This is a genomic window from Pseudomonas donghuensis, assembly GCF_000696345.2.
In the GTDB taxonomy this organism is placed as follows: Bacteria; Pseudomonadota; Gammaproteobacteria; order Pseudomonadales; family Pseudomonadaceae; genus Aquipseudomonas; species Aquipseudomonas donghuensis.
This window is the reverse complement of sequence record NZ_CP071706.1, coordinates 844754-902424: the sequence shown is the minus strand read 5'-3', so window position 1 is coordinate 902424 and position 57671 is coordinate 844754. Positions and strand designations below refer to the sequence as shown.

Here is a 57671-nt window from a genome sequence, read left to right as displayed (position 1 = left end):
AACGGCGCCAGCATGGCCGGTGGCGCATGGCGAAAGGCCTGGGTCAGGAACAGGTGCGCAGTCATCCCACAAGTGCCCAGGGCTACGGCCATCAGGCCGTGGATCAGGCTCGGGGTCTGCCAGAACATCGGCACCACGGCGCTCATTACCAGGGTGTTGAGCAGGCCAGTGAAGAAGTTGCTGGTGGTCGGGCTATCGGTGCCGCTGAGTTTGCGCGTCAGCAACTGGTAGAAGCAGAAGCACAGCGCCGAGCCGAACGGCAGCAATACCGCCGGGGTGAACAACGCCCCACCCGGATGAATGATCACCGTCACCCCGACGAAACTCACCAGCACCGCCACCCACTGCCCACGCGTGACCTTCTCGCCCAGCAGTGGCAGCGACAGCGCCGTGACCAGCAACGGCGCGAGGAAGTTGACCGCCGTCGCCTCGGCCAGCGGTATGTACTGCAAGGCCGTGGTAAACAACAGGCTGGTGCCCAGCAGGCACAAGGCCCGCAAGGTCTGCAGCCCCGGCCGCCGGGTACGCAGCACGCGCAGGCCCGACTGCGGCAGGAAGATCACCATCATCAGCAGGGTGTGCACCAGGTAGCGCGCCCACACCACCCAGAGAATCGGGTAGAACCCCGCCAGGTACTTCGACAAGGCGTCGTGGCTGGCGAACAGAAAAGTCGCCAGCACAACCAGGGCAATGCCCTTGAGCGGTTGGCTGACAGCGTCGAGCGCAGTGGGACGGGGCATCGATAAAAGCTCGCAGGTTCAGAGTTGACGGAGCAACTGATGGGTCTTGTCCAGGGCCATCTGCGCCCGCTGCAAGGCACTCAGGCCCTGGTCGCGGACAGGGATTTCCAGGCTCAGTGCAATGTTCTGCGGCAGGCTACGCAACAGGCCGGGCAAATCGCAATTGCCGTTACCGGGAAAACGCCGCTCGTTGCGCGCCTGGCGCAGGATTTCAGCCATGTCGTCCGGGCGCGGGCCGGCCACGTCGCACAACTGCGCATAGCGTAGCCGCGAGGCCGGGACCTGGCGCAGTTCTTCCAGCGAGGACGCCGAGCGGTCGAAGTGAAAGGCGTCGACCAACACCCCGCCATTGTCGCGCCCGGCCTGTTCGACGATACGCCAGGCCTGGGTGAGGTTCTTGGCGTCGGTCCAGGGCATGAACTCCAGGTGTGGGTGCAGGCCGTATTGCCCGGCCAGGTCGCAGAGGGCGGCGAAGTTGTCGGTCTGGCGCTGTTCGTCGGGGTCGTTGCCGGCGACCAGCAGCTCGCTGGCGCCAAACTCGGCGCCCACCGCCAGCAAGGTCTCGAAGTCGGCCACGCGGGTGTCGGGTTTGAGCCGCAGTATCTCCACATCCAGCACCTTGATGCCGGTGTCGCGCAGGCGCGCGGCAGTCTGGCGACGCAGGCCAGCGTCGGCCACCAGCGGGAAGTGGTGCTCCTCGGCCGTGGCCGGCTCCAGACGCAGGCCGACATGGCTGTAGCCGGCACGGGCGGCGACCTCGACCATGTCCACAGGCGACAGCTCGAGTACCGTCAGGGCGGCGAGGGACATCACGCGTTGCGTCATTGTTGTTGTCTCGGCGGGTTGAACTTGGAAATATTTAGAACCCAGTTCCAATTTCAATGCAAGCAAAAAAACGACACCCATCGCTGGCAAGCCAGCTCCCACAGGTTCGGTGTATGCAGTACCTGTGGGAGCTGGCTTGCCGGCGATGCTTTTAAACGAACAACTCGGACGCAGGGCTCGCCGCCGACAACTCCGCCACCGCCGCCAATAACACCGGCGCCAGTTCGTGCATGCGCGCCTCGCTCATCCGCGCGCTAGGCCCGGCAACGCTGAGCACTCCTAGCGCGTGACCGTCGAGCGGGTGACGCACTACTGCCGCCAATGCCGAAGTACCCACTGCCGAACTTTCCACCACCCAGGCATAACCATGCTCGCGGGCGATGCGCAGGCGCTCCAGCAACTCGGCATTGGATTTCGGCGCATTGGGGCCGAAATCCGCCGGGTCGGCAATCCCCTGGCGTTCCACCAGCAACAAGGCCTGGGCATCACTCAGGCTGGACAGCCAGGCATGCCCGGAGGCGGTGTAGAACAACGGCGCATCACGGCCCATGTCGGGGTCGTAACGCAAGCCGGAACGGGCGCCCTGGGCCTTGGCGATCCATGTCTGGCGCTCACCGTCGATCACCCCCAGGCGCACCAGTTCACCGGTCTGCTGCGCCAGCTGATCGAGGATCGGCTGGACGATATCGGCACCGCTGCTGGCCAGGTAGCGAAAGCCCATCGCCACCAGGCGAGTGCTCAGGTGGTAACGGCTGCTCTCGACGTTCTGGCGCACATAACCCAGGCGCATCAGCTCGGCGAGCATGCGATGGGTGGCGCTCTTGGGGATGTCCAGCTCTTCGGCCAGGGTCTGCAGGGGCAGCCCGCGCGGGGCGCTGGTAAGGCGTTCGAGAAGGTTGAACGCGCGTTCGATCTGACTGCCGGCCATGGTCATGGTCCCTGAAATTTGTGCCGATTCTAAAGAGCCCCGGCGAAAGCGCAAATCACTGTCCGATCTTCGCCCACTTTGTCGTGGCACGCCTTGGCTGCGCAATCTCTCGAACCGTATAATATGGAATCAAGTTCCAAAATATAACAAAACTTGTTGGAGGATACTGCCCATGCCCGTCGACACCCCGCTGGTCGAATGCGATGTACTGGTCATCGGCTCCGGCGCCGCCGGACTGGCCGCTGCGGTGACCGCCGCCTGGCATGGTGAAAAAGTCATCGTGGTCGAAAAAGACCCGGTGTTCGGCGGCGCCACGGCCTGGTCCGGCGGCTGGATGTGGGTGCCGTGCAATCCGCTGGCGCAGCGCACCGGGATCATCGAGGAGCGCTCGCAGCCACGTACTTACCTGGAACATGAACTGGGCGAACGTTTCGACGGGCAGATGATCGATGCGTTTCTCGAGGCGGCACCCAACATGGTGTCGTTCTTCGAGCGCCATACCGCCCTGCAATTTGCCGACGGCAATGGCATTGCCGACATTCACGGCAATACCCCTGGCGCCGGCACCGGCGGGCGTTCGGTAATTGCTGCACCCTACGATGGCCGCCAGTTGGGCAAAAAGTTGCTCACGCGCCTGCGCAAAACCATGCGCGAAACCTCGTTCATGGGCATGCCGATCATGGCCGGCAAGGACCTCGGTGCCTTCCTTACCCTGACCCGTTCCTGGCGCTCGTTGCTGCATGTGAGCAAGCGCTTCAGTCGCCACCTGCTCGATCTGGCAACCCACGGCCGGGCCCTGCAACTGGTCAACGGCGTAGCCCTGGTCGCGCGGCTGGCCAAGTCGGCTGAAGACCTCGGCGTGTTGCTCTGGGAATCGGCAGCGGCTCGCCAGTTGATCCGCGAGCATGGCCGGGTCAGCGGTGCGCTGATTGAAACCGCACGCGGGCCGATCCGAATCAATGCGCGCAAGGCCGTGGTGCTGGCCGCCGGCGGCTTTGCCAATGACGTCGAACGGCGCAAGGTGCTGTTCCCACGTACACCTACCGGCCACGAGCACCTGGCCCTGCCGCCGCTGGGCGTCAACGGTGACGGCCTGCGCCTGGGCGAAAGCGTTGGCGGCCAGGTTGCCGATGACCTGCACAGCCCGGTGGCCTGGGCGCCGGTGTCGCGGGTGCCGCACACGGACGGCAGCATTGGGCATTTCCCGCACATCATCGATCGGGCCAAGCCCGGCATCATCGGCGTGCTCGCCAACGGCAAGCGCTTCGTCAACGAAGCCGACGGTTACTACGACTACGTCAGCGCCATGGTCGCCCAGGCGCCGGGGGACAAGGTCGAGTCGTGGCTGATCTGCAGCCATGCCTTCCAGCGTCGTTATGGCCTGGGCATCTCGCGGCCGTTTCCTTTACCGGTGCAGCCGTTGATCAAATCCGGCTACCTGAAAACTGGCGACAGCATCGAAGCCCTGGCGCGGGCCTGCGGGATTGACGCTCAGGGCCTGGTCGCGACCGTCGCCGAGTACAACCGGCATGCCCGCAACGGCGAAGACCCGCAATTCGGCCGCGGCTCGACGCCCTACAACCGCAAACAGGGCGATGCCCTGCACGGGCCTAATCCGTGCGTGGCGCCGATCGAGCAGGGGCCGTTTTATGCGGTGAAAGTCGAGCCGGGCTGCTTCGGCACCTTTGCCGGGCTCAGGACCAACGCCAATGCGCAGGTGCTGGACGAGCACCAGCAAGCAATTACCGGGCTGTATGCGGTGGGTAGCGACATGGTCAGCATCATGGGCGGGCATTATCCGGCGGGCGGAATCAATCTGGGGCCGGCGGCGACCTTTGGTTACATCGCCGGGCGGCATATTGCCGGGGTGACAACGTACGAATGAGGGAGCTCTTGGGGCTGCTGCGCAGCCCATCGCCGGCAAGCCGGCTCCCACAGGTCGGGCGCACGCAGGTCTATTGTGGGAGCTGGCGTTGCCAGCGATGGGCTGCAAGGCAGCCCCAAGAAAGCATCAGAAATCGAAGAACACCGTCTCGCCTTCACCCTGAATGCGGATATCAAAGCGGTAAGCCAGCTTGCCGTCCACTTCACAGCGGCTCGCCACCAGGGTCTCGCGCCGTTGTGGCTGCTCGATCAGGTTGAGCACCGGGCACTGGGCATTGGCTTGGGCCTCGTCATCGAAGTACAGGCGGGTCTGCAGGTGGATATTGATGCCGCGGGCAAACAGGCTGACGTTGATGTGCGGCGCCATTGGCACGCCTGCGGCGTTTTTCGCCACGCCCGGTTTGATGGTGTGCAAGGTCCACTCACCGGCATCGAATGTCGTGGCGGTACGGCCAAAACTGTTGAACGGTTTTTCCAGGTCGAAGTCGCCCTGGTAGTCGCCATTGTGGTCGGCGTGCCAGAACTCCAGGAACGAGTCGCGCACCAGGTGACCGTTGCCGTCATAGACATTGCCGAACACCAGGATGTGCTCGCCCGGGGCATCAGCACGCGCCATGCGGTTCCAGATCTCCTGGTCACGAGTCGGGTTGCCGGCAGCCTCCAGGGCCAGGCCGATATGTACGTAGGGGCCGGCGGTCTGCGAAGGGGTTTCCGGCAGCAGTTCGATAGGCATTGGTAGCGCCTCCTCAGCAGTTTTCGAAGTGGGTCTTGCGCTGCCCGCGCAACACGATGTCGAAGCGATAGGCCAGGCAATCCATGGGGTTGGCATTGCTCATGTCCAGGCGTGCGATCAGGCTCTGCACCGCGTCAGGGTTGGCAATCGACTTGACGATCGGGCACATCGGAATCAACGGGTCGCCTTCGAAATACAGCTGGGTAATCAAGCGCGTGGCAATCGACGGGCCGCTGATCGACACATGGATATGCGCCGGGCGCCAGTCGTTGGGGCCATTGCGCCAGGGGTACGGGCCCGGCTTGATGGTGCGGAAGCTGTAGTAGCCTTCGCGGTCGGTCAGGGCACGGCCGACGCCACCGAAGTTGGGGTCCAGCGGCGCCAGGTAGCGGTCGTTCTTGTGCCGGTAGCGGCCACCGGCGTTGGCTTGCCAGATCTCCACCAGGGTATGCGCAATCGGCTTGCCGTACTGGTCGCAGACGCGGCCGGCGAGGACGATGCGCTCACCGATCGGCAGGCCGCCGTTGTTGAAGTTGAGCAGCAGGTCATGGTCGTGCGGGCCGAACTTCAGGTGCGAGAAATCCGGGCCGGTGCTTTCGCTGATCGACTGCGGGATGCTCACCAGGGCCTGGCGCGGCGAACGGGCGACGGACGTCTTGTAGTCCGGGGTGAAGGCTTTCGGGTGCCAGTTACGGTCACGGATAGCGAAGCGACTGTTGTCTTGCGCAGACATGCCGTTCTCCTGTGTTTGGAATTATTGGAGGGCCTGGGCGTGGCAGGCGAGCTTGCAGTTTCCGGTATGCGGGGCCCGGCGAATACTGAAAAGAACAGCGCCATACATAACCAAATGGTTATGTGTAAATCAGGAATCTGACAGAGCCCCGTGCGGTGATCTAATCTTTGTGCTCATGTTTCCAAGCTCCGGAGAGCACTCATGCAATGGCGAAAAGGCAGGCGTAGCGACAATGTGGTCGATGCCCGTGGCGAGGGCGGTGGCGGCATGCGCTTCGGCGGTGGCAAAGGCCTGAGCCTGGGGGCGATCCTGTTGATTGTCGGGATTGGCTGGATCACCGGCCAGGACCCACTGCAGATCCTCGGCCAACTGGCCGGGCAGATGGACCAGCAGCAGACCGCGCCGGCCACCAACGGCACGGGCAAGGCGCCACCGGCCAATGACGAGCAGGCCGAATTCGTACGCTCCGTGCTCGGCGACACCGAAGACACCTGGAAGGCCATCTTCGCCCAGGCCGGCCGCCAGTACCAAGACCCCAACCTGATCCTGTTCAGCGGCCAGATCAACTCGGCCTGCGGCTTCGCCTCTTCGGCGGTCGGACCGTTCTATTGCCCGGCGGACCAGAAGGTCTACCTGGACATGAGCTTCTTCCGCGAAATGGACCAGCGCTTCTCGGCCGCCGGCGATTTTGCCCAGGCCTACGTGATTGCCCACGAAGTCGGCCATCACGTACAAACCCTGCTCGGCGTCTCGGCCAAGGTCCAGGCCGCACGCCAGCGCGGCGAACGCATGGAGGGCGACAACGGCTTGCTGGTGCGTCAGGAACTGCAGGCCGACTGCCTGGCCGGGGTCTGGGCCTACCAAGCGCAAAAACGCCTGAACTGGCTGGAACCGGGCGATGTCGAAGAAGCCTTGAACGCCGCCAACGCCATCGGCGATGACCGTCTGCAGCAGCAGGGCCAAGGCCGGGTGGTACCGGACTCGTTCACCCACGGTACCTCGCAACAGCGCCAGCGCTGGTTCAAGACCGGCTTCGCCAAGGGCGATATCAACCAGTGCGACACCTTCAGCGCACGCACGCTCTGACCCGTCTCACCACGGTTTCGCGGCCACCTGAAACCTCAGGGTGGCCGCGGAAACGCCCTGTTACCTACCGCTGATCATTTTTGCTGAAAAAGCGTTTCAGCTCCGGCGCAAGCCGCCGATAAACCCTGCTCAGAACATCGGCTGGCCATCAATAACAACAACCTTCCACCGATTCGGATCAAGAAGCACAACGTTCCTGGAGGGATTGCATGAATAGCTGGTTTGCCAACATCAGCGTCAACCTGAAACTCGGCCTGGGCTTTGGCCTGGTGCTGTTGCTTACCGGCCTGCTGGCCCTCACCGGCTGGAACAGCCTGGGCAGTCTGATCGATCGCAGTAACTGGATGAGTGATATCACCCAGCTCAACAGCGACCTGACCAACCTGCGCATCACCCGCCTGCAGTACATGCTGACCAACGGCGACGATGCGGCGGCCGGCAACGTCCAGGTCAAGCTCAATGCCTTCAGCGAACAGCAGCAAAAACTGCTGAAGAACTTCAAGAGCCCCGAGAACATCAAGCTGCTCCAGGACCTGGGCCAGACCATCAGCGCATACCAGGTGTCGATCAACAAGATGCGCGCCGGTTACAAGACCAGCCTGGCCGCACGCGATTCGATGAACCAGGCCGCGGCCCGCGCCATCGAGCTGATCGAAACGATCAACCGCGACGTGCTGGCGCTGCCCGAGGGTGACGCCAGCCGCCTGGAGCAGTTTCGCACCATCACCCAGGCCAAGGAGCAACTGCTGCTGGTACGCCTGGCCGTGCGCAGCTACATCGCTGACATCAGCAGCGAAACCGAGCAACTGGCCTTGCGTCAGCTCGACACCGCCCTGGCCGAAATTGCCAGCCTGAACCGCCAGCTGCCAGGCGAAGCCGCGCGCATCAAGCAGTTCGAAACCGCCGTCATGGCCTACCGTGACGCCGTGCGCCAGTTCCGCGACGCCACTGCCGATATCGCCGTAGCGCGTCAGGAAATGACCGTTCAAGGTGCCGACATCGTCAAGACCAGCGACGCCCTGTACCAGATCCAGCTTGACCGTCGCGACAGCGAAAGCACCCAGGCCCGCTCCCTGCAACTGACTGCCACCTTGCTGGCGCTGCTGGTTGGCGTACTGGCGGCGGTGATCATCACCCGCCAGATCACCCGCCCGCTGCGCGAAACCCTGGCCGTGGTCGAGAAGATCGCCGCCGGCGACCTGACCCACAACCTGCGCGTCACCCGCCGCGACGAACTGGGTGTGTTGCAACAAGGCATCCAGCGCATGGGCTCGACCCTGCGTGACCTGATCACCGGCATCCGCGACGGCGTCACGCAGATCGCCAGCGCCGCCGAAGAGCTGTCGGCCGTTACCGAAGAAACCAGCGCCGGGGTCAACAGCCAGAAAGTTGAAACCGACCAGGTAGCGACCGCCATGCATGAAATGGCCGCCACCGTACAGGAAGTGGCACGCAACGCCGAGCACGCCTCAGAAGCCGCCACTGAAGCCGATAGCCAGGCCCGTGCCGGTGATCAGGTTGTCGCCGAAGCGATCGGCCAGATCGAACGCCTGGCCGAAGAAGTGCACCGTTCTACCGAAGCCATGGGCCTGCTGCAGCAGGAAAGCCAGAAGATCGGCAGCGTCATGGACGTGATCAAGTCGGTGGCCGAGCAAACCAACCTGTTGGCACTCAACGCCGCCATCGAAGCGGCCCGTGCCGGTGAAGCCGGGCGTGGTTTTGCCGTGGTCGCCGACGAAGTCCGTGGCCTGGCCCAGCGCACGCAGAAGTCCACCGAAGAAATCGAAGAACTGGTGGCCGGCCTGCAGAGCGGTACCCAACAGGTCGCCAATGTGATGCTCGGCAGCCGCAACCTGACCGACAGCAGCGTCGAGCTGACCCGCAAGGCCGGTGCCTCGCTGGAAAGCATCACCCGCACGGTGTCGAACATTCAGTCGATGAACCAGCAGATTGCGGCGGCGGCGGAGCAGCAGAGCGCGGTGGCCGAGGAGATCAGCCGCAGCATTCTGAACGTACGTGACGTATCCGAGCAGACGGCGGCTGCCAGCGATGAGACCGCAGCGTCGAGTGTTGAACTGGCGCGCCTGGGCAACCAGTTGCAGACCATGGTCAGCCACTTCCGCGTCTGACCCGCTGAAACCGGGGCTGCTTTGCAGCCCATCGCCGGCAAGGCCGGCTCCCGCAATGGATCTGTTTACACCGACCCCTGTGGGAGCTGGCTTGCCAGCGATAGCTTCACCCCTTATTTAACGATCTGCCCCACTCCCCGCCCACGCGGATCGGAAGCAGTTTCCAGCGCCGTGCCATTAACGCGGATGGCCTGGATATCGCCCATCTCCCAACCCTGATCTTCCAGGGTGTAGCCCATCTTCTTCAGCGCTTGCGCGACCTCGCCGTTAAGCGGCGCGAAGGCATCGAAATAGATCGTGTCCTTGGGCAGCAACTGGTGATGCACGCGCTGCGCGGCCACGGCTTTTTCCAGCGGCAGGTTGTAGTCATAGAGGTTGTTCAGCACCTGGAAGATCGAGGTAAAGATCCGCGAACCACCCGGGGTACCCAGCACCAGGGTGACATTGCCATCGCGGGTCACCAGGCTCGGGCTCATCGACGAGAGCATGCGCTTGCCCGGCTCGATCGCGTTGGCATCGCCACCGACCACACCAAAGGCGTTGGCCACGCCCGGCTTGGAGCTGAAGTCGTCCATTTCGTCGTTGAGCAAAAAGCCTGCGCCCTTGACTACCACACCGCTGCCGTAGTCCCAGTTCAGGGTGTAGGTGTTGCTGACCGCATTACCGTCCTTGTCGACGATGGAGAAGTGCGTGGTCTGGTGTGGTTCAAGGCCCGGGCGGACTTTCTCGGTGTCCGAGATGGCCGTCGGGTTGACCTCCTGGGCGCGCTTGGCGAGGTAGTCCTTGGCAATCAGCTGCTCCACCGGCACCTTGGAAAACGCCGGATCGCCAAGGTAGTCGGCGCGGTCGGCGAACACGCGTTTTTCGATTTCGGCCAGCAGGTGGATGTAGCGCGCCGAGTTCAGCTCGACGCCCTTGAAGTCCGCGGCGCGCGCTTCCTTGATACCCAGCAACTGGGCCAACGCGATGCCGCCGGAGCTTGGCAGCGGCGCGGTATAGACGGTGTTGCCGCGCCAGTCGATCTTCATCGGCTCGCGCCATACGGCTTTGTAGGCCTTGAGGTCGTCCTTGCTGATCAGGCCCTTGTCGGCCTGCATCTGCGCGACCAGCAGGTCAGCGGTCTTGCCTTGGTAGAACTCGCTGACGCCCTTGTCGGCGATGCGCTCCAGGGTTTGCGCCAGCTCCGGCTGCTTGAAGGTCTCGCCGACTTTCATGCTGCCGAAATAGTCGTTGAAGTTGGTGCTGTCCTTGAACAGGCCCAGGGCATCTTCGCGGTATTGGTACTGTTTGGACGCAACCTTGAAGCCGCTCTTGGCGTACCCCACCGCCGGGGTCAGTAGCTCGGCCCACGGCAGCTTGCCGAATTTCTGATGCGCCTCCCAGAGCCCCATCACCGTGCCCGGCACGCCGGCCGCGCGGGCACCGACAAGGCTGAGGTTCTCGATGATCTCGCCCTTGTCGTCCAGGTACATGTTACGGCTGGCGGCCTTCGGCGCGGTTTCTCGGTAGTCGAGGAAGTAGGCCTTGCCGTCGACATAGAGGGTCATGAAACCGCCGCCGCCGATGTTGCCTGCCTCAGGGTAGGTGACCGCCAGGGTAAAGGCGGTGGCCACGGCCGCGTCCACCGCGTTACCGCCTTTTTTCAGGATATCGGCGGCGACCTGTGCACCATATTGATCAGGTGCAGCCACCGCACCACCCTCCAGGGTCACCGCGTAAGCCGCGTTACTGGCGAAGATCGCGGCGCCCAGGGCCAGGGATCGGAACATCACAACGCGCATGAGAGCTTCCTTAGTGTTGTTTTCGTTGAACAGCCATTAAGGCTGATGTCCGACGAGTTATCAAACACCGTGGGGGATTTCGCCGCGCATAGACAGAAGCTGTCGCGTATGGAGTGATCAGCAGGCGTAGACCGCCAGCTTGTTCTGAATGAAGTCGAGGAAGCACTGAATGCGCAACACCAGTTGGGTATTGCGGTAGTACACCGCATTGATCGGCTGGCGATAGCCGCTGTTGTGCTCGGCCAGGATCACCTGCAGGCGCCCGCTGCGGATGTCTTCATGGGTCATGAAGTGCGACAGGCAGACGATGCCTTCACCGGCCAGGGCCAGCTCACGCAGGGTTTCACCGCTGGAGGCCGACAGGCCCGGACGGATCAGCAGGCGGTCGCCCTCGGCATGGCGCAACGGCCAGTGGTTGAGGGTTTCGGTCTGGGTGAAACCGAGCAGTACATGCCCTTGCAGGTCTTCGACCCGTTCAGGGGTGCCATGGCGGGCCAGGTACTCGGGGCTGGCCAGCACGTTCAACGGGCTGCAACCGAGCGCGCGGGCATGCAGGCTGGAGTCGGCCAGTTCGCCGATACGGATGGCAACGTCGGTGCTCTGCTCGATCAGGTCGATGATCAGGTCGCTGGTGTTGAGTTCCAGCTGGATCTGCGGGTACAGCGCGCGGAACTCGCCGACCCAGGGGACGATGGCGTGCAACATGAACGGCAAGGCCGCATTGATGCGCAGGCGCCCGGACGGCGTCTGGTGGTGCACCGACAGATGCTCTTCGAGCTCGTCCATCTGCTGCAGGATCGACTTGGCCCGCTCGAAGAAAAACCGCCCTTCTTCGGTCAGGTCCATGCGCCGGGTGGTGCGGTTGATCAGGGTGGTGCCAAGCTTGGCTTCCAGGCGCGACAGGGTCCGGCTGATCGCCGATGGCGTTTGCCCGCCCTGCTCGGCAGCCGCGGTAATCGAGCCGCACTCGATTACCGAGACGAACACCTGCAATTCATCGGACTTGGCTTTCACGGCTGTACCCCGGGGTTGGCAACAGCCGTGATAGATAGCCGCTTGGCGCGGCCAGCGCAAGGCTTCATCAGGCTTGAGCCTGGAAAACCTCGGCCAGGTGCTGCTCGTAGGCGGCCACGGCGGCTTCGACGTTGGGGCGCTTCATCACGTCCACGGCAAGATACGTCGGCAGGCCGCTCATGCCGAGGAACTGGTTGGCCTTGTGGAACGGGAAGTACACCGCGTCCACGCCCTTGCCTTCGAAGAAGTCGCTGGGGTCATCAAAGGCTTGCTGCGGCGCGTTCCAGGTCAGCGACAGCATGTACTGCTTGCCCTGGATCAGGCCACCGCTGCCGTACTTTTGCGAGGCATCGGAACGGGTGCGACCATCGTTAGCGTAGAGGCTGCCGTGGCCGGCGGTGAAGACCTCGTCCAGGTACTGCTTGACGGTCCACGGCGCGCCCATCCACCAGCCAGGCATCTGATAGATGATGACGTCGGCCCAGAGGAACTTCTGCACCTCTTCGGCGTTGTCGTAGCCGCCGTCGATGTAGGTGGTCTTCACATCGAACCCGGCGCGATCAAGGAATACCAGCGCGGCTTCGTGCAGGGTTTCGTTCAAGCGGCCATCGGAGTGGGCGAACTTTTTACCACCGTTGAGCAACAGGACTTTTTTCATAGGTGCCTCATCTGTGTTCGATCAGGGGCAAGCAAGCCTGTGACCGAGTGAATTTGATGGCGGCAGAATAGAGATCGGCCTCGCGGGGAAACAGCCGCGCCGGGGAAAAATACATTTGATCAAAAAGCACGAATCCAACGCTTATTGTTGCCTTAGAATCGTTTAACCCCTTCCTTTCAGAGGCTTCTTCATGAGCGAGCAGTACGGTTTCATTCTCAAAGCCAAGACCCGTCCGGAAATGTCCGAAGCGTTCGAAGCGCTGTTTCGCGCCTACGTCGAGCCAAGTCGCCAAGAGCCAGGCTGCATCGAGTACCACATGCTGCGCGACAAGCAAGACCCCAGCCTGTTCGTGTTCTACGAGATCTGGGCCAGCAAGGCGGCGCTGGATGTGCATTCGGCCCTGCCGCACATGCAGGCGTTTTTCGACAAGCGCATGGATTATCTGGAGCGCGACTTCGACATCCAGTTGATCGACATGCTCAGCCCCTCTTCGGCTAGCCGTTAAGCAACAGGTGCGCGCCGAGCAGGGCAAGGCCGATAAAGAAGCAGCGCTTGAACAGCTCGGCGCTGATGCGCTGACGCAGCCACTGGCCACCGAGCATGCCCAGTAGCGCCGGCGCCAGCACCAGCAATGACGCGCCCAGGGCCTGCGCGCCAAGCGCATCCTGGCCCGCCAGGCCGATCGCCAGGGCCAGGGTCGAGACGCTGAACGACAGGCCCAGGGCCTGGACCATTTCGTCGCGGCTCAGGCCCAGGCTCTGCAGGTAAGGCACCGCAGGAATCACAAACACCCCGGTGGCAGCGGTGATCACCCCGGTGCTCAGCCCGCAGAGCGGCCCAAGCCAGGGTTCATGTGCAGCCGCCAGGCGCACTGCTCGGCCGAACAGGCCGTACAACGCATACGCCAGTAACGCCCCACCCAAGGCACGCGCCGCCCATTCACCACTGTTGATGCCCAGCCAGGCGCTGCCCAGCAAGGTGCCGACAAAAATCATCGCCAGCATCGGCCACAGCCTTTTCAGCAGGGCCCGCAAGTGTCCACCAAAGGCCAGTTGCCAGAGGTTGGTCAGGGTCGAGGGCACGATCAGCAAGGCCGCTGCCTGCGCCGGGGACATAGCCATACCGAGCAGGCCCATGGCTATGGTCGGCAGGCCCAGGCCAATCACGCCCTTGACCGCGCCGGCCAGCACGAAGGTCGCCAGGACCAGCAGCGTCAGCGCTGGACCGATATTCTGATAGAAGCCGAACAAGGTAGTCATGGCGCTATCCTGCACCTGGCCTGCGAAGCTGAAAATCTGCCATATACTCAGCCAGACTATTGCTCAGGTAGAGGCTGATGCATTTCGATCTGATTGACCTGCGACTGTTCCAGCACACCCTGGAGTGCGGCAACATCACCGCCGGCGCCCAGCGCAGCCACCTGTCGCTGCCGGCCGCCAGCGCGCGCATCCGCGCCATGGAAAGCTCACTGGGCACGCCGCTGCTCGAGCGCAACCGCCGAGGCGTGCAGGCCACGCCTGCCGGGCAGGCGCTGCTGCAGCATGCTCGGCTGATCGGCCAGCAGGTCGAGCGCCTGCAGTTCGACCTCGGGCAGTACGCCCAGGGCCTGCAGGGCCAGGTCCGGCTGTTGTGCAACACCGCGGCGCTGACCGAATACCTGCCGGAATTGCTCGCAGGCTTTCTCCAACAGCACCCGGCCATCGATCTCGATATCCACGAACTGCCCAGCCTGCGCATCGTCCAGGCGATCACCCAAGGCATGGCGGAAATCGGCATCATCTCCAGCGCGGTGGCCAGCGAGCACCTGCAGACCCTGGCGTTTCGCGACGACCCGCTGATGTTGATCATGCCGCCCGGGCATCCGCTGGCCAGCCACGCCAGCCTGCGCTTTGCCGACACCCTCGGCCACGGCTATGTCGGCCTGCAAGCCGACAGTGCCCTCGCCCTGCACCTTGAAGAGCAAGCCCTGCACCTGGGCCGGCGCCTGCAGGTACGGGTGCGCGCCGACGGCTTTGACGGGGTGATCCGCATGGTCGCCCATGGCGCCGGCCTGGGCATCGTGCCGATGGCCGCCGTGCAGCGTTGGCAGGGGCTGCTGCCCTTGCGCAGCCTGGCGCTGAACGAGCCGTGGGCCAACCGCCAGTTGCGCCTGTGCAGCCGGGATTTTGCCAGCCTGCCCGGGCATGCACGGGCCCTGCTCGACTGCCTGAGTGCCGGCGCTATTGCTCCGGCAGGGGCAATCCACCGACAATCGCCCCCGCGGACCTAGTTGCTGCTGCACTGATCGCCAACCGAGTCGTAAAGGGAGTTTCACCGTGCCGTCGATCTACCAGCTCAAACCCCGCTTTCAGGCGCTGTTGCGCCCGACGGTCGAGCGCCTGTACCAACGCGGTGTCACCGCTAACCAGGTGACCCTGAGCGCCGCCGTGGTTTCCGTCTTGCTTGGCCTGTTGCTGGCCTGGCTCCCGCAGGTCACCTGGCTGTTCGCCCTGGTGCCGGTGTGGATGCTGCTGCGCATGGCCCTCAATGCCATCGACGGCATGCTCGCCCGTGAATTCGGCCAGCAATCCAAGCTCGGCGCCTACTACAACGAACTCTGCGACCTGATCGCCGACAGCGCCCTGTACCTGCCCTTCGCGCTGCTGCCGGGCGTCTCGGCGGCGCTGCTGGTGATCGTCGTGCTGGCGGCGCTGATCAGTGAATACGCCGGGGTCATGGGCCCGCTGGTCGGTGCCGAGCGCCGCTACGACGGGCCCATGGGCAAGAGCGACCGTGCCTTTGCCTTCGGCGTGCTGGGCGCCGGCGTTGCCAGCGGGCTGTTGCCGGCCAGCTGGATCAACGGCGTGCTGCTGGTGATCTTGCTGCTCTCGCTCTATACCCTCTACAACCGGGTCAGCCGCGGTCTGGCGCAAACCCGCTGAAGCTCTTTGTGCCAGATAAGGATATTTGCCATGCGCAACGCGCAATCGCTGCATTTCACTACCCACGACGGCGTCGAACTGCATTACCGCCACTGGCCCGCCGACGTCGCTGACGACCAGCCGCGCCGCGCCGTGGTGATGTTCCACCGCGGCCACGAACACGGCGGGCGCATGGCGCATCTGGCCGATGAACTGCAACTGCCCGACCACGACATCTTCGCCTGGGACGCCCGTGGCCACGGCCAGTCGCCCGGGGCCCGGGGCGACAGCCCGAGCTTCGCTTGCAGCGTGCGCGACGTGCAGACCTTCATCGAACATATCGCCCGCGAGCACGGCATCGCCGAAGAGGACATGGCAGTGCTGGCGCAAAGCGTCGGAGCCGTACTGATCGCCACCTGGGCCCACGACTACGCGCCCAAGGTGCGTTGCCTGGTACTGGCCTCGCCGGCCTTCAAGGTCAAGCTGTACGTGCCGTTTGCCCGCCCGGGGCTGAAGCTGATGCGCGCCTGGCGCGGCAACTTCTTCGTCAACAGCTACGTCAAGCCGCGCCTGCTCAGCCACGACCCCGAGCGCATCGCTTCGTATGAAAGCGACCCACTGATCAGCCGGCCGATCTCAGTGACCATGCTGCTTGGCCTGTATGAAGCCGCCGACCGCGTGGTGGCCGATGCCCAGGCGATCCAGGTGCCGACCCAGGTGCTCATTTCCGGCGCAGACTTCGTGGTCAAGCGCAAACCCCAGGAGCAGTTCTTCGAGCGCCTGGGTAGCGTGCATAAAGAGAAACACATCCTCCCCGGGTTCTTCCACGACACCCTTGGCGAGCGGGACCGCAGCCATGCCCTGGCGCGGATCCGGCGCTTTATCGAGCACTGCTTCAGCCAGGCGCCGCAGCGCCCTTCGCTGCTCGATGCCGACCGACTGGGCGCCAGCTGCGCCGAGGCCGAAAGCCTGGCCGCGCCGCTGCCACGCAACTCGCCAGCGGACCTCTACTGGCGCGCCACCCGCGCCGGCTTGCGCCTTGGCAAAGGCTTGTCGGACGGGGTCAAGCTTGGCTTCGACACCGGCTTCGACTCCGGCAGCACCCTGGACTACATCTACCGCAACCAGCCCACCGGCAAGGGCGCGATCGGACGCATGATCGACCAGAACTACCTCAACGCCATCGGTTGGCGCGGCATCCGCCAGCGCAAGCTGCATGTCGAGGAACTGCTGCGCCTGGCCATCGAGCGCCTGCGCGAACAGGGCAAGCCGGTGGATATCGTCGATATCGCCGCCGGCCATGGCCGCTACATCCTTGAAGCGTTGCAGGGCCTTGAGCGCAAACCGGAGTCGATCCTGCTGCGCGACTACAGCGAGCTCAATGTCCAGCAGGGCAGCGCGCTGATCGCCGAAAAAGGCCTGGCCGAGATTGCCCGCTTCGTCCAGGGCGATGCCTTCGATGCCCAGAGCCTGGCCAGCCTCGACCCGCGCCCGACCCTGGCGGTGGTTTCCGGCCTGTATGAACTGTTCGCCAGTAACCAGATGGTTGGCGACTCCCTTGGCGGCCTGGCCCAGGCGGTGGAGCCCGGCGGTTACCTGGTGTACACCGGCCAACCCTGGCACCCGCAGCTGGAGATGATCGCCCGCGCCCTGACCAGCCACCGCGCAGGCCAGGCCTGGGTGATGCGCCGGCGCAGCCAGGTGGAGATGGATCAACTGGTGGAGGCGGCAGGCTTTCGCAAGGTCTGCCAGCGGATCGATGAGTGGGGCATCTTCAGCGTCAGCCTGGCCCAGCGGGTCGCTTGATGAGCACTGTGCGCGAGCCCGGATTGATCAAGCGCGGGGTGCTCTGGCTATTGTTGCTCGGCCCGCTGTTCTTTCTCAGCTATGGCCTGACCAACACCTACACCGCCGGGCGCAACGACGTCGGCAGCCTGGTGTTCGCCTGGGAAGGCGACATCCCGCTGTGGCCCTGGACCATCATCCCGTACTGGTCGATCGACCTGCTCTACGGCCTGTCGTTCCTGTTGCCGCTGAGCCGCCGGGAGATGGACCGCCACGCCCTGCGCCTGCTCAGCGCGCAGCTCATCTGCATCCTCGGTTTTCTGCTCTGGCCACTGCGTTTTACCGTCGAACGGCCAGCGCTGGATGGCCTGTTCGGCTGGTTGTTCGATGTGCTGATGGGCTTCGACAAACCGTTCAACCAGGCGCCGTCGCTGCACATCGCCTTGCTGGTGATCATCTGGGCGATGTTTGCCCGGCATATCCACGCAAGGCTGCCGCGCTTGCTGGTGCATGGCTGGATGGCACTGATCGGCGTATCGGTGCTGACCACCTGGCAACATCACTTTATCGACCTGCCCAGCGGCGCGCTGGTGGGCGTGCTGTGCGTCTGGCTGTGGCCGGTCGAGGGCAGGCCGGTGCTGCGCCATCTGCAACTTGCCCGCGACCCGCAGCGCTGGCGCCTGGCGCTGCGCTATGGGGCCGGAGCGGCATTGCTGGTGGGGCTGGCGCTGTACCTCGGCGGTGCTGCCCTGTGGTTGATGTGGCCGGCGGTTGCGTTGCTGCTGGTGGCGCTCAACTATGCGCAACTGGGCGCCGAGGGCTTTCAGAAAGGTGCCGATGGCCGGCTCTCGTATGCCGCGCGCGGGTTGCTGGCGCCCTACCTGATTGGCGCCTGGCTCAACTCACGCGGGTGGACGCGGCGTCATCCCCAAGCGGATGAAGTGTGCGATGGCGTGTACCTCGGGCGAATTCCGGGCAAGGGGCAGGCCGCACACTTCGCCGCCATTGTCGATCTGTGCGCCGAACTGCCGGCCTCGCTCGCCCCCGGCCAGGCCTACTGCGCCCTGCCCAGCCTCGACTTGATCGTGCCCACGGCCGAGCGCTGCCGGGAAGCGGCAACGGCCATCGAACAGCTGCGCCCCCAGGGCCCGGTACTGGTTTGCTGCGCCCTCGGTTACTCACGCAGCGCCAGCGCCGTGGCTGCCTGGCTGGTGCTCAGCGGGCGCTGCGCCGATGCCGGGCAAGCGCAGCAACGCATTAGCCAGGCACGCCCCGGGGTGGTCCTGCATCCGCAGCACCTGCAGGTGATTGAACGCCTGCAAACGGAGCCTTGCCTGTGAGCGGCGAAACCCAACTGGCCCTGGTCGCCAGCCTACTCAAGCGCGGTCGGCAGGTTGAGCGCCTGGCCGACGGGATCAGCCTGCTGGCGGTACTTTTTGGCCTGGCGGCGCTGCTGATCGACGCGCCCGCCCCTTGGTTCAGCGCTGTGCTGTGCAGCCTGTTGCTGTTGGCCGGCTTGCTGCAGAAGTTCTTCGCCCTGCGCGTAGCGCTGGATGCCGATCTGTTTGCGCACCTGGCCGTCCGCAGCGATCAGCTCACGCAGCACACCCAGGTACTGGACCAGTCGCTGTTCAGCCTGGGGCTCAAGGCCAACCCGCTCGATCAGCGCGACTGGCAGGCACGCAGCCTGGCGGCCATGGGCCTGCTGCGCAAACAACTGCTGTGCTTTGCCGTACAAGCCGTGCTGGCGTTGGCCAGCATCCTGCTTTTGCCCTTGCTTCACGTTGCCGGATAAGGACCTTGCCCATGCTTGCTGCCCTCACCGCCTTTGCCATCACCTCGGTCGCCCGCCTGATCACTGGCGCCCGCGCCTTGTGGCTGGGTTGCACGCCGCAACCGGTGCAACGGCTGTACTACGCCAACCACAGCAGCCACGGCGACTTCGTGCTGATCTGGGCCTCGCTGCCCCAGCCGCTGCGCCAGCACACGCGGCCGGTAGCCGGTGCCGATTACTGGCAAAAGCCGGGCATCCGCCAGTTCCTGATCAAGCGGGTGTTCAATGGCGTGCTGATCGACCGCCAGCACAGCGATGCCATAAGCAACCCCTTGCAGCCGATCCAGGAGGCGCTGGCCCAGGGCGACTCGCTGATTTTCTTCCCCGAAGGTACGCGCAACCTCAGCGACGAGCCGTTGCTGGCGTTCAAGAGCGGACTGTTCCACCTGGCCAGCGCCCACCCGCAGGTCGAGGTGATCCCGGTGTGGATCGCCAACCTCAACCGGGTCATGCCCAAGGGTCGCGCCCTGCCGCTGCCCTTGCTGTGCACCCTGAGCTTTGGCGAGCCGCTGCACCTGCAAGCGGACGAAAGCAAGCACGCGTTTCTCGACCGGGCCCGCCAGGCCCTGTTAGCCCTGGCCACGAAGGAATCCTGAGATGGACAACAACACCCTTTCGCTGTTCGCCGGCATCGGCGGCCTGCTGTTGCTCGCCAGCCTGATCGGCCGCCTTCTCAAATGGCGCGCGGGCCCGGCGCCCCACGCTGTCATCGACAACCTCAATGCACGGATCAACGCCTGGTGGGTGATGGTCCTGGTCATCGGCCTGGCCTTCCTGTTCGGCAAGCTGGGGGTGATCCTGCTGTTCTACTGCGTGTCGTTCTACGCCCTGCGTGAGTTCCTGACGCTGACGCCGACCCGGCGCAGCGACTACCCGGCACTGGTCGCGGCCTTCTACGTCGCCCTGCCGGTGCAGTACCTGTTGATTGCCATGGACTGGTACGGGCTGTTCAGCATTTTCATCCCGGTCTATCTGTTCCTGCTGCTGCCGATCCTGGCCAGCTTCGGCGGCGATACCACGCGCTTTTTGGAGCGCGCCTCGAAGGTGCAGTGGGGCTTGATGATCGCGGTCTACTGCCTGTCCTCGGTACCGGCCTTGATGACCCTGGAGATCCCCGGATACGAAGGCCGCAACCTGCTGCTGATCGCCTGGCTGATCCTCGTGGTGCAGATCTCCGATGTGCTGCAGTACGTCTGCGGCAAGCTGTTCGGCAAGCACAAGGTGGCGCCCAAGCTGTCACCGTCAAAGACCGTCGAAGGCCTGGTCGGTGGTGTGGCGCTGGCCACCCTGATCGGTGCCACCTTGTGCTGGATCACCCCGTTCAGCTTCTGGCAGGCGGCACTGATGGCCCTGACCGTCAACCTCATGGGCTTTGCCGGCGGCCTGGTGATGTCGGCCATCAAGCGCGACCGCGGCGTGAAGGACTGGGGCCATATGATCGAAGGCCACGGCGGCATGCTCGACCGCATGGACTCGGTGTGCTTCGCCGCACCGGTGTTCTTCCACTTCGTGCGCTACTGGTGGGTGTGACCGTTACAGCAACAGGTCGTAGGACAGCTTGCCGATCAGGATCAGCAGCAACACCAGAAACAGCGCGCGAACAAACGGCACGCCCTTGCGCACCGCCAGCCAGGTACCGGTCAGCGCGCCGAGGATGTTGAAGGCGGCCATCGGAATGGCGATCAGGTAGAGCACGTTGCCGGTGGGGATGAAGAACATCAGCGCGGCGACGTTGGTGGCGATGTTCACCAGCTTTGCCGACGCCGACGCATGGAGGAAGTCGAACGCGAAGCAGCGAATGAACAGGAAGATCAGAAAGCTGCCGGTGCCCGGCCCGAACAGGCCATCATAGAAACCGATGGCACCGCCGATGACGATCGCCAGCAGTTTCTCGCGGGTGCCGATGCGCATCGGCTTGTGCAGGGCGCCGAAGTCCTTTTTCCAGAAGGTGTAGATCGCCATCAGTACGATCAGCACCAGCACCGCCGGGCGCATCAGCGATTGCGGCACCAGCGACACCGTCGCCGCGCCGACGAAGGCCATGGCAAAGGCCGCACAGGCCGCCGGGATCACCAGGCTCCAGTCGATCACCACCTTGCGCACGAACGAGCGTGCGGCAAACGCCGTACCGCATGCCGAAGCAACCTTGTTGGTGCCCAGCAGGGCCGCCGGTGGCGAGGCTGGCAGGACGTTGAACAGCGCCGGGATCTGGATCAGCCCGCCACCGCCCACCGCGGCATCGATCAGGCCGGCGGCAAAGGCAAACACGCAAAGAATGACGAGATCGACCATGGATTCAGGCTCTGACGATGATGGATGGACGCGCCAAGGTTAACCAACGTGCGGCTTTTGTGTTGCAATGCCATATTGCGAAAACTGCAACGAGGTAGTGCATGGCCCTGAATATGCTGGCAGAGCTGGAAGCCTTGGCGATGGTTGCCCGCAAGCGCAGTTTCGTCGCTGCGGCGCGTGCCCTGGGGCGCTCGCCCAGTGCGGTGACCCGTGCCGTGCAAGCCCTGGAGCAAAGCGCCGGGGCCAAGCTGTTGAATCGCTCGGCCAACGCCGTGAGCCTGACCGAGGCTGGGGAGCGCCTGTTGCCCTACGCCGAGAAAATGCTCGATCTGCAACGCGAGGCCGACGAAGAGCTGGCCGGGCTCAGCGGCCTGGCGTCCGGATGGGTGCGGTTTTCCGCCCCGGAATCGCTGGCCCAGGTATTGCCCGGATTGATTGCGCAGTATGGTGAGCGCTATCCACAGGTGAACGTCGATGTGATCTTCAGCGACGAGCCGATCGACCCGGGTAAAAGCAAACTGGACTTCTCGATTCGCGGCGCCTTCGCCCGGGACAGCGAACTGATCGGTTATCCGCTGTGGCGTTATTCTCGCTCACTGTATGCCAGCCCCGCTTACCTGCAACGGCATGGCGCACCCGAATCGATCGAGGCGCTGGAAACACACGCATTGATCCTGCATACCGCGCCACGGATTCTCAAGGAGTGGCAGTTTCGCAGCGCCGATCAGGCCGTCAGCCTGCGGGTGCATCCAAGGTTTCGCTTCAGCTCAGGAGTGGCCGTATTCCAGGCCGCCCTGGCCGGTGTCGGCATCGCCCGCCTGGCTGACTGGCTGGCCGAACCCGAGGTACAGGCCGGGCGCCTGCAGCGGGTGTGCCCCGAGTACCGGCTGACCGCCAGCAACGGCGACAGCCCGCAAATGCACGCGGTGTACCCGGCCGGCACGCTAGCGCAGCGGGTCAAGGCGCTACTGGAGGTGATCCGCAGCTTTGGCGACAACCTCGACCGATAAGCACAGGTTTGCGCTCCCAGACACCCAAAGGTCGAGACCAGACATCTGCCGAGAGCCAATCGCCCCTATGGTGACAGACCTTTGAGCAACCCTCTGGAGCCTGGAATGTCCGATTTCATCACCGTGCTGCGCGAGACCTGCCCTACCCCCGTGCTGGATGCGACCAAGTGGCAACGCATCGGCGGCGACCCGCACACCGTCAACCTCAACGCCTATGTGTCGTCCGATGGCAGCAAGATCATGGGCACCTGGATCTGCACGCCGGGCACCTTCCAGGTCAATTACGAGAAGTGGGAGTACTGTCACTTTCTGGATGGCTATTGCGTGATCACCCCGGAAGGTGAACAACCGGTGCATCTGCGGGCCGGTGACGTGTTCGTCATCGAACCTGGGATGAAAGGCACCTGGGAGGTGGTGGAGACGGTGCGCAAGTATTTCGTTTTTGCCTGACAGCAGGGGCTGCCTTGGCAGCCCATCGCTGGCAAGGCCAGCTCCCACAGAATTAGGTGTGCGCAGTACCTGTGGGGGCCAGCCTTGCTGGCGATACTCTTTTTACTCGGGCTTGCGATAACCTTCGACAATCGCCGAGAAATCCTTGCCACCCTCGCCACGCAGACTCATGGCCTGGTACAACTGTTGGGCCACCGCGCCAAGAATCACCGGCTGGTGCGCCTGGCGGGCCGCCTCGGTGGCCAGCCCCAGGTCCTTGAGCATCAGCTCGGCACCGAAGCCACCGGTATAGCCACGCGATGCCGGGGCCGTTTCGATGATGCCTGGCCACGGGTTGTAGGTGTCCGAGCTCCAGCAACGGCCGGTTGAGCTGTTGATGATCCCGGCCAGTACCTTGGTGTCGATCCCCAGCGCGTTACCCAGGGCCATGGCCTCGGACACGCCGATCATGGAGATGCCCAGCAGCAGGTTGTTGCAGATCTTGGCGATTTGCCCGGTGCCGACATCGCCGCAGTGGACGATGTTGCGGCCCATCTGCGCCAGCACCGGCTGCAGGGTGGCGAACAGTGCGTCGCTGGCGCCAACCATGAAGGTCAGGGTGCCGGCTGCGGCGCCGCCAGTCCCGCCGGACACCGGTGCGTCGGCCAGGTCGACGCCCTGCTTGGCCGCAGCAGCCGCTACATCGCGGGCCGTCTGCGGGTCGATGGTGCTGCAGTCGACCACCGGGGTACCGGCCTTGACACCGGCCAGCACACCGTCTTCGTTGAGGTACACACCGCGCACGTGGGCAGCAGCTGGCAGCATGGTGATCACCAGCTCGCTCTGCTGCGCGGCGTCACGCGGCGAGCTGCTGATCTGTCCGCCGAGCTCGGCAAGTTCAGCCAGCACGGTCTTGTTCAGGTCGAACAGGTTCAGCTGATGCCCGGCCTTGATCAGGTTACGGGCCATGGGCGCGCCCATGTTGCCCAGGCCGATGAATGCGATACGCATGATGAACTCCTTAGCGCAGGCTGATGGTAGTGTTCACGCCATCGTTGACGCTGTCATCATCGAACCAGCGGCTGGTGACGGTCTTGGTCTGAGTGTAGAACTGCACCACCTGTTTGCCGTACGGGCCCAGATCGCCGAGCTTGGAGCCGCGCGAGCCGGTGAAGCTGAAGAACGGTACCGGCACCGGAATCGGGATGTTGATGCCGACCTGGCCGACGTCGATCTCGGTCTGGAACTTGCGCGCCGCCGCGCCGCTCTGGGTGAACAGGCCGGTGCCGTTGCCGAAGGGGTTGCGGTTGACCAGGGCGATGGCTTCGTCGAGGGTGTCGACTTCCAGCACCACCAGTACCGGGCCGAAGATTTCCTGGGTGTAGATCTGCATGTCGGTGGTCACCCCGGAGAACAGGGTCGGGCCGACGAAGTTGCCTTGCTCGTAGCCCGGCACGCTGACCTCGCGGCCATCGAGCTCAAGCGTGGCGCCTTCCTTGATGCCGTTTTCGATCAGGCCCAGCACCCGCTCCTTGGCGCGCTTGGAAATCAGCGGGCCGACATCGGTGCCCGGCTCGCTACCGGCGTTGACCTTGAGCTTGGAGGCCAGCTCCTTGAGCTCCGGCAGCCACTCGCGGGCCTTGCCCACCAGCACCGCCACCGAGGTGGCCATGCAGCGCTGACCGGCCGCCCCGAAACCGGCACCGACCAGGGCGTTGAGGGTTTGCGTGCGGTTGGCGTCCGGCAGCACCACTGCGTGGTTCTTGGCCCCCATCATCGACTGCACACGCTTGCCGTGCTGGCTCGCCAGGTTGTAGACGTGGGTGCCGACTTCGGTGGAACCCACGAACGAGATGGCCTTGATATCGCTGTGGGTGCACAGGGCATCGACCACCTGCTTGCCACCATGGACGACGTTGAGCACGCCGGCCGGCACACCGGCTTCGATTGCCAGCTCCACCAGCATCATGGTCGACAGCGGGTCCTGCTCGGACGGTTTGAGCACGAAGGTGTTGCCGCAGACGATGGCCATCGGGAACATCCACAGCGGGATCATCGCCGGGAAGTTGAACGGGGTGATACCGGCGCAAACGCCGATCGGCTGGCGCAGGGTATAGGTATCGACGCCACCGGCGACGTTTTCGGCGAATTCGCCCATCTGCAGGCTGCCGATGCTGCTGGCATGCTCGACCACTTCCAGGCCGCGGAAAATATCGCCTTCAGCGTCGGCGATGGTCTTGCCCTGTTCGGCGCTGAGGACCACGGCAATGCGCTTGGAGTGTTCACGGATCAGCGCCTGCAGCTTGAGCATGATGCGCATGCGCGCGCCGATCGGGGTGTCGCGCCAGGTCTTGAACGCACGCTGGCCGGCGGCAATCGCGGCGTCGACTTCTTCGGCGGTGGCAAAGGGTACACGGGCCAGCACTTGTTGGGTGGCCGGGTTGACCACATCACGCCATTCGCTGGTTTTCGATTCGACCCATTGGCCATCGATCAGCAGCTTGACCTGCTCGACCTTGGTCTGGCCGGAAGTAAGGGATGCGTTCATGTGCGTTCTCCTGAAATTGTTGTTAGGGAGAGATCGACGCCGCCGGGTCAGCCACAGCGGGCGCTTGGGTCCAGGGCTTTTTTGGAGTATAGATGTGCAAACATCTAATAAGAACGCACATAAAAGCCGGACCAACATGCAAAAAAACATCACTTCCCTGGGGTCGTTGAACTGGGATGACCTGAAGTTCTTTCTCGAAGTGGCGCGCACCCGCAAGGCCAGCAGCGCGGCCAAACGACTGGGTGTCGACTACACCACCGTGTCGCGGCGGATCAGTTCGCTGGAGGTGGCACTGGGCACCCTGCTATTCGAAAAATCACGGACCAACGGCTTTGTCCTTACCGCCGAGGGCCAGCGCCTGCTCAGCTATGCCGAGTCGATCGAGAGCACCCTGCACATGGCCTGCGAACAGGTGTCGGGCTCCGGCGTGGCGCTGTCGGGGCATGTGCGCATGGGCTGCACCGAGGGCTTCGGCAGCTTCTTTGTCACCCCGCAACTGAGCCATTTCGTCGACGCCTACCCGGCGATCTCGGTGGACATCCTGCCGCTGCCGCACTTCATCAGCCTGTCCAAGCGCGAGGCCGACATCGTCATCGCCCTGGAGCGCCCGGAACATGGGCCGTACGTATGCTGCAAGCTGTGCGACTACCGCCTGCGCCTGTACGCCACCCAGGAATACCTGGACAGCCACGAGCCGATCACCCGCAGCAGCGACCTGGCCCGGCATCAGTTCATCAGCTATGTCGACGACCTGGCCTTCAGCTCCGAGCTTCTGTACCTGGCCAACCTGATCCCGGCCGCCAGCGCCAACCTGCGCAGCACCAGCGTGATCGCCCAGTACGTCGCGGCCCAGCAGGGGCGCGGCCTGGCGATCCTGCCGTGTTTTCTGGCCGCGCAGGATCCGCGCCTGGTGGCGATTCTGCCGGAGGAGGTGGCGATTACCCGGCAGTTCTGGATGTACTGCCGCGAAGACTTGAGGAAACTGAAGCGGATTACCCTGCTATGGGATTACATCCGCAATGTCACCGAGCGCAACACCCCGCTGCTGATGGGCGAGTCGCGCACGATGAGCTTTGCCGACTGATTCAGTCGGAGGCGACCACGATCGACACCCGGCGGTTTTCCAGGCGTCCGGCGCGGGTGTCGTTGCTGGCCACCGGCTCGCTGCTGCCCAGGCCACGGGTTTCGACGTTCTCGGCACGCATGCCAATCGCAATCAGCACCTTGGCCACGCTCTGTGCCCGGCGCGTGGACAACTGCTCGTTGTAAGCGGCGCGGCCCGAAGCATCGGTGTGGCCATCGACCCGCACGCTCTGGATGTTCACCGACAGCAGCGACTTGCCGATGCGCTCGACAATGCTCCGGCTCTGGGCGTTGAGGGTGTCGACATCGCTGCCGAACAGCACTTTGCTCGACAGGCCGAACTCCCAGCCTTCATCGGTGAGCTGGAAGCCCTCTTGCTTGAGCAAGGCAATCTGTTCGGCAGTGAGGCCCTTGGGCGGCACGCTCTGGCAACCGCCCAGGGCGAACAGCGCCAGGACCAGGCAGATAACGTGAAAACGTAGACGTTGGCTCAGGTGAATCACGGTTCAGCTCCTGTTTTTTACGTGATGGGCAGAGCGCTCCGTCTCTGCCATTTGCCCCTGCCCGCGCAGGTTGCGCTTGGCCTGATACATCGCCGCATCGGCGGCATTGAGCAGATCTGACGGGCTGCGGCCGTCATCGGGGAAATAGGCGATGCCGATACTCAGCGAGGTAATGATGCTCCGCCCTTCGCTCAGGCGGATCGGCAACTTCATGCTGGCGGCAATCTTCTCGGCAATGCGCAAGGCATCTTCGCGCGTGTGCAGCGGCGCCAGCAGCACCGCGAACTCGTCCCCACCCAGACGGGCAACCAGGTCATTTTCGCGCAGTTGCGCGCGCACCCGCATGGCTACGCTGATCAGCACTTCATCGCCCGCAGCATGGCCAAAACTGTCGTTGACCTCCTTGAAGTTATCACTGTCGAGAAACAACAGTGCCAGATGCTCCTGGTGCTTGTCGGCATTGCGCAGGGTGCGGCTCAGGCGGCCCTCGAAAAACGCCCGGTTCGGCAGACCGGTAAGGCTGTCATGGCTGGCCTGGTGGGCAAGGCTTTCATTTTCGCTTTGCAGGTGGCTTTGCCAGGACTCCAGTTCGTCAAGCAGGGCGTTGAAGTCATTGCCCAGTTCATTGAGCTCGGCAATCTGCGCCGCTGGCACGCGGCGGTCGAAGCTACGTTCACGGCGCGCGGCATGAGCGACATTGGCCAGACTGCGCAGAGGCCCGACAATATCGCCAAACATCCGCCGCGACAGATAGAGGGCGCTAAAAGCACTGAGTGCCGTGCACAGGAGGATGCCGGCCAGGCCACTGAGCAGGAAGCGCACCAGGCTACCGCCCTGGCCCACCAGTTCAATGTGCCCGACCTGCTGGCCCTGGTGCAGCACCGGCAAGATGATCGGTTCTTCCAGCAGGCTGCGGGCAATCACTTGCTCGGTCTGCGCCAGAAAGCCGCTCTCACTGCGCTGCCAGCGGGCCAACAGTACACCGCCATCATCGAAAACCTTGGCATCGGCCACCTCTTCAGTGGTGGCGATCAGTGCCAGCGCCTCGTTGGCCGCACCGGCATCGTTGAACACCACCGCCGCTTCCACGGTGTAGTTGATCGAACGGGCAATCAGGTGCAGGTTGTGATTGGCGTACACGCGCAAGGCCAATACGCCGAGCACGGTCAGGGAAACGCCGGCCAGGCCGACCGCCAGCAGCGCGACGCTCAGGTGGCGGCGTCCGAGGACGGCACGCAGGGTCGGGCGCTCGCGCCCCTTGCCAAAGCCAATCATGGTTGCGCCGCCCGTCGCCGCGATAGCTGCAGCACACTGGGGTGAATGCGCACGCCGCTGCGCGCCACCGAGTCGAGGTTGACGTCAAAGGCCACCTGGCGGTCGCTGACCCGCAGGCAGAACAGGCTGCCGACCGTGCACGGGTCGTCGGCTTCGCTCATGCTCAGGACCGGATGGCCGCTCACTGCAGTGAACAGCCGGGCGCGTTCGTCCTGGCTGAGCTTGCCGATATAAATCGCATCGCATTCATTGGCGATACGCGGGTCGTCGGCCAGCAAGCGGCGCACCTGTACCGGGCGGCCGGTGGCCTGGGTAGTGCCCTTGACCAGGTCGTCGGCGTATTCGGTCGGGCCGATCAGGCACAAGCGCAGTTGCACCGGTTCAACCGGCCAGCGTGCATAGCTGAGGATACCCAGCACCACCTGGGTGACGGCCTTGGCCCGCTGCTCGGCCAAGTTCGAAGTGGATCCAGCCTCGGCACCGGCCTGCGACGCGAACAGCAACAACAATGCGGTCAGCAGCGAACGCGTCAGGCTCCTCACGCGTCCCGATGTCGGGGCGGCCAGATTCATGAAGGAAATCTCTTAAGACCATGCAGGATGATGCCGCAACGATAGCACAGAGGCCGATTTTCCAGCGAGGCAGCAGCCCGCCGATGATCCGGTAAAAGGCCGAATCGCCGTGGTTATACCTGCTCCAGCATCAGCCCGGAGATCCGTTTGACCTTGCGCCGCACCGCGTCCTCGAACACGCCCTGGCGCGGCTCGATCAAACTGAAGCAGGTCTTGGCCCGGGTGATACCGGTGTAGATCAACTCCTTGGTCAACACCGGGTTCAGGGCGTCCGGCAGCACCAGCGCAGTATGGGTGAACTCCGAGCCCTGGGACTTGTGCACGGTCATGGCGAATACCGTTTCGACTTCGTTGAGACGGCTGGGCAGTACGAAACGCACACCGCCGTGCCCGTCGTTGCGGGCGAAAGCCACGCGCAGCACGTGCTGCCCGTCATGCTGCTCGTCCGGCAGGCGCAGGGCGATGCCGATATCGCCATTCATCAGGCCCAGACCGTAGTCGTTGCGGGTCATCAGCACCGGACGGCCTTCATACCAGGGCTGTTCACTGTCGATCAGCCCGGCGGCGCCGAGTACCCGGCCAACCCGCTGGTTCAGGCCCTCGACTCCCCAGGGCCCCTTGCGCACGGCGCAGAGCAACTGGAAGGTCTCGAAGCCTTGCAGCACCTGCATGGCCCAGGTCTCCCAACGCGGATCCTCCACCGGCGTGCCGAGTGGCGGGCGCTGCTGGCGGAGGGTCTGCAGGTAGCTGCGATAGCCCTGGGGCCCGGCGTTGCCGCGGCCCAGGCCTTCGAGCAGCAGGCGATCGAAGTTGCGATCCTGCTCGCCGCGCAGGCTCAGGGCAAACACATCGTCCTGCTTCTGGTTGAGCAGGGCCCGTGCCTGTTCGGCATCCTGGCGGTTGACCAGGCGCGCCAGCTGGCCGATGCCACTGCCTTCGCCGAAGCGCCGCGAGTAGCGCAACATCACCACTTGCTGCGCCAGGGGATACTGCCCGGCGCTGCCAGGCAGCAGCTCGCTGGCGGCCAGGGCTTCGCCACTGACCTGCTCCAGCCAGGCCTGCGTCTCGGGGCTATAGCGCCCGGCTTCGGCATCGCGGCACAGGTCACCCAATACCGCACCGGCCTCCACCGAGGCCAGCTGGTCCTTGTCGCCCAACAGCACCAGGCGTGCGTGAGGTGGCAAGGCGCCAAGCAGGTTGGCCATCATCTCCAGGTCAATCATCGAGGCTTCGTCGACCACCAGCACATCCAGCGGCAGTGGGTTACCGGCATGGTGACGGAAATGCCGCGAGCCCGGGCGACTGCCGAGCAGGCGGTGGACGGTGGAGACGTCGGTGGGAATGTTCTCACGAACCTCGGCGGCCACCGCCAGGCGCTCGACCTGCTGGCCGATGGATTCGGTCAGGCGCGCGGCGGCCTTGCCGGTCGGCGCTGCCAGGCGGATGCGCAGCGGGCGGCCGGCCTCGACGGCGGGCGCTTGCAGCAAAGCCAGCAAACGCACCACCGTGGTGGTTTTGCCGGTGCCCGGCCCGCCGGTGATAATGCTGAAAGCGCTGCGCGTAGCCAGGGCGCAAGCGAGCTTTTGCCAGTCCACCTGGCCAGTGGGCGCACCGCCGTCGAACAGTTGCGCCAACCGCGCGCAAAGGTCCACCGGGGTTGGCTCGACCTGCTGCAGGCGCTCGCGCAAGGCGTTGTCGATCCGCCGCTCGTAGGCCCAATAACGGCGCAGGTACAGGCGCTGGCCGTTGAGCACCAGCGGGCGCGCGCTGTCTTCATCGCTGCCGCCATGGGCCACCAGGCGACTGCGGCTCAGTTGCTGCAGCCAGGTGTCGAGCGCCAGGCGCTCAAGCAGTTGCGATGGCAACAGCAACGGCCCGGCCAGGGCATCGCCTTCGGGCGGCAGCGACAGGGCGAAATCCGGTTCGGCCAGGGTTTCGCCCAGGTCCAGGCACACATGGCCATGGCCCAGTTGATGGCTGGCCAGGGCCGCCGCCAGCAACACCAGGGGTTCGCCGCCCGGGTCGCGCTCGCCGAGAAAACTCACAAAGGCACGATCCAGCGCACGCAGCCAGCCCCGTTCGACCCAGCGATCAAGCAAGGCAAGCAGGTCGGCGCTCTTGCCCAACGGCTCCAACGCCGCCAGGTGGCGGGCATCCAGCGGCGTCGGCAACAGGTCGTCGAGGCTACGGCTCATGGTGCGTCTCCGAGAAACAGGTCGTGTTGTTGCGGGGTGCTGACACCGCGGAACAGGGCGTCGAGCTGCTCGATCAGCTCACGCGGTGGCTTGGCGAAATACAAGCCGCGGGATGCCGAATCGACACCGCGCAGGAAGATGAACAGCGCGCCGCCGACATGCCGGTCGTAGTCATAACCGGGTAGCCGTGCGCGCAACTGGCGGTGCAGGGCCAACAGGTAGAGCACGTACTGCAGGTCGTAGCGGTGGCTGAGGATTGCCCCTTCCATGGCCAGTTCGCTGTAGGCCTGGTCATCAGGGCCGAGCCAGTTGGATTTGTAGTCCGCCACGTAGTAGCGGCCGTCATGTTCGAAGGCCAGGTCGATAAAGCCCTTGAACATGCCATTGAGCAGCGCCGGTTGCGCGGCCAGGCGTGCGACGCCCTGATGGGTGTATTCGCACACCAGTTGATCGAGCCTGCCGACATCGACCTTGTGGCTGGCAAACCAGAACTCCATTTCAATCTGGTACTGGTCCAACTGGCTCAAGGACAACGGCGAACTGTCGGGCGCCAGGGCCATGGGTTGCTCGAGCAATTGCTGCAACCATTTGCTGAGGGTCGGGATCCAGCCGGTCCAGTCGCGGCGGTTGCAGCGCTGGCCAACGGTGCGGGTCAATTGCTCGGGGGCAGCGCTGACCTGGGCGAAACCTTCATGCCCGGCCCATTCGAGCAGGCCGTGGAGGAAGGTGCCGGGGTTCGGCCCACGGGGGAAGCGATGAATATCACCGCTGCCGGGCATGACTTCACGCAACTGCTGCAGATCGGGCCGCTCGTCATCAAGCAGTTGTTGCGCCTGGGAGCTGTCGGCCGCCAGGGTCATGGCCTCTTCGCCGATACGCAAGGCGCTGTAGGAAGCGATCCACCAGTTTTCCGCTGCCCGGCGTTTGGGCTGGCGTGCGGGCAGCAGTTCGGTCTGGTTGCGTGGGGCGCTGTAGGCCTGTTCATCGGGCACTGGCAAAGCGATGCTGGCGATGGATGGGCAACCGGATTGCAAAGCCTGCAGCCAATCGCCCAACTGGGTCGAGGCTGGCAAGGCGCTGCCGCCGCCCAACAGGTAACCCAGGGCCGAACGGTGCAAGGTCGAGGTCTTGCCGGTACCACGCTTAAGGTCGGCGACACCAAGCCAGCAGGCATGCTGGGCGCGGGTCAGGGCCACGTACAGCAGGCGCAAGTCCTCGGCCAGGCGCTCATCGTCGGCCAGGGCGATCTGGTCGGCATCCGGGGTCAGGGTCAGGTGTGCCTGGCCTTCGCTGTCGTGCCAGGCCAGTGGCAAGCGCGAGCCATCCACCGGCTTGCTGGTGCAGATGAAGGGCAGGAACACCAAGGGATACTCCAGGCCCTTGGACTTGTGGATGGTCACCACCTTGACCAGTTGCTCATCGCTTTCCAGGCGCAGGATCTGCTCCTCGCCGGCCTGCCCGGAACTGGCCAGGTGTTCGCCCAGATGACGAATCAACGCCTGCTCACCATCGAGCTCGGTAGCCGCCTGTTGCAGCAGCTCGGCCAGGTGCAGCAGGTTGGTCAGCACCCGCTCGCCATCGCTGCGGGCGATCAACACCTGCGGCAGGTCGAAGTCGTGCAGCAGGCGCCGCAGCATCGGCAACACCCCCTGGCTGCGCCAGATCAGCCGGTACTGGCGGAACTGCATGACCCAGCGCTCCCAGACCCGCTCATCCTGGTTCAATTGTGCCAGGGCGCTAAGCGGCAAGTTGAGGGTGATGCTTGCCAGCGCGGCCTTGAGCAGGCGCTCGGCGTCCGGCTCGGCGCAGGCCTTGAGCCAGGCCAGCAGGTCATGGGCCTCCTGGGCGGCGAACACCGAGTCTTTGTCCGACAGGTACACGCTGCGTACATCGCGAGCCGCGAGCTCGGCTCGGATCAACTGCGCCTCGCGGCCATCGCGTACCAGAATGGCGATGTCCGACGGCAGGCAGCCGCGCAGTGGCTGATCAGCCTGAACGAAACCACTGCGCCCCTGCTGCCCGCCATTGAGCAGGGCGACGATCTGACTGGCGCAGCTGGCGGCCAGTTGCTGGCGATAAACGGCGCCGGACACCGGCTCTTCACTGCTCAGTTGCCAGAGATTCAGTGCGGGTACCGGCGAGCCATCGACCTGCAACTGCTCGCTACGGCCCTTGGCCTTGACCTCGAGAAACGGCACCGGGTTGTCGCTGCCGTCGCGAAACAGGAAGGCGCCACGCCCCTGCTCGCGCACTTCGGCCTGCATGAACACATGGTTGACCGCCGTGACCATGGCCTGGCTTGAGCGGTAGTTGGTATCGAGGCTGTGCAGGCGCCCGGCCGTGGCCCGTCGTGCCCCCAGGTAGGTGAAGATGTCGGCGCCGCGGAAGGCATAGATCGCCTGCTTGGGGTCGCCGATCAGGAACAGGCCGGTGTCGCGAACGTTCTCTTCAATCCGGTAGATGCGCTGGAAGATCCGGTACTGCACCGGGTCGGTGTCCTGGAATTCATCGATCAGTGCCACCGGGAACTGCTCGCGGATCAGCCCGGCCAGGCGCTCGCCAGCATCGCCATGCAGCGCATGGTCGAGGCGCAGGAGCATGTCGTCGAAACCCATCTCGGCGCGGCGGCGTTTCTCCTGTTCGAAGCGTGCGCCAACCCAGGCGGCGGCATGTTCGAGCAGACAGGCATCGGGAGTGGGCAGCCCCTGGAGCTGATCACGCAAACCTTCCATTGCCTGCAATGCCGGGTGACTTGGCGCTTCGCCCTTCCAGGCTTCAGCCATGCCGGCGCGGGTAAAGCGACTGAAGCCGGTACCCAGGTCCAGCTCCAACGCCTGATCGTCCTCGGCCCAGGCCTTGAGCTTTTCACACCAGGGCTCGAAGTAGCGCGCCTGCATCTTGCGCCCGTCGACCTGCTTGGCGGCCAGGCCCTCACGACAGATCTGCAGCAACTCGCCGGACCATTGCGCCCAGGGCGCCTTGAGTGTGCGCAGCAATTCAGCGCGTTGCTCCAGCACCGCGTCGATCAGCGCCTGCGGCTCTTCTTCATTGCTGTCGATGTGCTGGCGCCCGAACAGCGCGCGCACCCGGGGCAGCAAGGTTTCAGGGCTGACCCAATGGCTGCGTACCCAGGCCAGCGCATCGCCCTGCATGCTGTAGCAGAAGCGTCGCCAGTAATCACGCATGACCTGGCCCAGCAGGTCGCTATGGTCGGTTTCCAGGGTCTGGGTAAACAGGCTGCCGCTGTCGAAAGCATGCTCGCGCAGCATGCGCTGGCACCAACTGTGGATGGTCGACACCGCAGCTTCGTCCATCCACTGCGCGGCCACGTCCAGGCGGTTGGCACAGGCGGCCCGCAGCGACGGCTGATAGTCATCGCGCAGTTGCTGGAGCAAGGGATCGGCTTCGCTCAATTCACCACGGAAGTAGCGCGCGGCTTCTGCCAGGCGGGTGCGGATACGCTCCCGCAGTTCCTTGGTAGCGGCGTCGGTGAAGGTCACCACCAGGATCTGGGGTGGCAACAGTTCGCGGCCAAAGCCCTGCTCGCCGCCATGACCAAGCACCAGGCGCAGGTACAGCGCCGAGATGGTGAAGGTCTTGCCGGTCCCGGCGCTGGCTTCGATCAGCTGACTGCCGTGCAGGGGAAAGGTCAGGGCCAGGGGGGCTGGGGCAACAGCAAGGCTCATCGAGCGCTCTCCTCTTTGCCCAGCGTCTGCCAGGGCGCTTCGAACATCGGGCGGTACAGGGCTTCGCACCAGCCTTCGAACTCTTCACTGGCACTGAGTGCCGCGAAATCGCTGAACTGCCGGGCCAGCGCGGTGCTTTCGCTGCGCTCGCCAAAGGTATTCTGGCCATCGCCGTCGTAAGCCTTGGTCGCCGCGGCCAGGGCCTTGTCTGGATCGCTCTGGGCCAGCCAGGCAAAGGCGGTCTTGACGGCTACCGGCAGGGGCGCATTCATACCGGCCTGGCGGGCCAGCAACAGATCACCCAGCAGCTCGGCGGCGCGGGCCTGCTCCAGGGGCGCGAGCAATAGGGTGATGTCGGTGGCGACCACCGCGCTATGCAGCTTCAGGCCAACCGCACAGGCCGCCAGGTGCATGACCCAGGTCGGCGTCAGACGGTGCCATTTGAGGGTGCGGCCATTGCTGATGCCGTTGGGCAAGGTCGTGATGCTCAGCAGCGAATCATCTTCACGCTGATAGACCCGGCCCAACCAACCTTCGAGCTTGAGCTGGCGGTACTCGAAACGGATTGGCAGGGCGTTGTCCACAGGCATCGGCCATTGCTGCAGCAACTGTTGATAACGCTGCAGCACGCCGGGCAACGGCTCGATCAGTTCGGCCTGCAGGCAATCTCCGAAGCCTGCCAGCGGCAACAACCCGTAGCCCTGCAAACGCCGGGCCTGGGTGGTCAGTGCCCGCTCGCTGTCTTGCGGGTCGGCCAGGGCTGCGGCCAGCAGGCTTTCGCTCAGGCTGTAGCGCTGCAGGGCATCGAGCACAAACGGCTCTTCATCGGTCAACGGCGCTTCCACCGACTCGAAGAACACTTTCAAGCGTTGGCTGAAAAAGTGCCGAAGCGGATGGCGGAGAAAATCCTGCAGCAAGGTCAGGGTCAGCGGTTCATCGCTGCTGTACGGCGGCAGCTCATCCTCTGGCTTGAGCTGTTGTTCGTCAGGCAGATGCAGCGTGCGCCACTCGCGGGCATAACTGAACAGGCCGCTGCCTTTGTGGAAGTAGCGCGCACTGAAGGGCTGCAATGGATGCTCCACGGTCAGGGCATGCAGCAACTGCTCACCGGCATTGAGCTTGCCGCCAGCGGCAGCGCCGGCCAGACGCCAACCGCCAGCCAGGTGGTCGCGCAACTGGCCGATCAGCACCGAGGCCGGGCGTTCGCTGTTGTCGCGGATGCTGCGCCCGACCCAGCTGACGTACAGCTGGTCACGGGCCGAAAGCAGCGCTTCGAGCAACAGGTAACGGTCGTCCTCACGCCGCGAACGATCACCCGGACGGTAGTCACTGCCCATCAGGTCGAAGTCCAGCGGCGGTTGCGCACGAGGATAGTCGCCATCGTTCATGCCCAACAGGCAGACCACCTTGAACGGGATCGCGCGCATCGGCATCAGGGTGCAGAAGTTCACTGAACCGGCAAGAAAGCGCTGGGACAAGCGGCCCTGGTCGAGCCCGGCCAACCAGGCTTCACGCACCACGGTGAGCGGCAGCAAGTCTTGCAGGCCGACTGATTCACAGGTCTGCAACCAGGTTTCACGCAAGGTCTGCAGTTGCACCAGCAGATAGTCGTCATGCTCGGTTTCTGCGAAGAAGAACACTTGCAGCAAGGCATGCAGGCGCTCACCCCACTCGGCCGCCGTTGCCGCTTGAGACAGTTGTTCGTGGGCGATTTCCAGAGCGTCGAGCAAGGCCACCAGCGGGCCGATCAAGGCAGCATCCAGGCCGCCGATTTCATCGAATGGCTCGATACCATCACACCCTTCACCGACACCGACGGCGTACCCCAGCAGCATGCGTCGCAAGCCGAATCGCCAACTGTTCTGTTCGAGGTTTGCCGGCAAGCCGAGGCCGGCGCGTTGCTCGGCGTTCAGCCCCCAGCGGATACCGGCGCCTTCGATCCAGCGGTGCAGGGTTGGCAGGTCGCTTTCCTTGATGGCAAAGCGCGCACGCAAGGCGGGCACATCCAGCAGGTCGAGGATCTCGCTGACCGCGAAACGGCTGTCGGGCAACTTCAGCAGGTGTTCCAGGGCAATCAGCAGCGGGTCGCGACCACGCTGGCCCTGGTCGGTCAGGGTGAAGGGGATGAAGCGCGGGTCGTTGCGGTCCAGCTGGCCGAACACGGCGCGGATGTGCGGCGCATAGGTATTGATGTCCGGGAGCATGACGATGATGTCACGGGGGCGCAGCGTCGGGTCGGCACTGAAACGGGCGAGCAACTGGTCGTGGAGGATTTCCACTTCACGCTGCGGGCTGTGGCCGACATGGAAACGTACCGAGCGATCTTTGCCTGGGTCGACGTCTGGCCAACGCTCGCGGGTTTCAGCCAGCGGACGCAATTCAAGAATGTCGTCCTGCAACTGGTTGAGCAGGCTCTTGGGCTCGTTGTCGCTGAACAGGTCGATGCGCCCGTCGCTGAAGGCTGCGCGATAACTGCCAGGGTCGTCATAGCTGTCGAGCAGGTTGATGTAGTCGCGGCCCTGCTTGCCCCAGGCGGCCAACAAGGGATGAGCGTGCTGGTGCAGGGTTTCGGCGTCGATCAGGCTGGGCATGCCCTGCTTGCGCTGCTGGCGCTTGTATTGATGACGTAGCAGGTCCTTGTCGGCAACGATGTCGGCCCAGTGATGACGGCAGGGGTTGTGCACGCAGAGCAGCACCTGGCTGAAACGAGCCAGGCCGGCCAGCGCTTCCAGCGCCTGGGCGGGCAGCGAGGAAATGCCGAAAACGATAACCCGTGACGGTAAGCCAGGCGGTGCCTGCTCCAGGCTGTTGATGCGCTCGATGAAGCGTTGATGGACACCGGCGCGGCTCTGGGCCATGCCCTCTTCTCCGACATCCAGCAGCAAGGCGCGCCACAATTCGGCCTGCCAGCAGTTGGCGGGCGGCAGTGGTTTTGATTCGCCACGGGCGGTATTGAGCACATGGCGACCGGCTGCCCAGTCCTTGAGCCAGTCGGCACGATACACCTGATATTGGTCGAACAGGTCGGCCAGGCGTTCGGCCAACTGGTAGCGCTTGCGCAGGTCGTTGTCGTCGGTGAGAAAGCGCTGCAAGGGCTCGAAGTGCGGTTTGTCGATGACCTCCGGCAGCAGGCGCATCAAACGCCAGGTCAGCGGCGCCTTGTCGAGCAGCGATACCTCGGGGATTTCTTCGCGGCCCAGCACCTTGCGGTACAGCTGCCACATGAAACTGCCGGGCAGCTGCACCTCGACTGCGGCGGCGATACCGCAGCCGCCTTGATCGTCGTCTTGAGGGTCTTCGGCCAAGGCCAGCTTCAGCCACTGGGCGATGCCGTTGCTTTGCACCAGGGCGATTTCGTTTTCCAACGGTGCCAGCGGGTAACGCCGCATCCAGCTCACCACCAGGCTGCGCAGTTCATCCAGGCGGTTGCCGTGAACCACCATGAAACCTGGTATGAGTGGGTTTGCGTGCGGCATTGGGCATCCTTGAGGCTGTGCGGGCAGGGGGAAACCTTATCATGCTCGGGGAGCCTGACTGTGTTGTGCAACAGCCAGAAAGACAAAACCCCTACCTGCGTATGCAGATAGGGGTTTCGGAATTTAATCTTGACGATGACCTACTCTCACATGGGGAAACCCCACACTACCATCGGCGATGCATCGTTTCACTGCTGAGTTCGGGATGGGATCAGGTGGTTCCAATGCTCTATGGTCGTCAAGAAATTCTGTTGCCAGAAGGTCTTGTTTAAGACACTCCAGCGAATCGGGTATGTGATGTTTTGTGAGTTACAAATTCTCGGCTTTGCAGTCTTCACAACACCGCAATCTGGTCATTCGACGCAAATTGCTTGGGTGTTATATGGTCAAGCCTCACGGGCAATTAGTATTGGTTAGCTCAACGCCTCACAGCGCTTACACACCCAACCTATCAACGTCGTAGTCTTCGACGGCCCTTCAGGGAGCTCAAGGCTCCAGTGAGATCTCATCTTGAGGCAAGTTTCCCGCTTAGATGCTTTCAGCGGTTATCTCTTCCGAACATAGCTACCCGGCAATGCCACTGGCGTGACAACCGGAACACCAGAGGTTCGTCCACTCCGGTCCTCTCGTACTAGGAGCAGCCCCTCTCAAATCTCAAACGTCCACGGCAGATAGGGACCGAACTGTCTCACGACGTTCTAAACCCAGCTCGCGTACCACTTTAAATGGCGAACAGCCATACCCTTGGGACCGGCTTCAGCCCCAGGATGTGATGAGCCGACATCGAGGTGCCAAACACCGCCGTCGATATGAACTCTTGGGCGGTATCAGCCTGTTATCCCCGGAGTACCTTTTATCCGTTGAGCGATGGCCCTTCCATACAGAACCACCGGATCACTAAGACCTACTTTCGTACCTGCTCGACGTGTCTGTCTCGCAGTCAAGCGCGCTTTTGCCTTTATACTCTACGACCGATTTCCGACCGGTCTGAGCGCACCTTCGTACTCCTCCGTTACTCTTTAGGAGGAGACCGCCCCAGTCAAACTACCCACCATACACTGTCCTCGATCCGGATAACGGACCTGAGTTAGAACCTCAAAGTTGCCAGGGTGGTATTTCAAGGATGGCTCCACGCGAACTGGCGTCCACGCTTCAAAGCCTCCCACCTATCCTACACAAGCAAATTCAAAGTCCAGTGCAAAGCTATAGTAAAGGTTCACGGGGTCTTTCCGTCTAGCCGCGGATACACTGCATCTTCACAGCGATTTCAATTTCACTGAGTCTCGGGTGGAGACAGCGCCGCCATCGTTACGCCATTCGTGCAGGTCGGAACTTACCCGACAAGGAATTTCGCTACCTTAGGACCGTTATAGTTACGGCCGCCGTTTACCGGGGCTTCGATCAAGAGCTTCGCGTTAGCTAACCCCATCAATTAACCTTCCGGCACCGGGCAGGCGTCACACCCTATACGTCCACTTTCGTGTTTGCAGAGTGCTGTGTTTTTAATAAACAGTCGCAGCGGCCTGGTATCTTCGACCGGCATGGGCTTACGGAGCAAGTCCTTCACCCTCACCGGCGCACCTTCTCCCGAAGTTACGGTGCCATTTTGCCTAGTTCCTTCACCCGAGTTCTCTCAAGCGCCTTGGTATTCTCTACCCAACCACCTGTGTCGGTTTGGGGTACGGTTCCTAGTTATCTGAAGCTTAGAAGCTTTTCTTGGAAGCATGGCATCAACCACTTCGTCGCCTAAAGGCAACTCGTCATCAGCTCTCGGCCTTAAGATCCCGGATTTACCTAAGATCTCAGCCTACCACCTTAAACTTGGACAACCAACGCCAAGCTGGCCTAGCCTTCTCCGTCCCTCCATCGCAATAACTAGAAGTACAGGAATATTAACCTGTTTTCCATCGACTACGCTTTTCAGCCTCGCCTTAGGGACCGACTAACCCTGCGTCGATTAACGTTGCGCAGGAAACCTTGGTCTTTCGGCGTGGGAGTTTTTCACTCCCATTGTCGTTACTCATGTCAGCATTCGCACTTCTGATACCTCCAGCAAGCTTCTCAACTCACCTTCACAGGCTTACAGAACGCTCCTCTACCGCATCACCTAAGTGATACCCGTAGCTTCGGTGTATGGTTTGAGCCCCGTTACATCTTCCGCGCAGGCCGACTCGACTAGTGAGCTATTACGCTTTCTTTAAAGGGTGGCTGCTTCTAAGCCAACCTCCTAGCTGTCTAAGCCTTCCCACATCGTTTCCCACTTAACCATAACTTTGGGACCTTAGCTGACGGTCTGGGTTGTTTCCCTTTTCACGACGGACGTTAGCACCCGCCGTGTGTCTCCCATGCTCGGCACTTGTAGGTATTCGGAGTTTGCATCGGTTTGGTAAGTCGGGATGACCCCCTAGCCGAAACAGTGCTCTACCCCCTACAGTGATACATGAGGCGCTACCTAAATAGCTTTCGAGGAGAACCAGCTATCTCCGAGCTTGATTAGCCTTTCACTCCGATCCACAGGTCATCCGCTAACTTTTCAACGGTAGTCGGTTCGGTCCTCCAGTCAGTGTTACCTAACCTTCAACCTGCCCATGGATAGATCGCCCGGTTTCGGGTCTATACCCAGCGACTAAACGCCCTATTAAGACTCGCTTTCGCTACGCCTCCCCTATTCGGTTAAGCTCGCCACTGAATATAAGTCGCTGACCCATTATACAAAAGGTACGCAGTCACCTAACAAGTAGGCTCCCACTGCTTGTACGCATACGGTTTCAGGTTCTATTTCACTCCCCTCTCCGGGGTTCTTTTCGCCTTTCCCTCACGGTACTGGTTCACTATCGGTCAGTCAGTAGTATTTAGCCTTGGAGGATGGTCCCCCCATATTCAGACAAAGTTTCTCGTGCTCCGTCCTACTCGATTTCATGACTAAGAGATTTTCGCGTACAGGGCTATCACCCACTATGGCCGCACTTTCCAGAGCGTTCCGCTAATCTCAAAGCCACTTAAGGGCTAGTCCCCGTTCGCTCGCCACTACTAAGGGAATCTCGGTTGATTTCTTTTCCTCAGGGTACTTAGATGTTTCAGTTCCCCTGGTTCGCCTCTTGCACCTATGTATTCAGTACAAGATACTCAGCTTATGCTGAGTGGGTTCCCCCATTCAGAGATCTCCGGATCAAAGTCTGTTTGCCGACTCCCCGAAGCTTATCGCAGGCTACCACGTCTTTCATCGCCTCTGACTGCCAAGGCATCCACCGTATGCGCTTCTTCACTTGACCATATAACCCCAAGCAATCTGGTTATACTGTGAAGACAACATTCGCCGAAAATTTGTAATGACTCACAAATTTTACCTTAGCCTGAACACACACCAGTGAAAGTGCTGTCCAGTCTATCTTTCTATCACATACCCAAATTTTTAAAGAACGATTCTGAAAAAGTTCAGAAATCAATATTCGATCCGAATATTCATTTCTAAGCTTTGACGTAAGGTGGTGGAGCCAAGCGGGATCGAACCGCTGACCTCCTGCGTGCAAGGCAGGCGCTCTCCCAGCTGAGCTATGGCCCCGTATTGCTACAGGCTGCACCACATGTAATTGGTGGGTCTGGGCAGATTCGAACTGCCGACCTCACCCTTATCAGGGGTGCGCTCTAACCAACTGAGCTACAGACCCAATCGTCTTCTTCAATGAATCAAGCAATTCGTGTGGGAGCTCATAAGACAGCTGATGTCTGTCGATTAAGGAGGTGATCCAGCCGCAGGTTCCCCTACGGCTACCTTGTTACGACTTCACCCCAGTCATGAATCACACCGTGGTAACCGTCCTCCCGAAGGTTAGACTAGCTACTTCTGGTGCAACCCACTCCCATGGTGTGACGGGCGGTGTGTACAAGGCCCGGGAACGTATTCACCGCGACATTCTGATTCGCGATTACTAGCGATTCCGACTTCACGCAGTCGAGTTGCAGACTGCGATCCGGACTACGATCGGTTTTGTGAGATTAGCTCCACCTCGCGGCTTGGCAACCCTCTGTACCGACCATTGTAGCACGTGTGTAGCCCAGGCCGTAAGGGCCATGATGACTTGACGTCATCCCCACCTTCCTCCGGTTTGTCACCGGCAGTCTCCTTAGAGTGCCCACCATAACGTGCTGGTAACTAAGGACAAGGGTTGCGCTCGTTACGGGACTTAACCCAACATCTCACGACACGAGCTGACGACAGCCATGCAGCACCTGTGTCAGAGTTCCCGAAGGCACCAATCCATCTCTGGAAAGTTCTCTGCATGTCAAGGCCTGGTAAGGTTCTTCGCGTTGCTTCGAATTAAACCACATGCTCCACCGCTTGTGCGGGCCCCCGTCAATTCATTTGAGTTTTAACCTTGCGGCCGTACTCCCCAGGCGGTCAACTTAATGCGTTAGCTGCGCCACTAAAATCTCAAGGATTCCAACGGCTAGTTGACATCGTTTACGGCGTGGACTACCAGGGTATCTAATCCTGTTTGCTCCCCACGCTTTCGCACCTCAGTGTCAGTATGAGCCCAGGTGGTCGCCTTCGCCACTGGTGTTCCTTCCTATATCTACGCATTTCACCGCTACACAGGAAATTCCACCACCCTCTGCCCTACTCTAGCTCGCCAGTTTTGGATGCAGTTCCCAGGTTGAGCCCGGGGATTTCACATCCAACTTAACGAACCACCTACGCGCGCTTTACGCCCAGTAATTCCGATTAACGCTTGCACCCTCTGTATTACCGCGGCTGCTGGCACAGAGTTAGCCGGTGCTTATTCTGTCGGTAACGTCAAAATACTCACGTATTAGGTAAGTACCCTTCCTCCCAACTTAAAGTGCTTTACAATCCGAAGACCTTCTTCACACACGCGGCATGGCTGGATCAGGCTTTCGCCCATTGTCCAATATTCCCCACTGCTGCCTCCCGTAGGAGTCTGGACCGTGTCTCAGTTCCAGTGTGACTGATCATCCTCTCAGACCAGTTACGGATCGTCGCCTTGGTGAGCCATTACCTCACCAACTAGCTAATCCGACCTAGGCTCATCTGATAGCGCAAGGCCCGAAGGTCCCCTGCTTTCTCCCGTAGGACGTATGCGGTATTAGCGTTCCTTTCGAAACGTTGTCCCCCACTACCAGGCAGATTCCTAGGTATTACTCACCCGTCCGCCGCTGAATCGAAGAGCAAGCTCTTCTCATCCGCTCGACTTGCATGTGTTAGGCCTGCCGCCAGCGTTCAATCTGAGCCATGATCAAACTCTTCAGTTCAATACTGCTTGGGTTTTGAGAAAACCCTAAACTTGGCTCAGCAATCTCAAATGACTTACTTTCAAATCTTTCGATTTTTCGTGTAGCCACTTGTGATGCTGATAATCTTTTTGACTATCAGTCTGAGCTCACAAGCACCCACACGAATTGCTTGATTCAGTTGTTAAAGAGCGGTTGGTTAAGAGCTTTTCGTCTCAACCGAGGCGCGCATTCTACGCTTTCCTCAGAGCCTGTCAAGCGTTTATTTTGAAGTTTTTCAGAATTTCTCTTTCAACTTCAACCACTTGACTCGCTGCGATCTCTCGTCAGCGGGAGGCGAATTCTACAGCGTTTCAAACCACTGTCAACTGCCTTTTTCACCGCTGTCGATCTTTCGATCGAAGCCCTTCCGGATGACTCTGGAACCGCTAACTCTTTGAAACTCAAGGAGTTTTCAGTTCCGACTGCGCCGGAAGTGGGGCGAATTATAGAGAGATTAAATGGCGCGTCAAGGACTTATTTCAACTTTGTTTCAGCGGCGGCGTTTTAGCTATAAGCCACAAGCTTCAAGCTGCAAGTAGAAGCGCTAGCACCGCGCTCAACTTGCAGCTTGCAGCTAACGCCTTAGAGGCTCGGAAATGCAAACTGCGAGGCTTCATGACTGGCACGTTGTGGCCAGCGCTGGGTAATGGCTTTGCGGCGCGTGTAGAAACGCACGCCATCCGGGCCATAAGCATGCAGGTCGCCGAACAGCGAACGCTTCCAGCCACCGAAGCTGTGGTAAGCCACCGGTACCGGCAGCGGGACGTTGACGCCGACCATACCCACTTCGATTTCGTCGCAGAACAGGCGCGCCGCTTCACCGTCACGGGTAAAGATGCAGGTGCCGTTACCGTACTCGTGCTCGTTGATCAGGCGCATGGCTTCTTCCAGGCTGTCCACACGCACGACGCAGAGTACCGGCCCGAAGATCTCTTCTTTATAGATGCTCATCTCGGGGGTTACGCGATCGAACAGAGTGCCGCCGACAAAGTAGCCGTCTTCGTTACCGGCAACCCGGTAGCCACGGCCGTCGACCACCAACTGCGCACCAGCAGCCACACCTTGGTCGATGTAGCCAACCACCTTGTCACGGGCCGCCGCGGTAACCAGCGGGCCCATGTCCAGGCCGCAGGAAGTGCCGGCGCCAATCTTCAGCGCCTTGATCTGCGGCTCAAGCTTGGCGATCAGTGCATCAGCCACCTGGTCGCCGACGCATACGGCCACGGAGATTGCCATGCAACGCTCACCGCAAGAACCGTACGCTGCGCCCATCAGCGCGCTGACGGCATTGTCCAGGTCGGCATCAGGCATCAGCACCGCGTGGTTTTTCGCCCCGCCCAGGGCCTGGACGCGTTTGCCGCGCTTGGTGCCTTCGGCATAGATGTATTCGGCAATCGGCGTTGAACCGACGAAACTCAGGGCCTTGACCTCTGGCGCCTCGATCAGCGCATCAACCGCTTCCTTGTCACCATGCACCACGTTGAGCACGCCTTTCGGCAGGCCGGCTTCGTGCAGCAACTGGGCTATCAGCAGAGTCGAGCTCGGGTCACGCTCCGACGGTTTGAGGATAAAGCAGTTACCGCAGGCAATCGCCAGTGGGTACATCCACAGCGGCACCATGGCCGGGAAGTTGAACGGGGTGATACCGGCCACCACGCCCAGCGGCTGGAAATCGGACCAGGCATCGATGTTCGGGCCGACGTTGCGGCTGTACTCGCCCTTGAGCACTTCCGGGGCGGCGCAGGCGAACTCGACGTTCTCGATGCCGCGCTTGAGTTCACCGGCGGCGTCCTCCAGGGTCTTGCCGTGCTCTTCGCTGATCAGTTGGGAGATACGCGCCTCGTTCTGCTCCAGCAATTGCTTGAAGCGGAACATCACCTGGGCGCGCTTGGCCGGCGGCGTATTGCGCCAGGCCGGGAACGCGGCCTTGGCCGAATCGATGGCTTGCTGCACGGTTTGCTTGCTGGCCAGGGCGACCTTGTGGATAGCCTGGCCAGTGGACGGGTTGAAGACATCGGCGGTGCGCGCGTCGGCAGCAACCAGTTCGCCGTTGATCAGGTGTTGAACAGTGCTCATGCAGAACTCCAGAAAGGGGGTATGCCTGGGCGCGAGATCACTCGCGCCCGCTTCTTATATAGAGAGAGGAACGATCAATCGACCTGGTTGATGGCCTCACCCACCGCATCGAACAGACGATCCAGTTCCTGTGCCTGGCTGTTGAAGGTTGGGCCGAACTGCAGGGTGTCGCCGCCGAAGCGCACATAGAAGCCGGCTTTCCACAGCTTCATGGCAATCTCGTACGGACGCACGATGGCATCGCCGTCACGGGCGGCAATCTGGATCGCCCCGGCCAGGCCGTAGTTACGAATGTCGATGATGTTCTTCGCGCCCTTGACCCCGTGCAGCACCTTCTCGAAGTGCGGCGACAGTTCGGCGGCAGCCTGTACCAGGTTTTCCTTCTCCAGCAGGTCCAGCGCGGCGATACCGGCGGCGCAGGCCACCGGGTGCGCCGAGTAGGTGTAGCCGTGGGGGAATTCCACCGCGTATTCCGGGGTCGGCTGGTTCATGAAGGTCTGGTAGATCTCGCTGCTGGCGATCACCGCGCCCATCGGGATGGCGCCGTTGGTGACCTGCTTGGCAATACACATCAAATCCGGGGTAACGCCGAAGGCATCGGCACCGAACATCGAACCCATGCGGCCGAAGCCGGTAATCACTTCGTCGAAGATCAGCAAGATGTTGTGCTGGTCGCAGATTTCCCGCAGGCGTTTCAGATAACCCTTGGGTGGCGGCAGCACGCCGGCGGAACCGGCCAGCGGTTCGACGATCAGCGCGGCGATGTTCGAGGCATCGTGCAGCTCGATCAGTTTGAGCATTTCATCGGCCAGGGCGATACCGCCCTCTTCCGGCATGCCCTTGGTGAAGGCATTGCCCGGCAGCAGGGTGTGCGGAAGGTGATCGACGTCGAGCAACTGGCCGAACAGCTTGCGGTTACCGTTGACGCCACCCAGGCTGGTGCCGGCGATGTTCACCCCGTGATAGCCACGGGCACGGCCGATCAGCTTAGTCTTGGTGGCCTGGCCTTTCAGGCGCCAGTAGGCACGGACCATCTTCACCGCGGTGTCGGCGCACTCGGAACCGGAGTTGGTATAGAAGACGTGATTAAGGTTGCCCGGGGTCAGGTCGGTGATCTTCTCGGCCAGCTGGAACGACAGCGGGTGACCGAACTGGAAGGCCGGCGAGTAATCGAGCACGCCCAACTGGCGCGAGACCGCCTCCTGGATCTGCTTGCGGGTGTGACCGGCGCCGCAGGTCCACAGGCCGGACAGCGCGTCATAGATCTTGCGCCCCTTGTCGTCGGTCAGGTAGCTGCCTTCGGCGGCGACGATCAGCCGTGGATCGCGCTGAAAATTGCGGTTGGCGGTGTAGGGCATCCAGTGGGCGTCCAGCTTGAGCTGGCTGGCCAGACCGACAGGAGCGTTTTCAGGCAGATTCATCGGACAAGTCCTCGCAAGGCAATTGGGCAGCGACAAGTGTTGTTGCAGCTAAATTGGCATGAGCATAAAGTTTGGAAAACCTGGCTTTTCTAATCTTCAGATCAACTTTAGTTAAACATTCATTCAAAACTTGCAGTCGCAAGGATGTTACAAAGTGTTTCCATGCATCCCGGCAAGGCGCATGATGCCGGCGGCCCCCTTCAGGAGACTTGGCGCAGGACGCGCAAGCACGCCCACCATGAAAACCATCCTGTGTTTAATGATCTGCGCCCTGGTTGGCGCCGCCGTACAGTTTGCTGGTGTGCCTCACGGGCTGCTGCTGGGCACCATCGTCGCCAGTGCCACGCTGGTCAGCCGGCTGCGCTTTACTCCCAACCTGCGCTTTGGCCTGGAATATGTGCAACTGGTCATGGGTATCGCCACCGGGCTGATGTTCGAGGCCTGGGATAGCGCCACAGTGGCCAGCATCCTGCCGAGCCTGGGTTTTCTGCTGTTGTGCCTGAGTGCGCAGATCAGCGTTGCCGGCCTGTGGCTGTTCAAGGGCTGCGGCTGGAGCCTCAAGGATTCGCTGCTGGCGGTTTACCCCGGCGCCCTGGCTGCGGTGTTCGACTTGCTGGAGTCGGAACGGGCTTCCAGCAAGGTGATCGTCGTGCACCTGATGCGCCTGGTGTCGATCACCCTGCTGGTCAGCCTGTGCATTCGCGCAGGTAGCGATGCACCTGCAGTCGCGAGCGCCTCGCTCACCCCGAGCCTGTTGCTGACCCTGGCATCGCTGCTTGCCCTGTGCATCCTGCTGGGGCGCCTGCTGCTCAAGCTTGGTGTTCCCGCGCCCTTCATGCTCACGGCGATCATCGCCACGGCGGCCTATGTAAAGCTTGGCTTGCTGCAGGCTTTTCACATGCCCGGCTGGAGCGTGGACTTCGCCGCGCTGATCCTCGGTGTGCTGATCGGCGCCAGGTTCAGGGAAATCCGCCTCAAGGAGCTCATCCGTCACGGCAGCGCCGGGCTGATGTCCGTGGGCTTGATGCTGCTGGTCGCCGCAGCCTTTGCCGGAGTGGCCGCCAAGGTCCTGGGCAGCGACCCCTTCACCCTGTGGCTGGCCTACATGCCCGGCGCCATCGAAACCATCGCCATCGTCGCCTTCAGCGGCGGGCTGAATGTGGTGTTCGTGCTGTCTCATCACCTGGTGCGAATGCTGCTGTTGCACTTCGCCCCGGCCCTGATCGTTCAGGCCCGTCGCTGGCGCGAGAATGTCTGATCAGCGTATGTTGTGTGCCTTTCATGTCCCTGAACGCAGAGGCATCGCGTGAAACGTCCACAACCCCTGGCCCAGGTCAGCGATTTCGATATCCGCCTGTTGAAGATCTACCGCAGCGTGGTGGAGTGCGGCGGCTTTTCGGCTGCCGAGAACGTGCTGGGCATCGGCCGTTCGGCCATCAGCCAGCAGATGAGCGACCTTGAGCAGCGCTTGGGCCTGCGCCTGTGCCAGCGCGGGCGCGCCGGTTTCTCGCTGACCGAAGAAGGCCGCGAGGTGTATCACTCGGCGCTGCAGTTGCTCAGCGCCCTGGAGAGCTTTCGCACCGAGGTCAACGGCCTGCACCAGCATTTGCGCGGCGAACTGAACATCGGCCTGACCGACAACCTGGTGACCCTGCCGCACATGCGCATTACCCATGCCCTGGCCCAGCTCAAGGATCGCGGCCCGGACGTGCGCATCCAGATTCGCATGATCGCCCCCAGCCAGGTCGAACAGGGCGTGCTCGATGGCAGCCTGCATGTTGGCGTGGTGCCGCAGACCAGCCCGCTGTCGGGCCTTGAGTACCAGCCGCTGTACAGCGAACGCTCGCTGCTCTACTGCGCGGTCGGCCATCCGCTGTTCTATGCCGACGATCGGCAACTGGACGACGAGCGTCTCAACAGCCAGGACGCCATCGCGCCGACCTTCCGCCTGCCCGCCGATATCCAGGCCCATTACCAGGCGCTGAACTGCACCGCCAGCGCCTCCGACCGCGAAGGCATGGCCTTCCTGATTCTGACCGGGCGCTACATCGGCTACCTGCCGGACCACTACGCGACGTTCTGGGTGCAGCAAGGCCGCTTGCGCGCGCTCAAGCCCGCCGAGCGCTTCTACGACCTGAGCCTGTGCTGGGTAACGCGCAAAGGCCGACGCCCGCACCTGGTACTGGAAAGCTTCCTTGAAAGCCTGGCGGCTACTCGCTGAGAACTAATGCTGGTAGGTTAGCCAGTCATAAGAGATACCCATTGCCTTGTCTGGAATCGTTCATGACCTTTGAAGTCCCTGCGCATCGCCTCCAAGTCTCGGGCAAGCCCGCCGGCCGCATTCGCCAGAAGAACGAGCAGGCCATCATCCAGGCCGCCGAGGACGAATTCGCCCGCCACGGCTTCAAGGGCACCAGCATGAACACCATCGCCCTCAAGGCCGGGTTGCCCAAGGCCAACCTGCACTACTACTTCACCAACAAGCTTGGCCTGTATGTGGCGGTGTTGAGCAACATCATCGAGCTGTGGGACAGCACCTTCAACGCCTTGACCGTCGACGATGATCCGGCCCAGGCATTGAGCAGCTACATCCGCACCAAAATGGAATTCTCCCGGCGCAACCCGCAGGCATCACGGATCTTCGCCATGGAGATCATCAGCGGCGGGCAGTGCCTGAGCGATTATTTCAGCGAAGACTACCGCGCCTGGTTCAAGGGCCGTGCCGCGGTGTTCCAGGCCTGGATCGACGCCGGCAAGATGGACCCGGTCGACCCGGTGCACCTGATTTTCCTGCTGTGGGGCAGCACCCAGCACTACGCCGACTTCGCCACCCAGATCTGCCAGGTCACCGGCCGCAGCCGCCTGACCAAGCAGGACATGGAAGACGCCAGCAACAATCTTATCCACATCATTCTCAAAGGCTGTGGCCTGACACCTCGCGACTGAACCTGCCTTATGCCTTTTACCCTGCTCGACACCTGCGAGTTTCGCGAAGAGATTCGCAAGAGCCGTTTCATCACCCTGGCTGCGCCGATCAGCAGCCCGGCCGACGCCATGAGCTTCATCGAAACCCATAGCGACCTCGCTGCCACCCACAATTGCTGGGCCTGGAAACTCGGCGGACAATACCGCAGCAGCGACGACGGCGAACCCGGCGGCACCGCTGGGCGGCCGATCCTGGCTGCAATCGAGGCCCAGGACTGCGACCAGGTGGTGGTGCTGGTGATCCGCTGGTACGGCGGCATCCAACTGGGCACCGGCGGCCTGGCTCGTGCCTACGGCGGTGGCGCCAATAAATGCCTGCAGCAAGCAGAAAAACGCTTGCTGGTCAGCCGCAGCGAACTGACCTGCAGCTGCAGTTTCAGCGAACTGGCGCTGCTCAAGCTGCGCGTGGCCGAGGCCGATGGCCTGGTACTGGACGAACAGTTCACCGCCAATGGCGTCGACCTGCGCCTGGCCCTTGGCGAAGAACAGATCGAAGTGCTGCAGCGTCAGCTGGCCGACCTCAGCCGTGGCCGAATCCTGCTGGAACGCGCCTGAACATTTGCCCACATTCACTGTGGGCCCGGCTGTGGATAAGCTCTGAGCATTCGGCTGTGAGCCTTTAACCACGGGGCCTGCAGAAGAACGATCATATTTTGATCAAGATCTGATGACAGTGCTTCAACTGTCGAAAAATCAGCGAGTTATCCCCAGTTATTGCCAGGGCACAGCGGCCCTGACAGGCTTGTGTCCAGCGTTCACGCTTGCACACAAATACTGTGGAGCAAACTGTGGATAAGCCGTGCACCCCTGCGCCAACGGCTTGCTGGGCCACGGCTTGGCTAGACTGGTTATTCTTTGATCAACGATTGATGCCCCCTTGAAAGGAGTTCCCTATGTCCACGAACAAGACCGCCCTGATCATCGGCGCCTCGCGCGGCCTGGGCCTTGGCCTGGTGCAGCGCCTGGTGGAAGATGGCTGGAATGTGGTTGCCACTGTCCGCGACCTGGCCAAGGCCGAAGCCCTGAGCACCCTGCCCCGGGTGCAGGTGCAAACCCTTGAGATGAACAACGCCCGCCAGCTCGATGCACTGCAGGAACGTCTCGCTGCACACACCTTCGACCTGCTGTTCGTCAACGCCGGGGTCAAGGGCCCGGAGGAGCAGAACCCGGAACAGGCCAGGCTCGCTGACGTCGGCGAATTGTTCATGACCAACAGCGTGGCGCCGATTCGCGTGGCCCAGCGTTTCGCCCCGCAACTGCGCAAAGACACCGGGGTGATCGCCTTCATGAGTTCGGTGCTGGGCAGCGTGAGCATTCCCGATGCGCCGGAACTGTGCCTGTACAAGGCCAGTAAGGCCGCACTGAACTCGATGATCAACAGCTTCGTGGTGCAACTCGGCGAACCGCAACTGACCGTGCTGGCCATGCACCCGGGCTGGGTAAAGACCGACATGGGCGGTGAAGGCGCCGACATCGATGTGCCAACCAGCACCCGCGGCATGGTCGATCAGGTTCACGCCCACAGTGGCAAAGGCGGCCTGCAATTCATCAATTACAAGGGCGAAAGCCTGATCTGGTGAAACCCCGCGCGGTGGGTGTAGACTCGACACCTCGCCCACCGCGGCGGACCTGGATCAGCAGACAGGGCAACACTGAGCTGGCTAACCTGAACCCACTTTCAGAGGAGCCGGCACCATGCCTGCGACCCGCATCTGGTTGAAAAACCCCCTCGCCATCTTCACAGCCAACAGCCTCGACGCCCGTGGCGGCCTGGTGATTGAAGACGGCCGTATCCAGCAAGTACTTGGCCTGGGGCAAAGCCCGGGCAGCCCCTGTGGACAAGTCTTCGATGCCCGTGAACACGTGGTGTTGCCAGGACTTATCAACACCCACCACCACTTCTACCAGACCCTGACCCGCGCCTGGGCGCCGGTGGTCAACCAGCCATTGTTTCCCTGGCTGAAAACCCTCTACCCGGTCTGGGCCCGGCTGACCCCGGCCAAGCTTGAACTGGCGACCCGCGTGGCCCTGGCCGAGCTGTTGCTGTCGGGCTGCACCACCGCCGCCGACCACCATTACCTGTTCCCCGATGGCCTGGAAAACGCCATCGACGTGCAAGTCGAAGCGGTACGCAAACTGGGCATGCGCGCCATGCTCACCCGCGGCTCCATGAGCCTGGGCGAAGCCGACGGCGGCCTGCCGCCGCAACAGACGGTGCAACAGGGCGAAGTGATCCTGGCGGACAGCCAGCGACTTATCCACAGCTACCATGAGCGTGGCGACGGTGCGCAGGTCCAGATCGCCCTGGCGCCCTGCTCGCCGTTCTCGGTCACGCCGCAAATCATGCGCGCCAGCGCCGATCTGGCCAAAGCGCTGGACGTGCGCCTGCACACTCACCTGGCCGAAACCCTCGACGAAGAAGACTTCTGCCTGCAGCGCTTCGGCCTGCGCACGGTCGATTACCTCGACAGTGTCGGCTGGCTCGGCCCGCGCACCTGGCTGGCTCATGGCATCCATTTCAATCCGGACGAGATCGCCCGCCTGGGCGCCGCCGGCACCGGCATCTGCCATTGCCCAAGCTCGAACATGCGCCTGGCCTCGGGCATCTGCCCAACCCTGGAACTGACCCGGGCCGGGGCGCCGGTGGGCCTGGGCGTGGACGGTTCGGCCTCCAACGATGCCTCCAACATGATCCTCGAAGCGCGCCAGGCCCTGTACCTGCAACGGCTGCGCTACGGCGCCGAAGCGATTACGCCGGAACTGGTTTTGGGCTGGGCCACCCGCGGCTCGGCGCAGTTGCTCGGGCGTACCGACATCGGCGAGCTGGCGGTGGGCAAACAGGCTGATCTGGCCCTGTTCAAACTCGACGAGCTGCGCTTCTCCGGCAGCCACGACCCGCTCTCGGCCCTACTGCTGTGCGGCGCCGACCGCGCCGACCGGGTCATGGTCGGCGGCCAGTGGCGGGTTGTCGATGGCCAGATCGAGGGGCTGGATGTCCAGGCGCTGATCGCTGATCACCGTCAGGCCGCCGCACAACTGATCGCGGGCTGATAGCTCAAAGGCAAGCAATGCCAACATGATGACGGTGGCGAAGCGCACGAAGAGGGTCATGCCCTCGATCGCGTTGGTTTCGCCATCGTTGAAGGTTACCCGCAGGAACCGCCTGGTCAGCTTTCTCCGCGTAGACAGCGCAACCTCTGTAGAATGGCGGCAACCGCACCTGATGAGATTCCACCACTATGTACGACTGGCTTAACGCTCTGCCCAAGGCAGAATTGCACCTGCACCTGGAAGGATCGCTGGAGCCCGAGTTGCTGTTCGCCCTGGCCGAGCGCAACAAGATTGCCCTGCCCTGGAACGATGTCGAAGCCCTGCGCAGCGCCTATGCGTTCAACAACCTGCAAGAGTTTCTCGACCTCTACTACCAAGGCGCCGATGTGCTGCGCACCGAGCAGGACTTCTACGACCTGACCTGGGCCTACCTGCAGCGTTGCAAGGCGCAGAACGTGATTCACACCGAGCCGTTCTTCGACCCGCAGACCCACACCGATCGTGGCATCCCTTTCGAGGTTGTGGTCAATGGCATCAGAGCGGCACTCAAGGATGGCCAGCAGCAACTGGGCATCAGCAGCGGCCTGATCCTCAGTTTCCTGCGCCACCTCAGTGAAGAGCAAGCCCACAAGACCCTCGACCAGGCCATGCCGTTTCGTGATGCCTTCATTGCCGTCGGCCTCGACAGCTCGGAGATGGGCCACCCGCCGAGCAAGTTCCAGCGGGTGTTCGACCGGGCCCGTAGCGAAGGCTTCCTGACCGTTGCCCACGCTGGCGAAGAAGGCCCGCCCGAATACATCTGGGAGGCCATCGACCTGCTGAAGATCCAGCGTATCGACCATGGCGTACGCGCCATCGAAGACGAGCGCCTGATGCAGCGGATCATCGACGAGCAGATCCCGCTGACCGTCTGCCCGCTGTCCAACACCAAGCTGTGCGTGTTCGAGCACATGAGCCAGCACAACATCCTCGACATGCTCGAGCGTGGCGTGAAGGTCACGGTCAACTCCGATGACCCGGCGTACTTCGGGGGTTACGTCACCGAGAACTTCCAGGCCCTGCATGAGCACCTGGGCATGACCCAAGACCAGGCGCGGCGCCTGGCGCAGAACAGCCTGGATGCGCGGTTGGTCAAACCCTGACATTGGAGCTGGACCTGTAGGAGCGGGCTTGACCCGCGATGAGGCCAGTGCAGCCTGCACATCGGGTAGCGCTCGATCGCGGGGCAAGCCCGCTCCTACAGGTTAATCCTGAATCTCGCTCAGCTCCTCCAGGGTCTTGCCGCGGGTCTCGACCCCGAACACCCCAACCACCAGCGCCGCCACGGCAAAGCACAGTGCCCCCAGGGCAAACACCCCGCCCTGCCCGGCCAACGGAAACAGCAAGCCGGTGACCATCGGCCCGAGCAGCGAACCGATACGCCCGACCGCCGAGGCAAACCCCGAACCGGTAGCCCGCGCCGAAGTGGGATAGAGCTCGGGAGTGTAGGTGTAGAGCACTGCCCACATCCCGAACAGAAAAAACTGCATCAGCAGCCCCGTGCCGATCAACAGCTCCACCTGCCCGCCAAACACCGCACTTTGCCCGTACAGGTAGGCCATGACACCACCACCCAGCAAGGTCATCACGCAGGTCGGCTTGCGCCCCCACACCTCCACCAGGCAGGCCGCGACGAGAAACCCGGGAATCCCGCCCAGGGAAATCAGCACGGTGTAGTACACCGACTGGGTAACAGCGAAACCTGACTGCTGCAGCAACGCGCTGAGCCACGAGGTCAGACCGTAGAAGCCCAGCAAGGCAAAGAACCAGACACTCCAGATCATCAGGGTGCGGCGACGGTACTGCGTCGACCAGAGCTCAACGAACGCCGAGAAAAAGCCCGGTGTCTGCGGCGCCGTTCGTGCCAATGGCACCGGTACGGGTAATTGCTGCAGCCCCAGCGAATTCATCACCTTTGCCTCGATGCCACGTAGCACCGTATCAGCCTCCAGCAGACGACCGGATTGCTCGAGCCAGCGCGGCGATTCGGGCAGAAAAAAGCGAATGGCCAAAACGAACACCGCAGGCACCGCGAGCACCAGGAAGATGTCGCGCCAGCCAATCAGCGGCAGCAGAAAATACGACAGCACCCCGGCGGCCACGAAACCCAGGGGCCAGAAACCATCCATCAGGGCAATGTAGCGGCCGCGGCGCTTGGCCGGAATCAGCTCCGAAAGCATCGACTGGGCAATCGGAAACTCCATGCCCATGCCGATCCCCAGCACTACTCGATACAACGTCAGGGTTTCGACCGACTGCGCGGTCGAGCACAGGTAACTGGCCAGGCCCCAGAGCACGATGCTCCACTGGAACACCGGCTTGCGCCCGAAGCGGTCACCGAGCATTCCGGACAGCGATGCGCCCAGCACCATGCCGAAGAAGCTCGAACTGGCCAGTAACCCGGCCTGGGCCGTGCTCAAGCCGAACTCGGCTTTGATCGAGCCGAGCAGGAAGGTCATCATCGCCAGGTCCATGGAGTCGAAGAAGAACGCCAGGGCGATGATGATGAAAATCAGACGGTGGTAACCACTGATCGGCAAGCGTTCCAGACGCTGCGCCGCACTGTAGTCCTGAGCTGCCATGCAAGAATCCCCCGCAGTTGTGCCAACCCCGAGTGTCACGGCATCTGCCTTCGGGCGAGTTGTCAGCAGCGACCTCGCCAAATGCCGCAACGACGCCTGCCAAGCAGGCGCCTCTCCTCGGTTCAGCCGGCAGTCTTCAGCACTGGAACCTGGGCTATGCGGTTGATGTGTGCCAAACCCGTCGCGCTGATCTGCAACATGCGCGATGTTTCACTCTCACGTATCCAGCCGGACTGCAGAAACAGCTTGAGCAGGCTGCTGCCCAGCGCGCCTCCCAGATGTGGGCGGTGATCGCTCCATTCGCTGCAGCACCGGCAACTGCTGAAGCTTCGACGTTGATGCTGGGCCAGGGCCTCGATGAAAATCCCGTAAGCGGCGAACTGTGCGCGGCCGTGCGGGGTGACGTCGATGTGCTGCTCGCTGCCCTCCAGCCAGCCGGCATCGAACAGGCGCTGATAGAGATCGGCCGCCAGCTCGCCGCCCAGGTGATCGCCACACAGCCGTGCCCGGCGCATGGACAACGGAATGCCACCCACCTCCTGCTCGCGACTGTCTTCGGGTGTTTTGACCTGGACACTGGCCAGCGCCTCGACAGCCGCCCCAACTTCCGGCGCGGCTAACCTGAAATAACGTTTGCGCCCCCGCGGTTCCAGCTTCAGCAAGCCACTGGCCGACAACCTGGCCAGGTGAGCGCAGGCCGAAGAAGGCGTCAGCCCTGCCATGCTGGCGAGCTCATCGGAAGGTCGCGCCATGCCATCGATCAAGGCCCAGAGCATCGCACTGCGTTTCGGGTCTGCCAACAAGCTGGCGATCTGGCTGATACTCGTTACTGGTTTCATATCTCAACTCCCTGCGAGATCATGTCTGATATCGATTGATTAACCATGTCGGCAGCATTTACTGCGAGGTGTCCGATGCCAGAAAGGCAGGAAGTGGAAGTTATCAAGTCATCGTGTTCCTCCTGCAACACGAACATACAAAAGTTATTCAGGCTACTTGCGGTCAAGCACCTCACCGGCAGTCAGCCCGGGCCAGGGCCAGGCGATGTCTGAGTGAGAGGTAATACTTGCCGACCTGGACATGGAAGTATCTCTCGCTGGAAATGACTGCTGGATCCATTATAAGCCGCGTTGCGCCAACGTAATCCGGTCGATTTCCAAGGTATTGGCAACCTCAGCAATGGCCACCAGGCACAAGACTGAAGATACGTTTGGACATGAACACCCCAACCCCCATGTTACATATCTTGCTAGCAATTGACGGATTATTATCAAGTTCAGATCGCCCGATAAAACCTACAACAAATTATGCTGAAACTCACAAGAATTGCATGCCAGTCATGTAGGAGTGTCACGTAATAGCAACTTCTTGGGCAGTTTAACCCAGCAGTTTCTCGAGCATTATCTGACAACGCGCTCGAAGCATATTTCGCAATAACTGCACGGGTTTGCCCAACTGCGCCCGGTGGGTGCACATCAGGTTCAGGGGCGCCGCTTCACCACGCAGTTGTGGCATTAGCAACTTGAGGCGTCCGGCCTGCACATCGTTGGCCACATCCAGCCAGGACTTGTAAGCAATACCGACACCGGCCAGTGCCCAGCGCCGGACCACATCGGCATCATCACAAAAACGATCACCGTTGACGCTCACACCGACCTCACTGGCGCCCTCGCCAAAGCGCCAATGGTCATGCACACGGCTGCCCAACTGATACAGCAGGCAATTGTGCTCGGCCAGTTGCGCCACTTCGGCCGGCTCACCGTGGCGGGCCAGGTAGGCAGGTGATGCACACAGCACCCGGCGGTTATCCGGGCACAACGGCAAGGCCACCAGACTGGAGTCTTCCGGGGCGCCATAGCGCAGGGCGATGTCCGCCGCCTGGCGAAACAGGTCGGCGTTGCGATCGCCCAGCAGCAAGCGCACGTTAAGCTGCGGGTGTTCATCCTGCAGCTCGTCGAGCCACGGCAAGAGTACGTTACGACCAAAATCCGAGGGCGCCGACAACAGCAGGGTACCGCTGACCTGATCCTGCCCATGGGCCAGGACTCGCTGCCCCTCCTCCAGGCTCGCCAGGGCGGAACGGGCATGCTGCAAGTACCCCTCACCCTCGGCGGTCAGGCGCAGAT

44 protein-coding genes, 2 tRNA genes, 3 rRNA genes and 1 pseudogene (2 of these 50 running past the window's edge) are annotated in these 57671 nt (G+C 62.4%); 22 read left to right on the top strand and 28 right to left on the bottom strand.

Annotated elements, in window-relative coordinates:
* From BV82_RS04050 to BV82_RS04040, 3 genes are all read right to left on the bottom strand, one after another.
* Positions 1-740: the 5' portion of a DMT family transporter gene (locus BV82_RS04050; protein ID WP_010220553.1), read on the bottom strand. It extends 139 nt beyond the left edge of the window; only the first 740 of its 879 coding nucleotides appear in the window; the start codon lies at positions 738-740; its stop codon lies off the left edge, out of view.
* Between the two features lie 18 nt (positions 741-758).
* On the bottom strand, positions 759-1565 hold the full coding sequence (locus BV82_RS04045) for a sugar phosphate isomerase/epimerase family protein (RefSeq protein WP_010220554.1): 807 nt from the start codon (positions 1563-1565) through the stop codon (positions 759-761).
* 151 nt (positions 1566-1716) lie between these two features.
* A complete protein-coding gene (locus BV82_RS04040) occupies positions 1717-2493 on the bottom strand; it encodes an IclR family transcriptional regulator (protein ID WP_010220555.1) in 777 nt (258 codons plus the stop codon).
* Positions 2494-2665: 172 nt separating this feature from the next.
* Between BV82_RS04040 and BV82_RS04035 the strand changes: the two genes are divergently transcribed.
* Positions 2666-4378, top strand: a complete 1713-nt coding sequence (locus tag BV82_RS04035) for an FAD-dependent oxidoreductase (protein WP_036993765.1) — start codon at positions 2666-2668, stop codon at positions 4376-4378.
* A gap of 126 nt (positions 4379-4504) precedes the next feature.
* Here the strand turns inward: BV82_RS04035 and pcaG are convergent, their stop codons facing one another.
* Together pcaG and pcaH are read right to left on the bottom strand one after the other, a co-directional pair.
* A complete protein-coding gene (pcaG, locus tag BV82_RS04030; RefSeq protein WP_010226894.1) occupies positions 4505-5110 on the bottom strand; it encodes a protocatechuate 3,4-dioxygenase subunit alpha in 606 nt (201 codons plus the stop codon).
* A gap of 13 nt (positions 5111-5123) precedes the next feature.
* Entirely contained in the window at positions 5124-5843 is a 720-nt protein-coding gene (gene pcaH / locus BV82_RS04025; protein ID WP_036993763.1) for a protocatechuate 3,4-dioxygenase subunit beta, read from the bottom strand.
* A gap of 201 nt (positions 5844-6044) precedes the next feature.
* Here pcaH and ypfJ point away from each other — a divergent pair, with 201 nt between their 5' ends.
* The 3 genes and pseudogenes from ypfJ (at position 6045) to BV82_RS26615 (ending at position 9058) form a co-directional block, all read left to right on the top strand.
* Positions 6045-6929, top strand: a complete 885-nt coding sequence (ypfJ, locus tag BV82_RS04020; RefSeq protein WP_036993761.1) for a KPN_02809 family neutral zinc metallopeptidase — start codon at positions 6045-6047, stop codon at positions 6927-6929.
* A 209-nt stretch (positions 6930-7138) separates the two neighbouring features.
* Positions 7139-8203: pseudogene (locus BV82_RS26620) on the top strand (methyl-accepting chemotaxis protein); the annotation flags it as partial.
* A complete protein-coding gene (locus tag BV82_RS26615; RefSeq protein WP_374045265.1) occupies positions 8195-9058 on the top strand; it encodes a methyl-accepting chemotaxis protein in 864 nt (287 codons plus the stop codon). The pseudogene BV82_RS26620 and the gene BV82_RS26615, both read left to right, overlap by 9 nt.
* A 113-nt stretch (positions 9059-9171) precedes the next feature.
* Here BV82_RS26615 and ggt read toward each other — a convergent pair whose 3' ends face one another.
* From ggt to mdaB, 3 genes are all read right to left on the bottom strand, one after another.
* Positions 9172-10839, bottom strand: coding sequence for a gamma-glutamyltransferase (gene ggt, locus BV82_RS04010; RefSeq protein ID WP_036993759.1), 1668 nt, complete (start codon positions 10837-10839; stop codon positions 9172-9174).
* A gap of 117 nt (positions 10840-10956) precedes the next feature.
* Complete coding sequence (locus BV82_RS04005; protein ID WP_036993756.1) at positions 10957-11853, bottom strand: LysR family transcriptional regulator; 897 nt, start codon at positions 11851-11853, stop codon at positions 10957-10959.
* A gap of 67 nt (positions 11854-11920) precedes the next feature.
* A complete protein-coding gene (gene mdaB, locus BV82_RS04000; RefSeq protein WP_010226902.1) occupies positions 11921-12511 on the bottom strand; it encodes an NADPH:quinone oxidoreductase MdaB in 591 nt (196 codons plus the stop codon).
* Between the two features lie 190 nt (positions 12512-12701).
* On the opposite strand from mdaB, the gene BV82_RS03995 reads away from it, so the two are divergent.
* On the top strand, positions 12702-13016 hold the full coding sequence (locus BV82_RS03995; protein ID WP_010226903.1) for a putative quinol monooxygenase: 315 nt from the start codon (positions 12702-12704) through the stop codon (positions 13014-13016).
* On the opposite strand, the gene BV82_RS03990 is transcribed toward BV82_RS03995, so the two are convergent.
* A complete protein-coding gene (locus tag BV82_RS03990; protein WP_036993753.1) occupies positions 13006-13770 on the bottom strand; it encodes a sulfite exporter TauE/SafE family protein in 765 nt (254 codons plus the stop codon). The genes BV82_RS03995 and BV82_RS03990 overlap by 11 nt on opposite strands.
* A 77-nt stretch (positions 13771-13847) precedes the next feature.
* On the opposite strand from BV82_RS03990, the gene BV82_RS03985 reads away from it, so the two are divergent.
* Genes BV82_RS03985 through BV82_RS03955 form a run of 7 tightly spaced genes read left to right on the top strand, consistent with a single transcriptional unit; the run spans position 13848 to position 20560 of the window.
* Positions 13848-14780, top strand: a complete 933-nt coding sequence (locus BV82_RS03985; protein WP_010226905.1) for a LysR substrate-binding domain-containing protein — start codon at positions 13848-13850, stop codon at positions 14778-14780.
* A 46-nt stretch (positions 14781-14826) separates the two neighbouring features.
* On the top strand, positions 14827-15432 hold the full coding sequence (locus BV82_RS03980; protein ID WP_010226907.1) for a CDP-alcohol phosphatidyltransferase family protein: 606 nt from the start codon (positions 14827-14829) through the stop codon (positions 15430-15432).
* A gap of 30 nt (positions 15433-15462) precedes the next feature.
* Entirely contained in the window at positions 15463-17217 is a 1755-nt protein-coding gene (locus tag BV82_RS03975; protein ID WP_010226909.1) for a bifunctional alpha/beta hydrolase/class I SAM-dependent methyltransferase, read from the top strand.
* The gene (locus BV82_RS03970) at positions 17217-18536 is read left to right on the top strand and encodes a phosphatase PAP2/dual specificity phosphatase family protein (RefSeq protein ID WP_036993749.1); all 1320 of its coding nucleotides are present in this window, start codon (positions 17217-17219) and stop codon (positions 18534-18536) included. Before BV82_RS03975 ends, BV82_RS03970 begins: the two co-directional genes overlap by 1 nt.
* Positions 18533-18991 carry a hypothetical protein gene (locus BV82_RS03965; protein ID WP_036993746.1) on the top strand — a complete coding sequence of 153 codons (459 nt, stop codon included), beginning with the start codon at positions 18533-18535 and terminating at the stop codon, positions 18989-18991. Before BV82_RS03970 ends, BV82_RS03965 begins: the two co-directional genes overlap by 4 nt.
* 11 nt (positions 18992-19002) lie before the next feature.
* Positions 19003-19626, top strand: a complete 624-nt coding sequence (locus BV82_RS03960) for a lysophospholipid acyltransferase family protein (protein WP_036993743.1) — start codon at positions 19003-19005, stop codon at positions 19624-19626.
* A gap of 1 nt (position 19627) precedes the next feature.
* Entirely contained in the window at positions 19628-20560 is a 933-nt protein-coding gene (locus BV82_RS03955; protein WP_010226917.1) for a phosphatidate cytidylyltransferase, read from the top strand.
* A gap of 3 nt (positions 20561-20563) precedes the next feature.
* Here BV82_RS03955 and BV82_RS03950 read toward each other — a convergent pair whose 3' ends face one another.
* Positions 20564-21322, bottom strand: coding sequence for a sulfite exporter TauE/SafE family protein (locus BV82_RS03950; RefSeq protein ID WP_010226919.1), 759 nt, complete (start codon positions 21320-21322; stop codon positions 20564-20566).
* Between the two features lie 101 nt (positions 21323-21423).
* On the opposite strand from BV82_RS03950, the gene BV82_RS03945 reads away from it, so the two are divergent.
* A complete protein-coding gene (locus tag BV82_RS03945; protein WP_036993738.1) occupies positions 21424-22332 on the top strand; it encodes a LysR family transcriptional regulator in 909 nt (302 codons plus the stop codon).
* Positions 22333-22437: 105 nt separating this feature from the next.
* Positions 22438-22782, top strand: a complete 345-nt coding sequence (locus BV82_RS03940) for a cupin domain-containing protein (protein ID WP_036993735.1) — start codon at positions 22438-22440, stop codon at positions 22780-22782.
* A gap of 102 nt (positions 22783-22884) precedes the next feature.
* On the opposite strand, the gene mmsB is transcribed toward BV82_RS03940, so the two are convergent.
* Both mmsB and BV82_RS03930 read right to left on the bottom strand, forming a co-directional pair.
* Positions 22885-23772 (bottom strand): 3-hydroxyisobutyrate dehydrogenase, encoded by an 888-nt coding sequence (mmsB, locus tag BV82_RS03935; protein WP_010226922.1) that lies wholly within the window; start codon positions 23770-23772, stop codon positions 22885-22887.
* A 10-nt stretch (positions 23773-23782) separates the two neighbouring features.
* Positions 23783-25309, bottom strand: coding sequence for a CoA-acylating methylmalonate-semialdehyde dehydrogenase (locus BV82_RS03930; RefSeq protein WP_036993732.1), 1527 nt, complete (start codon positions 25307-25309; stop codon positions 23783-23785).
* A gap of 136 nt (positions 25310-25445) precedes the next feature.
* Here BV82_RS03930 and BV82_RS03925 point away from each other — a divergent pair, with 136 nt between their 5' ends.
* Entirely contained in the window at positions 25446-26393 is a 948-nt protein-coding gene (locus BV82_RS03925; protein ID WP_010226925.1) for a LysR family transcriptional regulator, read from the top strand.
* Position 26394: 1 nt separating this feature from the next.
* Here the strand turns inward: BV82_RS03925 and yfiB are convergent, their stop codons facing one another.
* From yfiB to aptA, 13 genes are all read right to left on the bottom strand, one after another.
* Positions 26395-26886: an outer membrane lipoprotein YfiB gene (gene yfiB, locus BV82_RS03920; protein ID WP_026001547.1), complete on the bottom strand. Its 492-nt coding sequence runs from the start codon at positions 26884-26886 to the stop codon at positions 26395-26397.
* A gap of 12 nt (positions 26887-26898) precedes the next feature.
* Positions 26899-28170: a diguanylate cyclase DgcN/YfiN gene (gene dgcN, locus BV82_RS03915; RefSeq protein WP_036993730.1), complete on the bottom strand. Its 1272-nt coding sequence runs from the start codon at positions 28168-28170 to the stop codon at positions 26899-26901.
* On the bottom strand, positions 28167-28742 hold the full coding sequence (gene yfiR, locus BV82_RS03910) for a regulatory sequestration protein YfiR (RefSeq protein ID WP_010226930.1): 576 nt from the start codon (positions 28740-28742) through the stop codon (positions 28167-28169). Before yfiR ends, dgcN begins: the two co-directional genes overlap by 4 nt.
* Before the next feature lie 113 nt (positions 28743-28855).
* The gene (recD, locus tag BV82_RS03905) at positions 28856-30937 is read right to left on the bottom strand and encodes an exodeoxyribonuclease V subunit alpha (RefSeq protein WP_010226932.1); all 2082 of its coding nucleotides are present in this window, start codon (positions 30935-30937) and stop codon (positions 28856-28858) included.
* Positions 30934-34623, bottom strand: coding sequence for an exodeoxyribonuclease V subunit beta (gene recB / locus BV82_RS03900; protein WP_036993728.1), 3690 nt, complete (start codon positions 34621-34623; stop codon positions 30934-30936). The genes recD and recB overlap by 4 nt, the downstream gene beginning before the upstream one ends.
* Positions 34620-38099 carry an exodeoxyribonuclease V subunit gamma gene (gene recC / locus BV82_RS03895; protein WP_036993725.1) on the bottom strand — a complete coding sequence of 1160 codons (3480 nt, stop codon included), beginning with the start codon at positions 38097-38099 and terminating at the stop codon, positions 34620-34622. Before recC ends, recB begins: the two co-directional genes overlap by 4 nt.
* Positions 38100-38226: 127 nt before the next feature.
* Positions 38227-38342 (bottom strand): 5S ribosomal RNA (rrf, locus tag BV82_RS03890).
* Between the two features lie 139 nt (positions 38343-38481).
* Positions 38482-41371 (bottom strand): 23S ribosomal RNA (locus BV82_RS03885).
* Positions 41372-41585: 214 nt separating this feature from the next.
* Positions 41586-41661: transfer RNA gene (locus tag BV82_RS03880), tRNA-Ala, on the bottom strand.
* Between the two features lie 29 nt (positions 41662-41690).
* Positions 41691-41767, bottom strand: a tRNA-Ile gene (locus BV82_RS03875).
* Positions 41768-41833: 66 nt separating this feature from the next.
* Positions 41834-43370, bottom strand: a 16S ribosomal RNA gene (locus BV82_RS03870).
* Together the 16S, 23S and 5S rRNA genes with 2 tRNA genes alongside form the textbook arrangement of a ribosomal RNA operon.
* 603 nt (positions 43371-43973) lie before the next feature.
* Complete coding sequence (locus BV82_RS03865; RefSeq protein ID WP_036995578.1) at positions 43974-45467, bottom strand: CoA-acylating methylmalonate-semialdehyde dehydrogenase; 1494 nt, start codon at positions 45465-45467, stop codon at positions 43974-43976.
* Positions 45468-45541: 74 nt separating this feature from the next.
* On the bottom strand, positions 45542-46888 hold the full coding sequence (gene aptA, locus BV82_RS03860) for an omega-aminotransferase AptA (RefSeq protein ID WP_010221755.1): 1347 nt from the start codon (positions 46886-46888) through the stop codon (positions 45542-45544).
* Positions 46889-47126: 238 nt separating this feature from the next.
* On the opposite strand from aptA, the gene BV82_RS03855 reads away from it, so the two are divergent.
* From BV82_RS03855 to BV82_RS03825, 7 genes are all read left to right on the top strand, one after another.
* Positions 47127-48146, top strand: coding sequence for an AbrB family transcriptional regulator (locus tag BV82_RS03855; RefSeq protein ID WP_036995577.1), 1020 nt, complete (start codon positions 47127-47129; stop codon positions 48144-48146).
* A gap of 48 nt (positions 48147-48194) precedes the next feature.
* Positions 48195-49109, top strand: coding sequence for a LysR family transcriptional regulator (locus tag BV82_RS03850; RefSeq protein WP_010221753.1), 915 nt, complete (start codon positions 48195-48197; stop codon positions 49107-49109).
* A 62-nt stretch (positions 49110-49171) separates the two neighbouring features.
* Positions 49172-49834 (top strand): TetR/AcrR family transcriptional regulator, encoded by a 663-nt coding sequence (locus tag BV82_RS03845; protein WP_010221752.1) that lies wholly within the window; start codon positions 49172-49174, stop codon positions 49832-49834.
* Positions 49835-49843: 9 nt separating this feature from the next.
* Entirely contained in the window at positions 49844-50428 is a 585-nt protein-coding gene (locus BV82_RS03840) for an IMPACT family protein (RefSeq protein ID WP_010221751.1), read from the top strand.
* Between the two features lie 338 nt (positions 50429-50766).
* Positions 50767-51453: an SDR family oxidoreductase gene (locus BV82_RS03835; protein WP_010221750.1), complete on the top strand. Its 687-nt coding sequence runs from the start codon at positions 50767-50769 to the stop codon at positions 51451-51453.
* Between the two features lie 115 nt (positions 51454-51568).
* A complete protein-coding gene (locus BV82_RS03830; protein WP_036995576.1) occupies positions 51569-52924 on the top strand; it encodes an 8-oxoguanine deaminase in 1356 nt (451 codons plus the stop codon).
* Between the two features lie 188 nt (positions 52925-53112).
* Positions 53113-54066 carry an adenosine deaminase gene (locus BV82_RS03825; protein WP_010221748.1) on the top strand — a complete coding sequence of 318 codons (954 nt, stop codon included), beginning with the start codon at positions 53113-53115 and terminating at the stop codon, positions 54064-54066.
* A gap of 102 nt (positions 54067-54168) precedes the next feature.
* On the opposite strand, the gene BV82_RS03820 is transcribed toward BV82_RS03825, so the two are convergent.
* The 3 genes from BV82_RS03820 to BV82_RS03810 form a co-directional block, all read right to left on the bottom strand.
* Positions 54169-55545 carry an MFS transporter gene (locus tag BV82_RS03820; RefSeq protein WP_036995575.1) on the bottom strand — a complete coding sequence of 459 codons (1377 nt, stop codon included), beginning with the start codon at positions 55543-55545 and terminating at the stop codon, positions 54169-54171.
* Positions 55546-55667: 122 nt separating this feature from the next.
* Positions 55668-56384 carry an ArsR/SmtB family transcription factor gene (locus BV82_RS03815; RefSeq protein WP_010221746.1) on the bottom strand — a complete coding sequence of 239 codons (717 nt, stop codon included), beginning with the start codon at positions 56382-56384 and terminating at the stop codon, positions 55668-55670.
* A 538-nt stretch (positions 56385-56922) separates the two neighbouring features.
* On the bottom strand, positions 56923-57671 hold the 3' portion of the coding sequence (locus BV82_RS03810; RefSeq protein ID WP_010221745.1) for a LysR family transcriptional regulator. 160 nt of this gene lie beyond the right edge of the window; only the last 749 of its 909 coding nucleotides appear in the window; its start codon lies off the right edge, out of view; its stop codon occupies positions 56923-56925.

Coding starts and splice junctions, on each gene's coding strand:
- ypfJ (WP_036993761.1), top strand. CDS start 6,045: ATGCAATGGCGAAAAGGCAGGCGTAGCGACAATGTGGTCGATGCCCGT.
- mdaB (WP_010226902.1), bottom strand. CDS start 12,511: ATGAAAAAAGTCCTGTTGCTCAACGGTGGTAAAAAGTTCGCCCACTCC.
- BV82_RS03815 (WP_010221746.1), bottom strand. CDS start 56,384: ATGAAACCAGTAACGAGTATCAGCCAGATCGCCAGCTTGTTGGCAGAC.
- recC (WP_036993725.1), bottom strand. CDS start 38,099: ATGCCGCACGCAAACCCACTCATACCAGGTTTCATGGTGGTTCACGGC.
- BV82_RS04035 (WP_036993765.1), top strand. CDS start 2,666: ATGCCCGTCGACACCCCGCTGGTCGAATGCGATGTACTGGTCATCGGC.
- mmsB (WP_010226922.1), bottom strand. CDS start 23,772: ATGCGTATCGCATTCATCGGCCTGGGCAACATGGGCGCGCCCATGGCC.
- BV82_RS03865 (WP_036995578.1), bottom strand. CDS start 45,467: ATGAGCACTGTTCAACACCTGATCAACGGCGAACTGGTTGCTGCCGAC.
- BV82_RS03925 (WP_010226925.1), top strand. CDS start 25,446: ATGCAAAAAAACATCACTTCCCTGGGGTCGTTGAACTGGGATGACCTG.
- aptA (WP_010221755.1), bottom strand. CDS start 46,888: ATGAATCTGCCTGAAAACGCTCCTGTCGGTCTGGCCAGCCAGCTCAAG.
- BV82_RS03955 (WP_010226917.1), top strand. CDS start 19,628: ATGGACAACAACACCCTTTCGCTGTTCGCCGGCATCGGCGGCCTGCTG.
- BV82_RS26615 (WP_374045265.1), top strand. CDS start 8,195: ATGGGCTCGACCCTGCGTGACCTGATCACCGGCATCCGCGACGGCGTC.
- BV82_RS04040 (WP_010220555.1), bottom strand. CDS start 2,493: ATGGCCGGCAGTCAGATCGAACGCGCGTTCAACCTTCTCGAACGCCTT.
- BV82_RS03825 (WP_010221748.1), top strand. CDS start 53,113: ATGTACGACTGGCTTAACGCTCTGCCCAAGGCAGAATTGCACCTGCAC.
- dgcN (WP_036993730.1), bottom strand. CDS start 28,170: ATGATTGGCTTTGGCAAGGGGCGCGAGCGCCCGACCCTGCGTGCCGTC.
- BV82_RS03835 (WP_010221750.1), top strand. CDS start 50,767: ATGTCCACGAACAAGACCGCCCTGATCATCGGCGCCTCGCGCGGCCTG.
- recB (WP_036993728.1), bottom strand. CDS start 34,623: ATGAGCCTTGCTGTTGCCCCAGCCCCCCTGGCCCTGACCTTTCCCCTG.
- BV82_RS03970 (WP_036993749.1), top strand. CDS start 17,217: ATGAGCACTGTGCGCGAGCCCGGATTGATCAAGCGCGGGGTGCTCTGG.
- BV82_RS03820 (WP_036995575.1), bottom strand. CDS start 55,545: ATGGCAGCTCAGGACTACAGTGCGGCGCAGCGTCTGGAACGCTTGCCG.
- BV82_RS03950 (WP_010226919.1), bottom strand. CDS start 21,322: ATGGTCGATCTCGTCATTCTTTGCGTGTTTGCCTTTGCCGCCGGCCTG.
- BV82_RS03995 (WP_010226903.1), top strand. CDS start 12,702: ATGAGCGAGCAGTACGGTTTCATTCTCAAAGCCAAGACCCGTCCGGAA.
- pcaH (WP_036993763.1), bottom strand. CDS start 5,843: ATGTCTGCGCAAGACAACAGTCGCTTCGCTATCCGTGACCGTAACTGG.
- BV82_RS03945 (WP_036993738.1), top strand. CDS start 21,424: ATGGCCCTGAATATGCTGGCAGAGCTGGAAGCCTTGGCGATGGTTGCC.
- BV82_RS03855 (WP_036995577.1), top strand. CDS start 47,127: ATGAAAACCATCCTGTGTTTAATGATCTGCGCCCTGGTTGGCGCCGCC.
- recD (WP_010226932.1), bottom strand. CDS start 30,937: ATGAGCCGTAGCCTCGACGACCTGTTGCCGACGCCGCTGGATGCCCGC.
- yfiR (WP_010226930.1), bottom strand. CDS start 28,742: ATGAATCTGGCCGCCCCGACATCGGGACGCGTGAGGAGCCTGACGCGT.
- BV82_RS03845 (WP_010221752.1), top strand. CDS start 49,172: ATGACCTTTGAAGTCCCTGCGCATCGCCTCCAAGTCTCGGGCAAGCCC.
- pcaG (WP_010226894.1), bottom strand. CDS start 5,110: ATGCCTATCGAACTGCTGCCGGAAACCCCTTCGCAGACCGCCGGCCCC.
- BV82_RS03985 (WP_010226905.1), top strand. CDS start 13,848: ATGCATTTCGATCTGATTGACCTGCGACTGTTCCAGCACACCCTGGAG.
- BV82_RS03990 (WP_036993753.1), bottom strand. CDS start 13,770: ATGACTACCTTGTTCGGCTTCTATCAGAATATCGGTCCAGCGCTGACG.
- BV82_RS04045 (WP_010220554.1), bottom strand. CDS start 1,565: ATGACGCAACGCGTGATGTCCCTCGCCGCCCTGACGGTACTCGAGCTG.
- BV82_RS03840 (WP_010221751.1), top strand. CDS start 49,844: ATGCCTTTTACCCTGCTCGACACCTGCGAGTTTCGCGAAGAGATTCGC.
- ggt (WP_036993759.1), bottom strand. CDS start 10,839: ATGCGCGTTGTGATGTTCCGATCCCTGGCCCTGGGCGCCGCGATCTTC.
- BV82_RS03960 (WP_036993743.1), top strand. CDS start 19,003: ATGCTTGCTGCCCTCACCGCCTTTGCCATCACCTCGGTCGCCCGCCTG.
- BV82_RS03975 (WP_010226909.1), top strand. CDS start 15,463: ATGCGCAACGCGCAATCGCTGCATTTCACTACCCACGACGGCGTCGAA.
- BV82_RS03940 (WP_036993735.1), top strand. CDS start 22,438: ATGTCCGATTTCATCACCGTGCTGCGCGAGACCTGCCCTACCCCCGTG.
- BV82_RS03830 (WP_036995576.1), top strand. CDS start 51,569: ATGCCTGCGACCCGCATCTGGTTGAAAAACCCCCTCGCCATCTTCACA.
- BV82_RS03930 (WP_036993732.1), bottom strand. CDS start 25,309: ATGAACGCATCCCTTACTTCCGGCCAGACCAAGGTCGAGCAGGTCAAG.